At 63.6% G+C, this 44469-nt stretch carries 42 protein-coding genes and 1 pseudogene; 14 read left to right on the top strand and 29 right to left on the bottom strand.

Translation table 11 applies throughout. From position 1 onward, the window contains the following. On the top strand, window positions 1-819 hold an 819-nt coding region (locus ACTHNZ_RS22595), incomplete at its 5' end, for a hypothetical protein (protein ID WP_440544811.1). A 106-nt stretch (window positions 820-925) separates the two neighbouring features. On the opposite strand, the gene ACTHNZ_RS22590 is transcribed toward ACTHNZ_RS22595, so the two are convergent. Next, window positions 926-1861: a glycosyltransferase family 2 protein gene (locus ACTHNZ_RS22590; RefSeq protein ID WP_440544810.1), complete on the bottom strand. Its 936-nt coding sequence runs from the start codon at window positions 1859-1861 to the stop codon at window positions 926-928. A gap of 680 nt (window positions 1862-2541) precedes the next feature. Between ACTHNZ_RS22590 and ACTHNZ_RS22585 the strand changes: the two genes are divergently transcribed. From ACTHNZ_RS22585 to ACTHNZ_RS22570, 4 genes are read left to right on the top strand one after another with little or no spacing between them, the layout of a single operon-like run. Next, window positions 2542-3390, top strand: coding sequence for a glycosyltransferase (locus ACTHNZ_RS22585; RefSeq protein WP_440544809.1), 849 nt, complete (start codon window positions 2542-2544; stop codon window positions 3388-3390). After that, entirely contained in the window at window positions 3387-4349 is a 963-nt protein-coding gene (locus ACTHNZ_RS22580) for a UDP-glucose 4-epimerase family protein (RefSeq protein WP_440544808.1), read from the top strand. Before ACTHNZ_RS22585 ends, ACTHNZ_RS22580 begins: the two co-directional genes overlap by 4 nt. Before the next feature lie 7 nt (window positions 4350-4356). Beyond that, window positions 4357-5400, top strand: a complete 1044-nt coding sequence (locus tag ACTHNZ_RS22575; RefSeq protein ID WP_440544807.1) for an MraY family glycosyltransferase — start codon at window positions 4357-4359, stop codon at window positions 5398-5400. Then, on the top strand, window positions 5387-7276 hold the full coding sequence (locus tag ACTHNZ_RS22570) for a polysaccharide biosynthesis protein (RefSeq protein ID WP_440544806.1): 1890 nt from the start codon (window positions 5387-5389) through the stop codon (window positions 7274-7276). Before ACTHNZ_RS22575 ends, ACTHNZ_RS22570 begins: the two co-directional genes overlap by 14 nt. Before the next feature lie 8 nt (window positions 7277-7284). Here ACTHNZ_RS22570 and ACTHNZ_RS22565 read toward each other — a convergent pair whose 3' ends face one another. From ACTHNZ_RS22565 to ACTHNZ_RS22530, 8 genes are all read right to left on the bottom strand, one after another. Next, a complete protein-coding gene (locus ACTHNZ_RS22565; protein WP_440544805.1) occupies window positions 7285-9075 on the bottom strand; it encodes a hypothetical protein in 1791 nt (596 codons plus the stop codon). Window positions 9076-9121: 46 nt separating this feature from the next. Beyond that, window positions 9122-9532 (bottom strand): GtrA family protein, encoded by a 411-nt coding sequence (locus ACTHNZ_RS22560; protein WP_440544804.1) that lies wholly within the window; start codon window positions 9530-9532, stop codon window positions 9122-9124. Further along, window positions 9517-10491 (bottom strand): glycosyltransferase, encoded by a 975-nt coding sequence (locus ACTHNZ_RS22555; RefSeq protein WP_440544814.1) that lies wholly within the window; start codon window positions 10489-10491, stop codon window positions 9517-9519. The genes ACTHNZ_RS22560 and ACTHNZ_RS22555 overlap by 16 nt, the downstream gene beginning before the upstream one ends. A 172-nt stretch (window positions 10492-10663) precedes the next feature. Then, window positions 10664-11770, bottom strand: a complete 1107-nt coding sequence (locus ACTHNZ_RS22550; protein WP_440544803.1) for an MraY family glycosyltransferase — start codon at window positions 11768-11770, stop codon at window positions 10664-10666. Window positions 11771-11931: 161 nt separating this feature from the next. Continuing rightward, window positions 11932-12963, bottom strand: coding sequence for a UDP-glucose 4-epimerase GalE (gene galE, locus ACTHNZ_RS22545; protein WP_440544802.1), 1032 nt, complete (start codon window positions 12961-12963; stop codon window positions 11932-11934). Between the two features lie 11 nt (window positions 12964-12974). Further along, window positions 12975-14147, bottom strand: a complete 1173-nt coding sequence (locus tag ACTHNZ_RS22540) for a glycosyltransferase family 4 protein (protein ID WP_440544801.1) — start codon at window positions 14145-14147, stop codon at window positions 12975-12977. Window positions 14148-14156: 9 nt separating this feature from the next. Then, window positions 14157-14990: a glycosyltransferase gene (locus ACTHNZ_RS22535; protein ID WP_440544800.1), complete on the bottom strand. Its 834-nt coding sequence runs from the start codon at window positions 14988-14990 to the stop codon at window positions 14157-14159. Further along, window positions 14987-16342: an oligosaccharide flippase family protein gene (locus tag ACTHNZ_RS22530; protein ID WP_440544813.1), complete on the bottom strand. Its 1356-nt coding sequence runs from the start codon at window positions 16340-16342 to the stop codon at window positions 14987-14989. The genes ACTHNZ_RS22535 and ACTHNZ_RS22530 overlap by 4 nt, the downstream gene beginning before the upstream one ends. Before the next feature lie 105 nt (window positions 16343-16447). Between ACTHNZ_RS22530 and ACTHNZ_RS22525 the strand changes: the two genes are divergently transcribed. After that, a complete protein-coding gene (locus ACTHNZ_RS22525; protein WP_440544799.1) occupies window positions 16448-17842 on the top strand; it encodes a phosphomannomutase/phosphoglucomutase in 1395 nt (464 codons plus the stop codon). A 76-nt stretch (window positions 17843-17918) separates the two neighbouring features. Here ACTHNZ_RS22525 and ACTHNZ_RS22520 read toward each other — a convergent pair whose 3' ends face one another. Next, the gene (locus tag ACTHNZ_RS22520) at window positions 17919-18794 is read right to left on the bottom strand and encodes a DUF2242 domain-containing protein (protein ID WP_440544798.1); all 876 of its coding nucleotides are present in this window, start codon (window positions 18792-18794) and stop codon (window positions 17919-17921) included. Between the two features lie 244 nt (window positions 18795-19038). On the opposite strand from ACTHNZ_RS22520, the gene waaC reads away from it, so the two are divergent. The 3 genes from waaC to waaA are packed head-to-tail and all read left to right on the top strand — an operon-like array spanning window position 19039 to window position 22304. Then, a complete protein-coding gene (gene waaC, locus ACTHNZ_RS22515) occupies window positions 19039-20034 on the top strand; it encodes a lipopolysaccharide heptosyltransferase I (protein WP_440544797.1) in 996 nt (331 codons plus the stop codon). A gap of 60 nt (window positions 20035-20094) precedes the next feature. Further along, on the top strand, window positions 20095-20979 hold the full coding sequence (locus ACTHNZ_RS22510; RefSeq protein ID WP_440544796.1) for a Kdo hydroxylase family protein: 885 nt from the start codon (window positions 20095-20097) through the stop codon (window positions 20977-20979). Further along, window positions 20979-22304 carry a lipid IV(A) 3-deoxy-D-manno-octulosonic acid transferase gene (gene waaA, locus ACTHNZ_RS22505; RefSeq protein WP_440544795.1) on the top strand — a complete coding sequence of 442 codons (1326 nt, stop codon included), beginning with the start codon at window positions 20979-20981 and terminating at the stop codon, window positions 22302-22304. Before ACTHNZ_RS22510 ends, waaA begins: the two co-directional genes overlap by 1 nt. Window positions 22305-22381: 77 nt before the next feature. On the opposite strand, the gene ureG is transcribed toward waaA, so the two are convergent. The 12 genes and pseudogenes from ureG to urtA all read right to left on the bottom strand — a co-directional run bounded on the left by ureG (window position 22382) and on the right by urtA (window position 33867). After that, complete coding sequence (gene ureG, locus ACTHNZ_RS22500) at window positions 22382-23002, bottom strand: urease accessory protein UreG (protein WP_440544794.1); 621 nt, start codon at window positions 23000-23002, stop codon at window positions 22382-22384. A gap of 18 nt (window positions 23003-23020) precedes the next feature. Next, a complete protein-coding gene (locus ACTHNZ_RS22495) occupies window positions 23021-23710 on the bottom strand; it encodes an urease accessory protein UreF (protein ID WP_440544793.1) in 690 nt (229 codons plus the stop codon). Between the two features lie 5 nt (window positions 23711-23715). Further along, a complete protein-coding gene (gene ureE / locus ACTHNZ_RS22490; protein ID WP_440544792.1) occupies window positions 23716-24402 on the bottom strand; it encodes an urease accessory protein UreE in 687 nt (228 codons plus the stop codon). An 81-nt stretch (window positions 24403-24483) separates the two neighbouring features. Then, window positions 24484-26190 carry an urease subunit alpha gene (ureC, locus tag ACTHNZ_RS22485; protein ID WP_440544791.1) on the bottom strand — a complete coding sequence of 569 codons (1707 nt, stop codon included), beginning with the start codon at window positions 26188-26190 and terminating at the stop codon, window positions 24484-24486. Between the two features lie 60 nt (window positions 26191-26250). Next, window positions 26251-26556 (bottom strand): urease subunit beta, encoded by a 306-nt coding sequence (locus ACTHNZ_RS22480; protein WP_440544790.1) that lies wholly within the window; start codon window positions 26554-26556, stop codon window positions 26251-26253. Between the two features lie 13 nt (window positions 26557-26569). Then, a complete protein-coding gene (locus ACTHNZ_RS22475) occupies window positions 26570-26872 on the bottom strand; it encodes an urease subunit gamma (RefSeq protein ID WP_115536445.1) in 303 nt (100 codons plus the stop codon). A gap of 165 nt (window positions 26873-27037) precedes the next feature. Beyond that, complete coding sequence (locus tag ACTHNZ_RS22470; RefSeq protein WP_440544789.1) at window positions 27038-27940, bottom strand: urease accessory protein UreD; 903 nt, start codon at window positions 27938-27940, stop codon at window positions 27038-27040. A gap of 62 nt (window positions 27941-28002) precedes the next feature. Then, complete coding sequence (urtE, locus tag ACTHNZ_RS22465) at window positions 28003-28695, bottom strand: urea ABC transporter ATP-binding subunit UrtE (RefSeq protein ID WP_440544788.1); 693 nt, start codon at window positions 28693-28695, stop codon at window positions 28003-28005. 89 nt (window positions 28696-28784) lie between these two features. After that, a pseudogene (gene urtD, locus ACTHNZ_RS22460) lies at window positions 28785-29585 on the bottom strand (urea ABC transporter ATP-binding protein UrtD); the annotation flags it as partial. Between the two features lie 50 nt (window positions 29586-29635). Continuing rightward, window positions 29636-30844, bottom strand: a complete 1209-nt coding sequence (gene urtC / locus ACTHNZ_RS22455) for an urea ABC transporter permease subunit UrtC (RefSeq protein WP_440544787.1) — start codon at window positions 30842-30844, stop codon at window positions 29636-29638. Continuing rightward, window positions 30841-32454 carry an urea ABC transporter permease subunit UrtB gene (gene urtB, locus ACTHNZ_RS22450; protein ID WP_440544786.1) on the bottom strand — a complete coding sequence of 538 codons (1614 nt, stop codon included), beginning with the start codon at window positions 32452-32454 and terminating at the stop codon, window positions 30841-30843. Before urtB ends, urtC begins: the two co-directional genes overlap by 4 nt. A 114-nt stretch (window positions 32455-32568) precedes the next feature. Further along, entirely contained in the window at window positions 32569-33867 is a 1299-nt protein-coding gene (gene urtA / locus ACTHNZ_RS22445) for an urea ABC transporter substrate-binding protein (RefSeq protein ID WP_440544785.1), read from the bottom strand. Between the two features lie 572 nt (window positions 33868-34439). On the opposite strand from urtA, the gene ACTHNZ_RS22440 reads away from it, so the two are divergent. After that, a complete protein-coding gene (locus tag ACTHNZ_RS22440; RefSeq protein WP_440544784.1) occupies window positions 34440-36404 on the top strand; it encodes a hypothetical protein in 1965 nt (654 codons plus the stop codon). A 143-nt stretch (window positions 36405-36547) separates the two neighbouring features. Here the strand turns inward: ACTHNZ_RS22440 and ACTHNZ_RS22435 are convergent, their stop codons facing one another. From ACTHNZ_RS22435 to ACTHNZ_RS22425, 3 genes are all read right to left on the bottom strand, one after another. After that, window positions 36548-36871, bottom strand: a complete 324-nt coding sequence (locus ACTHNZ_RS22435) for a rhodanese-like domain-containing protein (RefSeq protein ID WP_440544783.1) — start codon at window positions 36869-36871, stop codon at window positions 36548-36550. Between the two features lie 76 nt (window positions 36872-36947). After that, a complete protein-coding gene (locus ACTHNZ_RS22430) occupies window positions 36948-37601 on the bottom strand; it encodes a protein-L-isoaspartate O-methyltransferase family protein (RefSeq protein ID WP_440544782.1) in 654 nt (217 codons plus the stop codon). A gap of 126 nt (window positions 37602-37727) precedes the next feature. Then, window positions 37728-37985: a hypothetical protein gene (locus ACTHNZ_RS22425; protein WP_440544781.1), complete on the bottom strand. Its 258-nt coding sequence runs from the start codon at window positions 37983-37985 to the stop codon at window positions 37728-37730. A gap of 133 nt (window positions 37986-38118) precedes the next feature. Between ACTHNZ_RS22425 and ACTHNZ_RS22420 the strand changes: the two genes are divergently transcribed. The 3 genes from ACTHNZ_RS22420 to ACTHNZ_RS22410 all read left to right on the top strand — a co-directional run bounded on the left by ACTHNZ_RS22420 (window position 38119) and on the right by ACTHNZ_RS22410 (window position 39933). Beyond that, window positions 38119-38397: a YkgJ family cysteine cluster protein gene (locus tag ACTHNZ_RS22420; protein WP_440544812.1), complete on the top strand. Its 279-nt coding sequence runs from the start codon at window positions 38119-38121 to the stop codon at window positions 38395-38397. 12 nt (window positions 38398-38409) lie between these two features. Further along, window positions 38410-39003, top strand: coding sequence for a DUF1439 domain-containing protein (locus tag ACTHNZ_RS22415; protein WP_440544780.1), 594 nt, complete (start codon window positions 38410-38412; stop codon window positions 39001-39003). A gap of 93 nt (window positions 39004-39096) precedes the next feature. Continuing rightward, window positions 39097-39933, top strand: a complete 837-nt coding sequence (locus ACTHNZ_RS22410) for an undecaprenyl-diphosphate phosphatase (protein WP_440544779.1) — start codon at window positions 39097-39099, stop codon at window positions 39931-39933. Between the two features lie 37 nt (window positions 39934-39970). On the opposite strand, the gene trmB is transcribed toward ACTHNZ_RS22410, so the two are convergent. From trmB to ACTHNZ_RS22390, 4 genes are all read right to left on the bottom strand, one after another. Continuing rightward, window positions 39971-40744 (bottom strand): tRNA (guanosine(46)-N7)-methyltransferase TrmB, encoded by a 774-nt coding sequence (gene trmB, locus ACTHNZ_RS22405; RefSeq protein WP_440544778.1) that lies wholly within the window; start codon window positions 40742-40744, stop codon window positions 39971-39973. A gap of 210 nt (window positions 40745-40954) precedes the next feature. After that, on the bottom strand, window positions 40955-41158 hold the full coding sequence (locus tag ACTHNZ_RS22400; protein ID WP_440544777.1) for a hypothetical protein: 204 nt from the start codon (window positions 41156-41158) through the stop codon (window positions 40955-40957). Window positions 41159-41408: 250 nt separating this feature from the next. Next, the gene (locus ACTHNZ_RS22395) at window positions 41409-41852 is read right to left on the bottom strand and encodes a lysozyme inhibitor LprI family protein (RefSeq protein WP_440544776.1); all 444 of its coding nucleotides are present in this window, start codon (window positions 41850-41852) and stop codon (window positions 41409-41411) included. 500 nt (window positions 41853-42352) lie between these two features. Next, the gene (locus ACTHNZ_RS22390; RefSeq protein ID WP_440544775.1) at window positions 42353-42685 is read right to left on the bottom strand and encodes a helix-turn-helix transcriptional regulator; all 333 of its coding nucleotides are present in this window, start codon (window positions 42683-42685) and stop codon (window positions 42353-42355) included. Window positions 42686-43918: 1233 nt separating this feature from the next. Between ACTHNZ_RS22390 and ACTHNZ_RS22385 the strand changes: the two genes are divergently transcribed. Then, window positions 43919-44469 (top strand): hypothetical protein (locus ACTHNZ_RS22385; RefSeq protein WP_440544774.1); only part of this gene is annotated, 551 nt, incomplete at its 3' end.

Raw genomic sequence — 44469 nt, 5'->3', positions numbered from 1 at the left:
CTGATCGAATCTTGGTTTTTTGTCGATCCAGTATTGGCAAAGCCCGCTCGCTTACAGGCGCTGATCCGCGACCTAGGGCCAATTCCTGCGGGAACGATGGCTCCGGAAAACATCTGGCTCGCAGTGACATCGCTGTGGGACCGCGCTTTGCTTCCGATTTTATTGGTGGCCATGCTATTCGCGATCCTTCGGCCATCGCGGCGGGTTTTCATGTGCTGGGGACTGGGTGCGGCTGCAATCCTGGCTATGGGGGTGATAGGGCGCCCTGCGATAATGCGGGTTTATATCCCATTGGTTAGTATGCTTGTTGTCGCGCCTTTCCTCGTTAAAGGGTCTAAACAAGCGTTCTCGCACTTCTCGCGGAGTACGCTGTTGGTAGTCCTATTTTTGATGACCCTTAACTCGTTTTTCTTGATTTCGGACTTTGAGGAAATTAAACAAAACTCTGAAGATGTAACAGAGGCTCTTGCCCGTTTGCCGGAGCGTGCAGTTGTCATTTGGGGCGCTGCCTTGCCTTATCAGTTTGCTTACTCCGTTTTCCATATGCCGCATGCGTTGATGGACCTCAAGATATACGGCTTGGGTGTGATCACGTTGGCGCCAGTTTCGACGGCTTACGCAGATGAGAAAGCGGGTCGCGGCTTACTCACTATGTTGTCGGAAAAAGAGGGTGTTCCGCTTATTTCCGTCCCAGGCCAAATCGACTTGCTTCGCGGGTATTGTGCCGAACACCTACAGGGGAACTTCCAAGTGCTCTCCGCGCTTCATTTCAAGTTTTTTGATTTCGGACGGTATCGATGTGAACACCGAACGCCGTAAGATCGGCGTCCCGAATCGACATTGTACCGAACCGGTAGGATGACTGCCGCTGCGGGGCCGCGGGAGAAGATTGAGTTGCGCATCGGCAGTCGCGCCATGGAAAATGCTAAGCTCGATATATTTCTCGAACGATCGTTAGGGGGCGATTCTTCGCTTGGGTGAATATCTTTGAGATGTAAATGCCGATCACGCCTAGAAACAAAATGACTAGTCCGCCGATAAACCAAATCGATACGGCCAGCGCAGTGAATCCGGAAACCGGCGTTCCGAATATCAGTTTCAGGGCGGCAAACCATATTGCGAATCCAAAGGATGCGATCGAGATGATCAGTCCACTATAAAATACCAGTCGCAGAGGTTTGTCGCTGAACGACGTGACGGCGGTGAGGACTGCACTAAGTTTGCGTCGAAGGGTGTAGGTGGTGGTGCCCTTGTGCAACTTAACAACGGTGATGGGAACTTGGACAAAGCCGACAGCCGACATGACGCCGCCCAGAAATAGTGATTCCTCTTGATATTGGTTCAAGGCGTCAACGTAGCGTCGACTCATAAGTCTCGCAATCGTCCAATTCGCGGGTACCTCAATATCTGCGAGATAATTGAATAATCTGTAAAAGATCGACCCAAATAACCGCTCTCGCATGCCGCCTTTACGCCTGGCCTGCACTCCGTAGACGACGTCGCAATTCACTTCCGAAAACTTCGCAGCGAATTCGGTCAATAGCTCGGGCGGTTCCTCCAGATCGCAATCGATAAGGAACACGCGCTCGCCGCGACATACGGAGAGTCCTCGCCAGATGGCTTTGTGATGACCGAAATTCCGCGAGAGATCAACGACGACTACATTCGGATCTTGTCGCTGCAGCTCGAGCGCAACCTCAAGGGCATTATCCGGTGATCCGTCATTGACGAAGACAAACTCATAGCTGACGCCGAGTTGGCGCACTTGTGCCAAAGATCGTGCGTAGAACTCCCGTATATACGGCGCGGAATGATACAGCGTTGTGACGACTGAGATCTCGGGAGCACCTATCGTTGCCATAGACGTTCCCCTCGCTTTGCGGTTTTATGGTGCGCGCCGACATGCAATACGCCTTGGACTGGCCCATGCCGGCGAAGATGCTCGATCTCCTTCAAGAACGCGCGGATACAGAGATCATGGTCACCCGAGAGTGCGAGTTTCTTCACATTGTGCCTATTTTCATCGGTTTGAGGGCCGGGTCTCTGATGCAAAAGCTTGCTTCCACATTGGTATGCCGACGTGATAATCCAAGGCTACGCTTCATAATGGGGGAGCGCCTTAGACAACAACAGTCGTTTCCATCCACAGTCACAAACCCGTAGTTTACCGTATCGATGCCGACACCGGGCACATCTATCCATCGGTCTGCCGGGGTGAACTGCGTTGGACTTCGAGTCACTGTAGGGTGCGCCGGGGGCCGTTGATTTTCCTGGAAGCCACGGACGAGCCGGACGACCGGAAGGGTGCCGCGGAACGAATCGCCCTCGGCTTGACCAATCTGTCCCTGCAACCCGCCGCTACGCAGGGGGCGACTTCGGTACAATACCGTCCGCACAGATGCCCCTTGCGACAAGGCAGCGTCGACTGACAGGGTGCATGGACGCGTTGTGCTGTGCTCCAGCGAGCAAGGTTGTGCTAAAGCAGAACCACGAAAGGCACCTCCTCCATTGGAGCATCACGAAGTATTCAGAGGGCATGCATTGAAATCGAAACCGCCAAGTGCTTTTCCCGGGATCGACGACTTATCCGTGTCGCTTGTGGTCTATCACCCAGATAGTGCCTTGTTGGAACGCACGCTCGCTAGCTTTGGCGTCGCGTGGGACGCTGTGCGGGAGAAGCGACCAGGCGCGCGGGCCCGTCTCGACCTCGTCGACAACGGCGGTTTGCCCAACTTGGCCTCGTACGTTGATGCGCTGGAGGCTCGGGGCATCGTATGCGAGACGTTGTCGGGCCATGGCAACGTCGGCTACGGCCGCGGCCACAACCTTGCCATCGAGCGGGCGAACAGCCGCTACCACCTGATCCTGAATCCCGACATCGACATGGATCGCGAAGCGCTCGCCCAAGCCATCGATTTCCTAGATCGGCACGAGGAACTGGGTCTACTGACACCGTGCATCGTCGATGACGAGCATCGGCAGCAGTTCCTCAGCCGCCGCTACCCCGCGCTGCTGGACCTGTTCGTCCGGGGCTTCCTGCCGGCGCGGTACCGCAAAATTTTCGGCCACCGTCTGGCCCGCTACGAGATGCGCGACGTGATTAACGGCCATGACATCGTCTGGGACCCTCCAATTGTCAGCGGCTGCTTCATGCTGTTTCGCACCGAAGTGCTCAAGCGCTTGTCCGGTTTCGATCCGCGTTATTTCCTGTATTTCGAGGATTACGACTTGAGCCTGCGTACGCACGACCTTGCCCGCATCGCCTACGTGCCGTTCGTCCGCGCAATCCATCATGGCGGCGGCGCTGCGCGTAAAGGTTCCGCGCACATCCGCATGTTCATGACGTCCGCGTTCAAGTTCTACAACCGATTCGGCTGGAAGTGGCTATGACGGGCCGCGTTATTGTCACCGGCGCCAACGGGTTCGTGGGCCAGGCGGTGTCTCGCGCGCTACTCGGCGTCGGACACGGTGTGACGGGCCTGGTGCGGCATGCCGGCGCATGTGTGCCCGGCGTAGGCGAATGGGTGGCCGCTGCAGCGGATTTCGACGGCATCGACTCTCTGTGGCCCGCGTCGTTGCAAGCGGGCAGTGTCGTTCACCTGGCCGCGCGGGTCCACGTGATGCGCGACGACGCAGCCGATCCACTGGCCGCCTTTCGCGCCACTAACGTCGCCGGCACACTCCGCCTTGCAAAAGCGGCACACCAAAATGGAGTCCGCCGCTTTGTTTTCGTGAGTAGCATCAAGGCCGTCGCCGAGGTGGATTCCGGACGACCGTTGCGCGAGGACGATCCGCCGAATCCAGAAGATCCGTACGGACGCTCGAAGCTCGAAGCCGAGGTGGCGCTGCGGCAATTCGCCGAGGAGTCGGGGCTGGAAGTCGTCATCCTTCGCCCTCCGCTCGTGTACGGCCCGGGCGTACGCGCAAATTTCCTCTCGCTCATGAGTGCCATCGCCAGGGGAGTCCCGCTGCCGTTAGGTGCGCTCGAGGCGCGGCGCAGCCTTGTCTATGTCGATAACCTCGCCGATGCCATTGTGCGCTGCGCGACGGATCGCAACGATATCGCCGGGTGCTTTCACGTCGCCGACGACGAAAATCCCACCGTGGTTGAACTGGCACGGGCAATGGGGCGGCACCTTGGAAGGCCCGTCAGGCTGCTGGACGTTCCGCCTGCGTGGTTGCGCTTCGCAGGGCGCCTTACGGGGCGTTTGCCTCAAGTTGAGCGTTTGACGGGCGACTTGCGAGTGGACAACGCGCGCATCCGCGAGGCGCTAGGCTGGAAACCGAAATATTCGTTCGAACAGGGGCTGGCGCAGACGGCTCGCTGGTTCCGAACGACGCAGCATTGAGGTCCCGATGGTAATCGAGCATATCGGTCTTTCCTCGGTGCCCTTGTCATTGGCCATTGCCACGGCGGCGGCGCTCGTTTGCAGTGCGATTCTCGCGATCCTCCTCAAGACAGGCCTTGCGTGGAGGCTGGCGACGGACATCCCGAACGCACGCTCGTTGCACGAGCGCCCGACGCCGCGAGTGGGGGGCTGGGGTGTCGTCCCAACTGTGCTGATCGCCGCTTGGGCGTGCGCGCCCGATCTTTGGCTCATCGCCGCTTGCGTCCTGTTCCTCGCAGCAGTGTCGCAGCTCGACGATCGCCGCGGGCTGCCAGTTCGCATCCGGTTTGCGGCGCATTTTCTCGCGGTGGCCGTGCTGATTGCGGTGTACCCGGTTGCGGCGCCATGGTGGTGCCTTGCGGTCCTGTCGGTCTTGCTGGTGTGGCTCGTCAATCTATATAACTTCATGGACGGCTCCGACGGGCTGGCGGGTGGTATGGCTCTCTTCGGCTTCGGTGCTTATGCGATCGCGGCCTTGCTTGCGGAACAGCCCGCCCGGGAACTGGCCCTGGTCAGCGCGGCGACGGCAGGCGCAGCCATCGGCTTTCTCGCTTTCAACTTTCACCCGGCTCGCATCTTTCTCGGCGATGCTGGCTCGATTCCGCTCGGTTTCCTCGCGGGAGCCCTTGGCTACTGGGGATGGCGCTCCCACGCCTGGCCGATTTGGTTTCCCACGATGTGTTTCGCCCCATTCATCGGGGACGCATCGGTGACATTGCTGCGGCGGCTAATTCGCGGCGAAAAATTTTGGGAAGCGCACCGTGAGCACTACTATCAACGGATGATTCGCGCGGGCCTGGGCCACACCCGAACAGCAATCTACTGGTATCTCCTGATGCTTTTCGGCACAATGATTGCCCTTGCGGCCCTGGGACTTCCGATCGTGCAGCAATGGATGGTCGTCGTCCTATGGGCTGGAGCTTTACTGGGGGCGGGTGCGATAGTGGATGCTCGTTGGCGCCGTTTTTATTCGACGGTCCAAGCGAAGGGTGACGTCAATGTTCCGAAGTAACAAAGCCTCTTGGCTTTCCTTGTGTGCATTTCTTTTTGACGTCTGCGTCGCTGGCGGGGCGTGGATAGCGGCCTATCTGATCCGCTTCAATGGTTCGATCCCGGATGATTTTCTTCTCGGGTGTTTGAAATCGCTTGTTTGGGTACTCCCGATATACGGTGCCACATTCCGGCTATTCGGCTTATACCGTGGTATGTGGGTTTTCGCGAGCCTGCCCGACCTGATGCGCATTTCGAAAGCAGTGCTGGCCGGGGCATTACTCACGACGGTCGCTTCCGCGATGGTGCAGCCCGACCCCATCACGCCGCGCTCCGTCCTGGCTGTTTCGCCGTTGCTGCTGTTCCTGGCGATGGGTGGCGCGCGCGCGGCCTATCGAGCAACGAAAGAATTTTATCTATATGGCGCTTTGATGGCCCAAGGCAAGCCTGTCCTCGTACTCGGCGCGGGCGGCGCAGGTGCAACGCTGGCGCGCGAACTGTCCCGTTCGAGCCAATGGCGTCTAGTCGGATTGCTCGACGACGATCGAGCCAAGCATGGGCGAGAAGTCTATGGTCACAAGGTGCTGGGCTCCATTGACGAGCTCGCTAGCATCGCCAGTTCACTGAAAGTCGAGTACGCGATCATTGCCATTCCCTCGGCACCCGTCGACGCGCAGCGTCGCGTCGCCACCCTATGCGTGCGCGCCGGTGTCCGCGCCATGGTGCTGCCATCATTGACTGCGCTTGCCCCAGGCCAGGGCTTCCTTTCTCAAGTCCGACAAATCGACCTGGAAGACCTATTGGGCCGCGACCCCGTCAAAATCGACACGCCGCACGTCGAAGCGCTGCTGCACGGGCGCGTCGTGATGGTCACCGGCGCGGGCGGCTCGATCGGTTCGGAGTTGTGCCGGCAGATTTTGCGTTTCAATCCCGCCCAGCTTGTCGCGCTCGATATTTCCGAGTACGCGATGTACCGCCTAACGGAGGATTTACGGGAGCGCTTCCCCGATTTGTCCGTTGTGCCCATCATCGGCGATGCGAAGGATTCGCTGCTGCTCGATCAAGTCATGGCGCGCTACGTGCCGTCGATCGTGTATCACGCGGCCGCGTACAAGCACGTACCGTTGATGGAGGAACTGAATACGTGGCAGGCGGTGAGGAATAACGTGCTGGGCACCTATCGCGTGGCTCGCGCGGCGATTCGCCATGGTGTTAAACGGTTCGTGTTGATTTCGACGGACAAGGCCGTCAATCCGACCAACGTCATGGGGGCGAGCAAGCGCCTGGCCGAAATGACGTGCCAAGCGCTGCAGCAGACTAGCGAGCACACGCAGTTCGAAACGGTTCGCTTCGGCAATGTGCTCGGCAGCGCGGGCAGCGTCATTCCGAAGTTTCAGCAGCAAATCGCGAAGGGAGGCCCGCTGACGGTCACGCATCCGGAAATTACGCGGTACTTCATGACTATCCCCGAGGCATCGCAACTCGTGTTGCAAGCGTCGAGCATGGGGCATGGCGGCGAGATTTTCATTCTCGAGATGGGGCGTGCCGTCCGTATCGTCGATCTCGCGCGCGATCTGATTCGTCTGTATGGCTACACGGAAGAGCAAATCCGAATCGAATTCACGGGGCTGCGTCCCGGTGAAAAGCTATATGAGGAACTCCTTGCCGACGACGAGACGACGACCCGAACGCCGCACACCAAATTGCGCATTGCGCGTGCGCGTGAGGTGCCGGAACATCTGCTCGAGGAACTGCTGCCCTGGCTGACGCAACATCGCGTGTTGGCAGACGACGAGGTGCGCCGCGATTTGCGGCGCTGGGTATCCGAATACCAACCTTCCGTCGCCCCGGCCTTGCAAATCGCAGCGCCGCTGCGTGAAACTAGGCACGCGGTGTAGTAGCGCCGTTACCGCGCCTTCACATCGCAGAATCGATATTGACCGACGTGCGTGCCGATGCTCGAGTAATAGGGCTTGCACGTCTGCAGTTGCAGTTCGAGGCCGGCCCCGGAAAACGCCTGCACGGCCTCGTCGAGCGCAAATTTGTTGGTCATCGCGGCCTTTTGAGCGTCATCGGCTCGCACGGTGAGGCGACACTTTTTCGCCCCTTCCGAAAGATCTTCCACGGATGCGTGCAGGTGCAAGCGACTGACGGCCCATTTCAATTTGGCGCAACCCTGGTCGCTGTCCGTCAGGCCCAGTTTTCCGACCAGCTTATCCGCGCCGGCAACGCTTTGCGCACGCCAGTCGTCGTCGCCGTCGATCAGCGCGTAGCCTTGGCCTCCTCGGGAGATCACCATGTCTCTTACCCGCTCGTTGTATGCGTTCGTGGCGGGGAAACTACTGGCGATCCCAGCGAACGCGATCTGAGGCGGAAAGAACGGTACCATCCATCCCCTTGCGCCCGACACGCTGTACAGAATGACGGTTGCGCGTGCCGGTGCCGCAATCGGAGGAACGTCGACATGGAAAACGGGATCGCGCCAGCCTTCGTGCCCCCAGGTCTTCAGCCCGCCGATCACCCCGGTCACCACGATCGCGCCGATCAACCACCTAGCCGTTTTGCCCCCCGCTCGCCCCCGCTTCAGGAAAGTCACCAGCGCAAAAACGACGATCGGTGCCAGCATTTCCACAGGGACGAGGTACCGATAAATGCTGAATACCTTCATCCAAACCAGATAGCCAATGGCGACGAACGCGACGATGAAGCGCGCTCGGCTATCCAGGCGGCGAGGCTCGTCGCGCCGCAGCCGGCGGGCAATGACGGTCGCGAATGTGAATAGGAGCAGCGCCCAGACGATGGGCCACACGATCTCACGGCTCAGTCCCGCAACTTTGCTCGGATCGATCGCCATGACGAAAGGCCGTAGAATCGACTGCATGATTCCATGCGGCAGAAACCGAACGTCGCCCGAGCCGATCGGCTGCGTCAAAGGATTCGGAAAGAATTGGCCGAACTGCGGATAGAGAGGATTGCCGAACAGGTGCCACATGTGCAGCATCCAATATCCGCCTGTTGCCGCCCATCCGGCCAGCACGCCGATACCGAATAAGAATGCAATCCGAATGCGGGTGGCTAAGCGAGCGGGATAGGTCAGCAGGGCGGCGCACATCGCAACGGCATAGCATGCCGTCGTCGGCTTCAGTCCGATCCCCATGCCCACCAGCAGGCCGCTCGCGGCGGGAAGCAGGGCCGCTCCCACGGCAGCGTTCTTGATCCGGTCCCAATGGCTGAGCAAGATCGCCAATCCGCCGAGCACGAGCAGCGCCGTTGTGTTGTCGCCCATCGTGTTGCCGATTTGGCTCAAGAAGCACGGGACGAGACAGCCGGCCAACGCGAGCAGCAAGGGGCGACGGTAGCGGTTCTCGGCGTCCGCGTCGGCGGTTGCGCTTCGGGCAATACTCAACAAGAGAACGAAATTGAGGCCGTGCAGCACGCCCATCGCAAATCCCGCCAAGCGCGCGGGAAAGTGCTGCGACATCCAATAGTAAGGGAGGTCCAGCAGCGGGTTGAAATACGACTGCATGCCGGCCGGCGCTAGATCGGTCTGCAGTCGCCCATTCAGCCACGCATAGGGGTTGTACAAGTGGTAGTTGAGCAGATCCCAATTCGAATCCGCGCCGAGGAACACCGAATAGAGGCCGAACAGCAACGGAACGAGCAAGCGTGCGAGTGCAAGTGCTCTGGGGGAGTTCAAATCGAATGACCGGCGCGCGCTAGTGGGCGACCGATGTATCGCTCGTTCATTGACGTTCATCAGGGATTGACCTTGCATGCTTGAAAACCCACCACTTGGCCGTCGCGAAATTGACGGCGAGCCCCGCGATCGAACCCGCCGCCACGGCGAGTATGGGCAGCCACGGCGCGGGGCGAAGTGCCGATACCACTACGCTATAGGCGGCGTAGTTGACGGCGCCTCCTACGGACATGGCGGCGAGATAACGGGTCCACTCGGCCCAAACGGACTCGTTGCGGGCCGAGCTGAACGTGTACCTGCGATTCAACTGCCAGGTCGCCCACACGGCGCACAAGAAGGAAATGGCGCGGCCGACGAAGTAGCCGAAGCCGAGCCACAACGTGAGATAGAGCACGGTGGTGTCGACCAGGAAGCCGACGCAGCCCGCGAACAGAAACCGAACTAGCTGATGTCGCATCGTGGCGTCCGAATCGATGCGTGTGTGGGCCCGGGCACCGCTAGATAGGCGAAGCGCTTGGCTTCGGTCCGCCCACGCGTCACGGTGTCGAGCACAATGCCGCATGTCAGCAGGAGTGCGCCGAACAAGACCAGCGCCACGCAGAGCACCGCGGTGGGCAGGCGGGGAACCAACCCCGTTTCAACGAACGTTGCGACGAGCGGGATGGCGAGCATGACGGCGAGCAACGTGCACGCGAAAAAGCCGATCGAAAAGAACAGCAGCGGTTTTTCGGCTTTGAACAGCTTGACGATCGTGCTCAGTATCCTGAATCCGTCGCGGTAGGTGTTGAGCTTGCTTTCGGAGCCGTCCGGGCGCGCGCCATACGCGGTCGAGATTTCGGCGACGGGCATGCGCAGTTCAAGTGCGTGCACGGTCAGTTCCGTTTCGGTTTCAAAGCCTTCCGAGTGCGCCGGGAATGACTTGACGTACCGGCGCGAGAACACGCGATAGCCGGAAAGCATATCCGTGAACGTTCGCCCGAAAATCGTGGCCGCACACCGCGTAAGGAGAACGTTACCAAAGCGATGGCCCTTTCGATAGGCCGCATCTTCGTTGGACACCCGCGTGCCGACCACCATGTCGAGGCCTTCTTCGAGCAGCTTCTCCACCAGCAGTGGGGCAGCGCCGGCGTCATACGTCCCGTCCCCATCGACGAGGACATAGACGTCCGCCTCGATATCCGCGAACATTCTGCGGATCACGTTTCCTTTTCCCTGATACGAAACGGAACGAACGATCGCCCCCGCGGCACGCGCGACGGCCTTGGTGTCGTCTTTCGAATTATTGTCGAAGACATACACGATCGAGCCCGGTAGTTGCCGCGCGAAATCGCGAACGACTTGCGCAATGGTCAGCGCTTCGTTGTAGCACGGCACCAAAACGGCTATCCGCAGCTTCGATTCCTGCACTGCCGGCATTGCGATCATTTCAGCAATCTGACCGCCGCGGTCCTGTTGTTCGTTTCCCAAGCCAACCCCGTTCGTTGCGTTCTTTCGGTCTACCGAAGGGCGAATTATAAACGCCCGTTTTTCGCCCAGCTTTATTATCAGGCGAAGCGAGGCTCGTCATTGCGTCACGAGCAGCCGCCCGCTATCGCCCCCGTTTCCCCCGCCGCACCACCAACCACTTAGGCGACCTAAACCGTACGATGCTGACATAAAGCCAAACGTAAGTCGCCGCGAATACCACGACGAACGCGAATAGGTGCACGGTATGCTGCCAAAACAGCGTGGCCGGAATCACGCCGATCAAGCACAGCAGCCACAAGTAAGGCGACGTCATGGAGTTGCGCTGCGTCAGTTCATGCGCTGTTTTGGCGCCCACCGCCCATCGCATCAGCCGCTTGTATACGAGCATATGCAAGTGCACACCGTCGGGAATGCCGGGCGACATCCCCCGTACGAACTTCTTCCGATAGATCGAAAAGCACGTTTCGAAGATCGGATAAACGAACAGCAGCACCGGATACCAGGCCGACACTTCTCGATGCCGCATCACGAGCAAGATGGCGAGCTCGGCCAGCATGAAGCCGATGAAGTAGGCACCGCCGTCGCCGAGAAAAATCAGGCCCGCCGGGAAATTCCAGATGAAGAACCCCAGCACGGCGCCCATCATGATCAGCGAGGCCGAGAGGACGATCGGATCGCCGAGCCGAAAGGCCACGTAGGCGAGCGACGCGAACATCATGAACGCCACCATCGAGGCCAAGCCGTTGAAGCCGTCGATGATGTTGATCGCATTGGCAAGCGCGGCGACGGCCAGCACCGTCACGGCGAACGAGATCGCCGCATACGAAAGCAGGAAATCGAGCGGCGGCACGCTGATGCGCACGACGGCGATGTGCAGCGTGAAATAGGCGATCGCGGCGGCGCTCATGGTGGCCACGAGCCGAGCCGACGGCGAAACGCGCTTGGTCAGATCCTCGATGAGCCCCGAAGCGAACGCGGGCAAGCCGCAGCCCACGAGGGCTAGGATGCCGGACGATACCGCGGGGTAGCGGCCGACCAGCTGCACCGCGGCAACCGTGAGCCCGATCAGGATGCCGATGCCTCCGACGCGCGGCACGGGGCGGGCATGGAATTTCTGAACGCCGGCGAGATCGCTGTCGATCGAAAACTTTTCGTGCAGATGCGCATAGCGCACGATCAACAGCGTAACGAAGAGCGAGACGAGAAAACCGAGCGCGAAACTGAGCATGGGCGTGGCCTGGAAACGAACGGCGAATTATACCGGCTGGGCCGGTTCGTTCCGGTCGGAGAGGCTCGCCAGGGCGGAGGGCCGATCGGCCCTGCCACACGTCGAATCTCGATCACGGCCATACGGTTGCGCCGGTGCTCACGCGCAGCCACGTTTGCCGTTCAGGCAAATCCCCGCGGATTCATCGACTGCCAACGCCAATGGTCCTCGCACATGCGCTCGAGGCCATACTGCGCGCGCCAGCCGAGCAGTGTTTCGGCCGCTTGCGTGCTGGCGTAGCATTGCGCCACGTCGCCGGGGCGGCGGGCCACGATCTCATACGGCACCTTGCGTCCCGAAGCGGCTTCGAACGCGCGCACGACTTCGAGCACGGAGTAGCCGCGGCCTGTCCCGAGATTGACGACGAGGCTCGCATCGTGCGTTTGTAGCGCATCGAGCGCCGCGATATGCCCGCGAGCCAAGTCCACGACATGAATGTAATCGCGCACGCCCGTGCCGTCAGGCGTGTCGTAATCGCCGCCGAACACGCGCAGTTTCTCGAGCTTGCCGACGGCAACTTGCGCCACATACGGCATCAAGTTGTTCGGCACGCCCGACGGGTCTTCGCCGATGAGCCCGCTTTCATGCGCGCCGACCGGATTGAAGTACCGCAGCGTGGCGATGCGCCAACTCGGATCGGCGCGCTCGACGTCGCGCAGGATTTGCTCGGCGATGACCTTCGATTGCCCATAGGGGTTCGTCGCCGACAGCGGGAGCGATTCGTCGATGGGCGAGCGCTCGGGTACCCCGTACACCGTGGCCGACGAACTGAAGACGAGCCGCTTGACGTTGCGCGCGCGCATGGTGTCGAGCAGCACGAGCAGGCTGTCCACGTTGTTGCGGTAGTACTCGATCGGCTTGGCGACCGATTCGCCGACGGCCTTGAGCGCCGCGAAGTGAATGGCTGCCGTGATCGGATGGGCGTCGAACACCTTGGCGAGCGCGGCGCCGTCACAAGCATCGATCTCGTAGAACGCCACGGGCTGCCCGGTGATCCGTTCGATGCGCCGCACGGCTTCGCGCTTGCTATTGACGAGGTTGTCGACGATTACCACTTCATACCCGCTCGACATCAATTCGACGGCGGTATGCGAGCCGATGAAGCCGGCGCCTCCTGTCACGAGAATTGCGCCTTGCGCGGATTTCGATGTCATCGTTGCGCCCCCTATGCGCCGTGAAAGAGTTGCGCGCCTGTTAGCGCGTACAGCGTTTCCCGATAGCGTTCGATGACGAGCGCCTCGTCGAACTCGGCCGCTACTTTTTCTCGCCCCCGCAGCCCCATCTCGCGGCGCGCGGATGCGTCCATTTCCACTATCTGCGCAAGTTTAGCCGCCAGGCTTTGCGCATTTTTGACTTCGCAGAGCAACCCGGTGACGCCGTCCTGCACGACTTCGCGGCAGCCCGGTACGTTAGTGGCGACGATGGGGCGTCCCATCGCCGAGGCCTCCATCAACGTGCGCGGCACGCCTTCACGATACGACGGCAGCACGACGCAATCGGCGTTCGCGATGACGGGGCGCACGTCGTGCGCTTCGCCAAGGTATTCGATGACGCCTTCGCGGGTCCACCCGTCGATGTCGGCCTGCGCAATGGCGCTCGGATTGTCGACGCCCACGGGACCCAGCAGTTGAAATCTCGCATGCGGATAGCGCATGCGCAGCATGCGGGCCGCTTCGACGTATTCGCCGACGCCCTTGTCCCACAGCAGACGTCCAATCAATACGAACGTGACACGTTGAGCCTGCGGCAGCGGCGTCAGCCCGAAATGGTCGATGTCGACCCCTTCGCCATGGAGCAGCTTCGCCCGCTCCGGACGCGCGAGCAGCCGTTCGTTCAGGAATGCCGAATGATCGTCGCGATTGAGAAACCAGACCTCGCGCGGAAAGCGGAACGCGAACCGATAGAGCGCTTTGGCGACGCTCGCTGCCCGGCTTTTCTGAATGAAGACATAGCCGAGCCCGGTCGTGACGGCGATGGACGGCACGCGCGCCAGCCACGCGGCGACGGACCCATAGATATTAGCTTTGATCGTGTAGTGGAACACGACGTCGGGCCGAATTGTCCGATAGCGACGATATAGCGATGCGAGTGTGCGTAAATCGTCGAGCGGGTTCGTGCTTTTCGAGGCAACGGGCAAATCGATGCATTCGCAGCCCATCTCTTCGAGCAGCGCGAACGTGCGGTCGCGCGGCGCCAGCACGATCACGCGCACGCCTTTCGCGATCAGCGTGCGGATGACGCCTTGCCGATACGTGTAGATCGCAAAGCCGGTATTGCAGACGAGGCAGACGGTGATCCGGGCTGCTTGGGCGGGGGCGGCGGTGGACGAGGGCTTCATGCGGTGGCGTTAAGCGGCGTGCGTCGCGAACAGCGCGCGTTTCATCGTTCTGAGGGCAGCGTAAGGCGTGACCAAGTGGAGCAGATTCTTCGCGAGGCCGAGCCAGTCGTAGAGATTGGCCGCATTGAAGTAGCGCCATTGGAGCTTCAGCGTCGAGACGATTTGCCGGCGCCGTTTCGTCGCGCTGATTCCCCCGTCGTTCAACTCGTAATAAAGGCCGAGTTCCGGCAGGTTCGCGCAGTCGTAGCGCTCCATCAAGCGCAAGAAGAGATCGAGGTCCTCGGCGGCGCGATAGGCGACGCGATAATTGCCGACTTCGCGCACGGCATCGACACGCAGCATCATGGCCGGGTGCACGAGCGACGTGCGGAAAAAGCGCAGACGGCGCACGCTGGCCGGCTCCGTCGCGGGCCGCAGCATGAACAGCGGCGCCCCTTCGTGTGAGACCACCTGCGTCCACATGCCGACGCCGGCCACGTTCGGGTGCGCTTCGAGGTAGGCGCGCTGCTTCGCGAGGCGCCCCGGTGCGGCGAGGTCGCCCGCATCGATGCGGGCCGCGTAGCGATAGCCGCGCGCGGCGAGCGCTTCGATGCCCGCTTGCAGCGCGCGTTCGATGCCGCCGTTTCGCGGCATGCGCACGATTTCCACATCCATGTTCGGCAGCGTTGGCGCAACGATCGGCGGCGTGCTGCCGTCGTCGACGATCAGCACGCGCACGCGCGCGGTTTCGGCGAACGAGGCGAGCGTGCGCTCGACGTCGGCCTGTCCGTTGTAGGCCGGTATCAGCACGGCGACGTCGGCGAGCGGGTCCCGCGGTGCAAAGTCGGAGATAGGCGTCGTCATGGGCGCAGCTTGTAGCGAATGTAGTAGACGTTGATTGCGACGGCAGCGGCATAGCCCGCGGCGAGCCCAACCAGCGCGCCATAGGTGCCGATGTGCTCGATGGCGACCAGGTCCACCGCGAACGCGACGGCCAGCGCGAGCAGCCATTTCGTCAGAAGGACGAACTTCGCCTGATACTTGAGCAGCACGAGATTGCCGATCGCCTCGATGCCGGCCGGCACGGAAAGCCAGACGCACCAGCGAAAGATCGGGATGGCGCCGGCATAGTTCGGCCCGAACACGCGCGTGATGACGAGCGGTGCCAGCGCATCGAGCACGAGCGCGCCCGCGACCATGACCGCGGCGGCGAGCACCATCAGCCGCACGACGTTGCGCATCAGGTGCGCGCGGTCCTGCACGCGGTAGACGAAGGCCGGCGCGATCGTCTGCGCGAGCATCAGCGCGAGCGCGATCCAGTTCTCGTTGATTTGCTGAGCGGCCGAGTAGCGGCCGAGATCGGCGAACGAGATCGTGCGCTCGAGCATGAGGCGATCGAGCTTCAAGAACAGATACATGCAGACGAGGCCGACCCAGAACACGGTGCCCGCACTCGCGAAATGGCGCAATAAGCCGGGTTCGACGCGCCAGCCGAGCTTGCCGCCATGACGGCGCGCATAGTAGGCGAGCAGCACCATCCCGATGACGGCGGCTTCCAGCGCCCACAACCATCCGAAACGCGGTGCGCTGACGGCCATGCGCACGAACAGATAGACGAGCGCGAGCTTGGCGAGCGCCGTGACCATGCTCGTGACGAGCTGCGGCTTGCTGTAGGTCATGCTCTGCAGCCACGAGTTCACGACGCCGATGAACGGCTCGCGAAACAGCATCGTGACGGCGAGTGCCGCCAGCATGGCGCCGACGACAGGGTCCGTGAGCCCCGCGGCGATACCGGCCCACGTGGCCGCGAGCGCGAGCGCCGAGATCGAGAAACGTAAGACGAAAGCGCTGCCGAGGACCGTGCCGAGGTCGCGCTCGCCGCGGTGAACGATCGTCGGCACGAGAATTTCGGCGCCGCACACCCAGGTGATCGGGGCGAGCACGAGCAGCAGCGTGTTCGCGTATTGCCATTTGCCGAAGACGTCCGGCCCGAAATAGCGGGCGAGCAGACCTGCGATGGCAATCGCCACGGCGATTTGCGTCAGCCGCTCGAGGCCGAGCCAAACGATGTTCGCCGCGGCTTTCGCGATGTCCGGATGGGCCAGGCGCCTCAGCATCGTATGCAAGGCAGGAATCTTGCTCGCCGTGCTCGCGCCGGCATGGAAATGGCGCGCTTTTCGGCCGTGATCTCGTGCAGCCGGTGAGCGAAGGGGCAGATGCGCATTAAAATAGGCGCCACGCGCGCCGATCGAAAAACCGCAATTATAAGTGGCTTGCCGGCGCAAGCATCTTTTTCAATTAGCCTAAAGAGAGTGCCATCAATGATTTCGCAATCCATCTTCAAGGCGTACGACATCCGAGGTGTCGTCGGCAAAACGCTCGATGAGGACGTCGCACGGCTGGTGGGCCGAGCATTCGGCAGCGAAGTGCGCGCCCAGGGCGGCGATGCCGTCGTCGTCGCGCGCGACGGCCGCCTCTCCGGCCCCTCGCTGATCAAGGCGCTGGCCGACGGGTTGCGCGCGGCTGGGGTAGACGTGGTCGACGTCGGCATGGTGCCCACGCCGGTCGGCTATTTCGCCGCGAGCGTCCCCCTCGCGCTGGCAGACGGCGAGCGTCGCGTCGATTCGTGCATCGTCGTGACGGGCAGCCACAATCCACCCGACTACAACGGCTTCAAGATGGTGCTGCGCGGCGCCGCCATCTACGGCGAGCAGATCCAAGCGCTGTACCGCCGCATCGAGAAAGACGACTTCGCGAGCGGCAGCGGCGCCTATGAGCAATACGACATCGCCGACAAGTACATCGAGCGCATCGTCGGCGACGTGAAGCTCGCGCGGCCGATGAAGATCGTCGTCGATGCGGGGAACGGCGTTGCCGGCGCCCTGGGCCCGCGTCTGTTCAAGGCGCTCGGCTGCGAGCTCGTCGAGCTGTTCACGGAGATCGACGGCAATTTCCCGAACCACCACCCCGATCCCGCTCACCCGGAGAATCTGCAGGACGTCATTCGCGCGTTGAAGGAGACCGATGCCGAGATCGGCTTTGCGTTCGACGGCGACGGCGATCGCCTCGGCGTCGTCACGAAGGATGGGCAGATCATCTATCCCGATCGCCAACTGATGCTGTTCGCGCAGGAAGTGCTCTCGCGCAACCCGGGCGCGCAGATCATCTACGACGTCAAATGCACGCGCAATCTGGCGAAGTGGGTTCGCGCGAAGGGCGGCGATCCGGTGATGTGGAAGACGGGCCACTCGCTCGTGAAGGCGAAGCTGCGCGAGACGGGGGCGCCGCTCGCGGGCGAGATGAGCGGCCACGTGTTCTTCAAGGATCGCTGGTACGGCTTCGACGATGGGCTCTATACCGGTGCGCGGCTGCTCGAACTGCTTTCCCGAGAACAAGATCCGAGCAAGGTGCTCAACGATCTGCCCAATTCGCTGTCGACGCCCGAGCTTCAGCTCAAGCTCGAGGAAGGCGAGAACTTCGCGTTGATCGGCCGCCTGCAGAAGGAGGCGCAGTTCACGGGCGCCGATGAAGTCATCACGATCGACGGCTTGCGCGTCGAATACCCGGACGGCTTCGGGCTCGCGCGTTCGTCGAACACGACGCCTGTCGTCGTGCTCCGTTTCGAGGCCGATAATGCCGATGCGCTGGCACGCATTCAGAACGACTTCCGGCGCGTGATCGTCGCGGCCAAACCGGACGCTAAGCTGCCGTTTTGACGTCCTGACTGTTCCTGTTCCTGTGCCGTTTTCGGCGCGCTAGGCGCGGGGCCGCCCTAAGAGGCGGCCCTGATCGTTACTGCGGGGCGGCGTCGGCCGGCGCCGACGCGCTGGATGGCGCTTCGTTCGACGGCGCAACTGCCGTGGCCTCCGGTGGCGCCACGGGTATCGGCAACGGTGCCGATGCCGATACGGCGGGCGTGGCGGCCGGCACGGCCGGGGCGAGAACGGACGCGGCCGGGCTGACGACGGACGTGGCAGCCGATGCCGTCGGTACGGCCTGCGAGGCCGATGAGGCCGTCGGCGACGGCGCGGACGCCGTCGTTACCGCCGGTGCGGCCGGCGGCGTAACGACCGGTGCGGGGCCGGGCAATGTGGCCGACGTGACGGTGCCGGCCGGCACGGGCGCCGTCTTGATCAGCGTGGTCACGTAGTGCCTGACCGAATCGAAGAAGCCGTTGTAGAACGCGTTCGATTGGATCGTTTCGCTCGACACTTTCACCATGGCGTCGCTATTGGAGCGGATCGGCAACGAAACCGACCCGAGCAGGCTCAAGCCGACGCTGGCCGACGTGTCGCTTTTCTTCAGCGCATAGCCGCTTTGAATCGCATTCGCGTACACGATGCTCGAGCCGTCGGCATCGACGCCCGGCGTGCAGACGACGTGGATTTCGACGGTGACGTGCGACTCCCCGCTCGGTTGGAAGTCTTTCGTCGCATCGATGCGGTCCGTTTGCGTGAGCGTCGTCAGATAGCCCTGATTGAGCAAGGCGCGACGGGCGGCTTCGCATGCATCGGCACTGCCGACGTTGAAACTGCGCGAGAACGGGCTCGCGCCCGAATCGAACAACTCCTGTTGGAATTTCGGCTGCGGCGCGCTCGAGCACGCCGCAATCGCGGTGAATGCCGCGCACGCCAGGGCCGCGCGGACGAGTCGGAACGAACTGGACATGGTGCTTGTCGGGTGTTGCGCTTGGGCAAGCGTGATTCGAAGACGAGCATTGTAGTGCCTTCCGGCGATCGGCATTGGGGACGGGGAGCGCCGGGCGAGCCGCCGGCTGGTGCGGTATCACCATCTCTCGCCGAAAACCCCGCGCCGGCGCGGTAGAATCGCAGCCCTTCAGGCAGTACTAGGCGCGGGCGTCTTCCGAGCCCCGCAGTGGCTGCGATGCTGCACCTTTCTTTTTCCTTTCATCGTGCAAAAGATACTGCTCGTCCGTGTGTCATCGCTCGGTGACGTCGTTCACAACATGCCGGCCGTTGCGGATATACGGCGCGTCTACCCCGATGCGCAAATCGATTGGCTCGTCGAAGAAAGCTTCGCCGATCTCGTCACGCTCGTGCAAGGCGTGCACCGCGCGATTCCATTTTCGCTGCGGCGCTGGCGCAAGGGGTTGCTCCATGCCTCGACGTGGCGGGAGATCGGGGCTTTTCGGCGCGCGCTGGCGGCCGAGCGCTACGATCTCGTCATCGACTGCCAAGGTCTCATCAAGACGGCCTGGGTTGCGAGTTGGGCTCGCGGCCCGCTCGTCGGCCTCGGCAATCGCACCGACGGCGCCGGCTACGAGTGGCCCGTGCGGTTCTTCTACGATCAGCGGGTGCCGATCGAGCCGCGCACGCACGTCGTCGAGCGCACGCGCCAGCTCGTCGCGCAGGCGATCGGGGCGCCGCGTCCCGAGCCGACCGACGAGATCGACTTCGGCCTCGACACGTCGCTCGCGGCGCGCGCGCTGGCGGAGCTGGGCTTGAACCTGCCCGTGCCCTACGTCGTGCTCGTGCACGCCACGTCCCGCGCCGACAAGCAATGGCCCGACGCTTCATGGATCGAGCTTGGGCGCGCGCTCGTGTCGCGCGGTGCGTCGCTCGTGCTGCCGTGGGGCAACGACAGCGAACGCGCCACGAGCGAGCGCTTGGCCAAGGAGTTCGGCGCTGCCGCCATCGTCCCGCCGCGTCTGTCGCTGCCGGCCGTCGTCGGCCTGCTCGACGCGGCTGCCGCGACGGTCGGGGTCGATACGGGCTTGGTGCATATCGCGGCGGCGCTCGAGCGGCCCACGGTCGAGTTGTACAATTTCGCGACCGCATGGCGCACGGGCGGCTATTGGTCGCCGAGCGTCGTCAATCTGGGCACCGCCGGCAGTTTGCCGACGCTGCAGCAAGTCAAGACCGCTCTGGCCGAATTCGGCCTGCTGTAACCGCACGCGCTGCGCGGATCAGTGCGTGCGGATCCGTTGCGCGGACCATTTAGGCTGAGTATGAAAGAATCGCAAATCGTCGAAGTGAACTGCACGGACTGGTCGGGCTCCGACCTTGCCGCCACGCGCGAGACGCTGCGTGTCGCGCTCGAAACGGGCAAGGTCCTGTACTTCCCGAATCTGCGCTTCGCGATCGACGGCGGCGAAACGGCTTTGCTCGACCCCAAGCTTGCCGATCCGAAGCGCAAGAACATCAGCCTCACGCCGGGCGGCGGTGCGCTGCACGGCGTCGTGGGCGACGGGGTCACGCAATCGGCCGTGCGCGCGCTCGTGGCGCGCTATCAAACGCAAGCGCGCACGCTCGTCGATCATCTGTTTCCCGAGTACGGCGACGCGCTGCGGCCCGCGCCAACGAGCCTGCGCCTCATGCGCGTGGAAACGCGCCATACGTCCTGGCGCAAGGATGACAGCCGGCTGCACGTCGATGCGTTCCCCTCCCGCCCGAATCGCGGCGAGCGCATCATGCGCGTGTTCGCGAACGTCAATCCTTACGGCGAGCCGCGCGTATGGCGCGTCGGCGAGCCGTTCGAGCAGGTGGCGCGGCGTTTCTTGCCGCGCATCAAACGGCAGGTGCCGGGCTCGGCCTGGCTGCTCAATGCCCTTCACATCACGAAGTCGCCGCGCAGCGCCTACGATCACCTGATGCTCAATCTGCACGACGGCATGAAGGCGGATCTCGAGTATCAGAAGGCTTGTCCGCAAGAGACGATCCCCTTTCCGCCCGGCAGCACCTGGATCTGTTTCTCCGATCAGACGTCGCATGCGGCGATGTCGGGGCAGTACATGCTCGAGCAGACGTTCTTCCTGCCGGTTCGCGCGATGGTGCAGCCCGAGTGCGCGCCGCTCGGCATTCTCGAGCGGCTCGAAGGCCGGGCGCTCGTTTGATGTTGCGGCTCCTGTATCGCGCGCTATGGTGGATCGTCGCGCCGCTGGCCGTGCTGCGGCTCGTCATTCGCTCGCGCCGCGAACGCGGCTACCGTGAACACATCGGCGAACGGTTCGGCTTTGCGCGCGGTCGCGTGCCCGAAGACGACGCACCGCTGATCTGGGTTCATGCCGTCTCCGTCGGCGAAACGCGCGCGGCGCAGCCGCTGATCGCGGCATTGATGCAGACGCGGCCCGATGCACGCTTGCTCATCACGCACATGACGCCGAGCGGGCGTGCCACGAGTACTCAGCTGTTCGGCGATCGCGTGCTGCGCTGCTACTTGCCGTACGACCTGCCGCACGCCGTGCGCCGGTTCTTGCGTGCGTGGCGGCCCTCGCTCGGCATCGTCATGGAAACGGAAGTCTGGCCGACGCTGATCGACGAATGCCGCGCGGCCGACGTGCCGCTCGTGCTGACGAACGCGCGCATGTCGGCGCGCTCGTTCAAGCGCGCGGCCCGTTTCGGGGCGGCGGGGCGCGAGGTGTTCGGGGGCTTTACGCGCGTATTGGCGCAGAGCCCTTCCGATGCCGAGCGGCTCACGGCGCTTGGTGCGCGCAACGTCGCCGTGCTCGGCAACCTGAAGTTCGACATGGCGACGCCGCCCGACATCGTCGCGCGCGGACGCGCCTGGCGGGCCGCGATCGGTCCGCGCCCGGTCTGGGTGGCGGCAAGCACGCGCGAGGGCGAGGAAGCGCTCGTGCTCGACGCGTTTGGGGCTTTGGCGACGGAAGACGCGCTGCTGATCCTGGTGCCGCGTCATCCGCAGCGCTTCGACGAAGTGGCCGTGCTCGTCGAGCGGCGGGGCATGCGTGCCGTGCGCCGTTCGGCATGGGGCGGGGCCGCGCAGGCAGCCGCGGCGGCGGCATCGGTTGCGAGCGAGCCGCTGCGCCGCGACGTCACGGTTTTGCTCGGCGATTCGATGGGCGAACTCGGTGCGTACTATGCGGCGTCGGACGTGGCCTTCATCGGCGGCAGCCTGCTGCCGCTCGGCGGGCAGAACCTCATCGAGGCGTGCGCCGTGGGCGTGCCGGTGCTGATCGGCCCGCACGTATTCAACTTCTCGCAGGCGACGGCCGATGCGGTAGCCGCGGGTGCGGCCGTGCAAGTGGCCGACCCAGCCGATCTCGCGCGCGTGCTCGGCGAGTTGTTCGCCGACAAGTCGCGCCGCGTGGCGATGGGGGCGGCGGCGTCGGCATTCGCGTCGCGTCACCGCGGCGCGACGGCGCGCACCGTGGACGTTCTGACGGCCCTGCTGCCGCAAAGCGAAGCGGCTGACGTGTAGCGCGAGGCGCGGGGCGCAGAGGCGGCATGCGGTTCGGTGGCGTGATCCTCGCTTAGCCTCGCTTCGCCTAGCCTCGGCTAGCTTGCCAATAATCCTTTACGCTCGATGAACGCGATGACGTCGGCCAGCCCGGCCTGCGTCTTCAGGTTGCACATGACGAACGGGCGCTCGCCGCGCATCGTCTTCGCATCGGCGGCCATGACGTCGAGATTCGCGCCGACGTGCGGCGCGAGATCGGTCTTGTTGATGACGAGCAGATCCGATTTCGTGATGCCGGGGCCGCCCTTGCGCGGGATTTTCTCACCGCCGGCCACGTCGATGACGTAGATCGTCAAATCGGAGAGCTCGGGGCTGAACGTGGCCGCGAGGTTGTCGCCGCCCGATTCGATGAAGACGATGTCGGCTTCGGGAAACCGGGCGAGCATTCGATCGACGGCTTCGAGGTTGATCGACGCGTCTTCCCGGATCGCCGTATGCGGGCAGCCGCCCGTTTCGACGCCCATGATGCGTTCGGGAGCGAGCGCGCCGGCCACCGTCAGCAGCCGCTGGTCTTCTTTCGTATAGATGTCGTTCGTGATCGCGACGAGGTCGTAATGGTCGCGCATCGCCTTGCAGAGCATCTCGAGCAGCGTGGTCTTGCCCGAGCCCACCGGGCCGCCGACGCCGACACGCAACGGCGGCAGTTTCTTGGTTCTCATTGATTGGGTCCTATCGATTCAAGAACGGAAAAGACGCGAATACTGCGTCTCGTGCCGTGCCGACAATACGCCGAGCATCGGCGAAAACGTGTTGAGGCGCTCGGGCGGCGTGACGAGCGCGCGCGCGACGGCTTCGTCGATGACGGCGCGCGCAGCGACCAGGATGCGCTGCCCGGCGAGTTGACCGAGCGGGACGGCTTTGATGGCCGCCGCGACTTGGTTCTCGGCCCAGGTAAAGGCATAGGCGGCGAGTGCGGCGTCCGCCGAGAGGTCATGCGCCGCCGCGGCGAACGCGAATGCCGTCGGCTGCGAAAGCGGCACGAGTGCGCCGAGCGTGGCACGCTGCGCTGCATCGCCCCATTCGAGCGATAAAGCGAGCTGCTTCAGCGACCATCCCATCTGCTCGGTTTCGCGCCGCAATTCGGCGGCTTCGCGGCTTGCGAGAAAGTGGCAGTCGGCCTCGGCCAGTTCCGCCGGTGCTTTCTCGTCGTGACGTTGCCAGCGTGCCAGTTGGTGAGCGATGAATGGCAACTCGCCGCGAGCAAGAACGTGCAGCAAGCCGTCCACGATCCATCGGCATGCCGTTTCGCCATCGCCGATCCATTGCGCTTCGACGGCCGCCTCGAGCCCTTGCGAATAACTGAACGCGCCAATCGGCAATGCGGGCGAGGCAAGGTGCAATAGGGCAGTCAACTCGGCGAGGCGCATGGGTGTCAGTGCTCGTGGCGATGACCATGGCCGCAGTGACCGCAACTGTCGTGGCCGTGGTCGTGGTCGCTATCGTGCCCGTGATCATGGTTATGGCTATCGGAGTGGCCGTGCCCATGCTCATGCCCGTGCTCATGCCCGTGCTCGTGCTCGTGGCTATGCGGGTGTTCGTGCCCGTGACGCTGCGCGAATACCTGCTGTGCGAGCGCGTAGTCTTCGGCGAACGTGGCATCGTGCCCATGACGATGCCCTCCACCGTAGGCGCCCGTCTCGGGATGAAACGGCAGCGTTTCGCGCGCGACGCGCGCACCCAAGCGCGTCAGCATCGCCTCGAGCACGGGGTCTGCCTCGAGCTTCAGATAGTCGACGCCGATCTCCACCGGCGTGTGCCGATTGCCGAGATGGTAGGCCGCACGCGTGAGCGTCAGCGTGTCGGGGGCGCGCACCACGAGCACGGCTTCGGGCGCGGCGATCACGCGCACGAGCGCACCGTCGTCGGCGACGAGCACGTCGCCATCGGCCAGCACGGTGCCGCGTGGCATGACGAGCGCGACTTCTTCGCCCGTATCGAGCGTGGCGGCGAGGCGGCTCTTGCAACGCGCGTCGTAAGCGAGCGTGAGTGTGGGCGCGCGGGCTACGAGCGAGGCGGCGAGTTTCGCGGGCGGGGCAATACGTTTATCGATCGTGCGCATCGGAAAATGATCGGGGCGCTTATGTGCGTGCGTAAGTGAGTGAGCGAGCGAGCACGTGAGCGTCCCATGTATCAACGTTGATCAGAACAAGAAATACCGCTGTGCCATCGGCAACACGGTCGCGGGTTCGCAAGTCAGCAATTGGCCGTCGGCCACCACTTCGTATGTTTCCGGGTCGACGGTGATCGAAGGCTGCCAGGCGTTGTGGATCATGTCGGCCTTCGACACCGTGCGGCAGCCGCGCACGGGAACTACGCGCTTTTGCAGGCCATATCGCTCGGCAATACCGGCGTCCGCAGCCATTTGCGACACGAACGTCAGCGACGTTTTCGCGAGCGCGGCACCGCGCGTCGCGAACATCTCGCGGTAGTGCACGGGCTGCGGCGTCGGAATGGAGGCGTTCGGATCGCCCATCTGAGCGAGCGCGATCATGCCGCCCTTCAGGATGAGCGTGGGCTTCACGCCGAAGAACGCCGGCTCCCAAAACACGAGGTCGGCCCACTTGCCGGCTTCGATCGAGCCGACTTCGTGCGCGATACCGTGCGTCAGCGCGGGGTTGATCGTGTACTTGGCGACGTAGCGCTTCGCCCGAAAATTATCGTTGCGCGCGCTGTCTTGTGCGAGCGCGCCGCGCTGCGCTTTCATCTTGTGCGCCGTCTGCCAGGTGCGGATGATGACTTCGCCCACGCGGCCCATGGCCTGCGAATCGGAGGACAGCATCGAGAGCGCGCCGAGATCGTGCAGGATATCCTCGGCCGCGATCGTCTCGCGCCGAATGCGCGATTCGGCGAAAGCGAGATCCTCGGCGATCGACGGATCGAGATGGTGACACACCATCAGCATGTCGAGATGCTCGTCGAGCGTGTTGATGGTGTAGGGGCGCGTCGGATTCGTCGACGACGGCAGCACGTTCGCTTCGCCGCACACCTTGATGATGTCGGGCGCATGCCCGCCGCCGGCGCCTTCCGTATGGTACGTGTGGATCGTGCGTCCTTTGAAGGCCGCGACGGTCGCCTCGACGAAGCCCGCTTCGTTCAGCGTGTCGGTGTGGATGGCCACCTGCGTGTCGGTGGCGTCGGCAACGGACAGGCAGTTGTCGATCGCGGCGGGCGTCGAGCCCCAATCCTCGTGCAGCTTAAGGCCGATGGCGCCCGCGGCGATTTGCTCGGTGAGCGGATCGGGCAGGCTCGTGTTGCCTTTGCCGAGGAAGCCGAGATTCATCGGCCAGCCGTCGGCCGCCTGCAGCATTCGCTCGAGGTGCCACGGGCCCGGGGTGCAGGTCGTCGCATTGGTGCCCGTCGCGGGCCCCGTGCCGCCGCCGAGCATCGTCGTCACGCCCGAGGCCAGCGCTTCTTCGATTTGCTGCGGGCAGATGAAGTGGATGTGCGTATCGATGCCGCCGGCCGTCACGATCAGCCCTTCGCCGGCGATGATCTCCGTGGCCGCGCCGATCGCGATCGTCACGCCCGGTTGAATGTCGGGGTTGCCGGCTTTGCCGATGGCGGCGATGCGTCCGTTCTTGATGGCGATGTCGGCTTTGACGATGCCCCAGTGATCGAGGATCACGGCGTTCGTCACGACGGTATCGGCCACGTCGGCGGCGACGCGCTGCGATTGCCCCATGCCGTCGCGGATAACCTTGCCGCCGCCGAACTTCACTTCCTCGCCGTAGACGGTGAAGTCGCGTTCGATTTCGATGGTGAGATCGGTATCGGCGAGCCGGATGCGGTCGCCCGTCGTCGGCCCGAACATTTCCGCGTAGGCGCGGCGGCTGATGCGTAGAGTCATGATGACGATTCGTTATCCTGAATATTGACTAGGTTGGCTAGGGCGCCGCGTGAACAGCGTTCACAGTGGGCCCATCACCTTGCCGTTGAAGCCGTAGACGGCGCGTGCGCCGGCCAGCGCGACGAGCTCTACCGTGCGCGATTGCCCCGGCTCGAAGCGCACCGCCGTGCCCGCGGCAATATTCAGCCTGAAGCCGCGCGCTTGCTCCCGATCGAACGCGAGGGCGGCGTTGGCTTCGTAAAAGTGATAGTGCGAGCCGATCTGCACGGGGCGGTCGCCGGTGTTGGCGACGGTCAGCGTGCGGGTCTCGCGGCCCGCGTTCAGTTCGATGTCGCCGTCGTCGACGAGGATTTCGCCGGGAATCATGGTGAGCTTGCCCTCAGGGGATCGGGTGATGGACGGTGACGAGCTTCGTGCCGTCGGGAAAGGTGGCTTCGATTTGGATCTCGGGAATCATCTCGGGCACGCCGTCCATGACGTCGTCGCGCGTGAGCAGTGTCGTGCCGTAGTGCATGACCTCGGCAACGGTCTTACCGTCGCGCGCGGCTTCCATCAGCGCGGCGGAGATGAACGCGACGGCTTCGGGATGATTGAGCTTCAAGCCGCGCGCGCGGCGTCGCTCGGCCAGCAAGGCGGCGGTGAACACGAGCAGCTTGTCTTTTTCTCGGGGCGTCAGTTTCATGGCGCGGGGCGCTCAAACGTTAATTCGATGAAAGGAGGAGGCCATCCGGCGCGGCCAAGATGGCCTGGCGCGGAGCAGCCGTTCGTGCCGCGATGAAGTGCGCGGTTATCGTAGCACCGGCACCGCCGCGGTAGGGGGAACTTGCGAGGCGGGAGGGACTGCGCACTACGTGCTCCACAGCCGCAGTGCCCGTGCGTCGACGCCATGCACGAGCGGGCGCAGCGTATGCCAGCAGTCGACGAGCATGTTTTGCAGCGCCTCCATCGAATGCGACAGCGCGCGCACGATCAGCACGCCCGGCGTGACGCACGAGGCGCCCGCGCACATGCGGGCATCGAACGGCAACCGCCGCGTCAGCGTCTCGGCGAGCGCATCGTCGCAGGCGGGCCCCACCGCCCACAGCGTTCCGTAGGCGGGAAAGCCGTCGAGCCCTTGGCGCGCCGTGCGCAGTGCGTCGCCGGCGGAGAGCTCGGCGCGCTCGAACCACAGGAGGTTGCCCGACGGGCCGAGAATGCGCGACGTGCTGGATAACGCGCCGGCGCTCCAGGTTTCGCCCCCGGCAATGCGGCCCAGTTGCGTCGCCTCCCAGCCGAGCGCCGTCGCACCTTCGGCGAGCGTCAGCGTGAAATCGAGCGCGATCTGCGCGCCCTCGAAGACGATATTGTTTTGCGGCAGCCAATCGAGCCGCGCGTCGGCGCCCACGGCCACGTCGATGCGCTGGCGCGCGAGCCGGCCGTTCGATTTGTACCATTTCGCGGCGCCCGGCGTCGTGAGCACGGCATGCGTCCCGGCGCCGAGCGACAGGTCCAGCGTCAGCGCGTCGCCGCCCGCGATTCCGCCAGGCGGATGGACGATCACGGCATGGCAAATTGCTTCGCCCTCGGGGTAGAGCGGCTTTTGCACGCGCAGCGGACCGACATGGCGGCGATGCGTCAGCGTCGTGCGCGTGCCGCGCCGCTCGAAGCCTAGTTCGAGATTCGCTTGCCAGCCGTCGGCGCGGCGGGGGCAGGCAGGGGCATCGTGGGCGGCCGCCGCGGGCGGTGAAGCGTCGAATACGTGAGAAGACATGAGAGGCGTCGGGCGTCGGCCATGCGCGCTTGAGAATGGGATCGAGCATAGCATCGGGCGTGTCAGACGGCGATCATCTCCCGGACGCCTTGCGCATCCATCTCGCTGCCGGCGCCGCCTGCGACGATCTCGCCGCGCCGCATCACCCAGTAGTGGTCGGCCAGCGCCTTTGCGAAGTCGTAGTACTGCTCGACGAGCAGCACCGTCATCCCTGTTTCGTCGACGAGCTTGCGCAGTGTCCGGCCGATCTCCTGGATGATCGAGGGCTGGATGCCTTCCGTGGGCTCGTCGAGGATCAGCAGGCGCGGCTCGCTCATCAGGGCCCGGCCGATCGCGAGCTGTTGCTGCTGGCCGCCCGAGAGATCGCCGCCGCGCCGCTTGCGCATGTCCTCGAGCACCGGGAAGAGTTGATAGATGCGCTCGGGCACTTGCGAGACGCCGCGCCGGCTCGCGGCGCCGACGAGCAGATTCTCCTCGACGGTCAGGCGCGCAAAGATCTCGCGGCCTTGCGGAACGTAGGCGATGCCGCGCGCCACGCGCGCGGGCGGCGCGAGCGCATCGAGCGCTTGTCCGCACCACGCGATCGTGCCGCTCTTGGCACGCACGACGCCCATCAGGCAGCGCATCAGCGTCGTCTTGCCGACACCGTTGCGGCCGAGCAGAACGGTGAGCGAGCCTTGCGGCACCTGCATCGTCACGTCGCGCAGGATATGGCTGCCGCCGTAAAACTGATTGAGTCCGGTCACGTCGAGCATCGATGCTTTCCTAAACGGTCTTTCTTGAATGACTGTGATGACTGTGCGTGCTTGCTGGGCAGTGCGGCTTTGCGTGAGCCGTCACCGGCTCAGCGGCCGAGATACGATTCGATGACGGCTTCGTCGCGCTTCACGTCGTCGAGCGTGCCCTGCGCGAGCACGCGCCCTTCCGCCATGACGGTCACGCGCGAATGGGCGCCGGCGAGCGCGGCGACGAACTCCATATCGTGTTCGACGACGATCATCGAACAGGTGCCGCGCAAGCGATCGAGCAAGGCCGCGAGCGCCATCGTCTCGTCGTCGGTCATGCCTGCGGCAGGCTCGTCGAGCAAGAGCAGCGCAGGCTGCTGCATGAGCAGCATGCCGATCTCGAGCCGTTGCTTTTGCCCATGCGAGAGCTCGCCGGCCGGCCGCCAAGCCTGAGATTCGAGGCCGATCGTGGCGAGCGTTTCCTCGATCCGGCCGACGGCCGCGCGCGTGAGCCGAGCGCGCAGCGTGGCATGCCACCGCTTGTCGGTCTTCATCGCGAGTTCGAGGTTTTCCCACACCGGATGCTGCTCGAACACCGTGGGCTTCTGAAACTTGCGGCCGATGCCCGCGCGGGCGATCGACGGCTCGTCCATGCGCGTGAGATCGAGCGTCTGCCCGAGGAAGACTCGCCCCCGATCGGGGCGCGTGCGGCCTGTGATGACATCCATCATCGTCGTCTTGCCTGCCCCGTTGGGGCCGATGATGCAACGCAGCTCGCCGGTGTCGAGCGTCAGCGATAGCCCGTTCAACGCACGAAATCCATCGAAGCTGACCGTCACGTCCTCGAGATAGAGAATCGTGCCGTGCGTGACGTCGATTGCGCCAGGCTCGACGAGGTGCGCCATCGGCGCATCGCCCGCGGGCGGAACGTGGCTTTCCACGGCCATGTCGGCGGGTGTCCCGATCGTCGTCATTTGCCGGCCCTCCGCGCAAAGAGCGCCGTGGCCAGGCCTGCGAGGCCGCGCGGCAGCGCCAGCGGCACGACGACGAACAGCGCACCGAGAAAGAACAGCCAGTATTCGGGCAGATACGCGGTAAACATGCTGCGCGCCGCGTTGACGGCAAAGGCGCCGGCGATCGGTCCGAGCAGCGTACCGCGCCCGCCCACGGCGACCCATATCGCCATTTCGATCGAACTGGCCGGCGACATTTCGCTGGGATTGATGATGCCGACCTGCGGCACGTACAGAGCGCCGGCGATCGCGCACAGCACGGCCGATACGGTCCAGACGAAGAGCTTGTAGGCGAGCGGGCTGTAGCCGAGGAACATCAAGCGCGTTTCGCTATCGCGCATGGCCGTGACGACGCGGCCGAGCTTCGACGTGACGATGGCACGCGCACCGACGAACGCAAGCACGAGTGCGGCGAACGTCAGCAAGAAAAGCGTGACGCGCGTGTAGGGGTGCGTGATCGAAAACCCCGCGATGCGTTTGAAGTCGGTGAACCCGTTGTTGCCGCCGAAGCCCGTTTCGTTGCGATAAAACAGCAGCATGGCCGCATAGGTGACCGCTTGCGTGATGATCGACAAATAAACGCCTTGCACGCGCGAGCGGAAAGCAAAGAAGCCGAAGGTCCAGGCGAGCAGCGCGGGCACGACGAGCACGAGCGCGAGCGCGTACCAGAGGTGCTCGGTGCCGTGCCAGAACCAGGGCAGCTCATGCCAGTTGAGGAACACCATGAAATCGGGCAAATCGCTGCCGTAGACGCCGTCGTGTCCGATCGAGCGCATGAGGTACATGCCGATCCCGTACCCGCCGAGCGCGAAGAACAGGCCGTGGCCCAAGCTCAGGATGCCGCAATAACCCCAGACGAGATCGAGCGCGAGCGCCGCGATCGCATAGCACATGAACTTGCCGCCGATCGTCAGCGTATAGGCCGACAGATGAAGCGCGCTCGACGAGGGCAGCACGAGCGCGGCGATCGGCACGCCAAAGCCGACGACGAGCACGAGCGCAACGAGCGCACGCCAGGCAGGGGGAGACAGCAGCGGATGCCGCTGCCCGAGCGCGAGTGCCGCGGGGCGCGGCGCGAGAGACGCCTCGCCGGCGGCGTGGGCCGATGAGCCCGCGTCGTGCGCCGCCGCGACCGGGGGATCGAAAGAATGCATTGCGGGCCTCATGCGCTGCGCCCTTTCAGGGCGAATAGCCCCTGCGGACGCTTCTGAATGAACAACACGATCAGCACGAGCACGGCGATCTTGGAGAGCACGGCCCCCGAAAGCGGTTCGAGCGCCTTGGTGAGAATCCCGAGCCCGAAGCTGCCGAGCACCGTGCCGGCCAACTGCCCGACGCCGCCGAGCACGACGGCCATGAACGAATCGACGATATAGCTTTGGCCGAGATCGGGGCCCACGTTGCCGATCTGCGAAAGTGCGCAGCCGCCTAGGCCGGCGATGCCGGCGCCGAATGCGAACGCATAGGTATCGATGAATGCGGTTTTGACGCCGACGCACGCGGCCATCCCGCGGTTCTGCGTGACGGCGCGCACGAACAGTCCGAGCCGCGTGCGCGTGAGCACGGCCCAAGCGACGGCGACGACGCCGAGCGAGAACGCAAGAATGACGATGCGGTTGTACGGAAGGATCAAGTCCTGCATGACGGTGATGCCGCCCGTCATCCAAGCCGGGTTCGCGACCTGAACGTTCTGCGCACCGAATAGCGTGCGCGTGGCTTGCATGAGGACGAGGCTCGCGCCGAACGTCGTCAGCAGCGTTTCGAGCGGCCGGCCATATAGGCGCTTGAGCACGAGCCGTTCGAGGCCGATGCCCACGAGCGCGGCGGCGATGAACGATGCGGGCACCGCGGCGAGCGGATACCAGTCGAACGCGCTCGGCGCATAGTGCCGAAACGCGTTTTGAACGACATAGGTGGCATAGGCGCCGATCATCAGGAATTCGCCGTGCGCCATGTTGATGACGCCGATGACGCCATAGGTGACCGCGAGCCCGAGTGCGGCCAACAGCAGCACACTGCCAAGCGAGATGCCCGCGAACAGCGTGCCGGCGATGCGGCTGTTGCGTTCGATCGCGTCGAGCGCGTCGATGCCACGTTGCGCGGCCGTGCGCACGCGCGGATCGGCTTCGGCGAACGTGCCGTCCGGGCGCTTGGCGACGAGCGGCCGCAAGAGCGGATAGACGTCGAGGTCGTGCCGCGCGGCGACGAGTTGGACGGCTTCGAGCCGCTTGGCCGGGTCCGCATCGGTGAGTGCCGTCGTGGCCCACAATACGTCGAGCCGATGCTTGAGCGCGGCATCGGTTTCCTTCGCGCGGGCTGCCTCGATGAATGGCTTCATCGACGGGTCCGGGTTCGCCAGCAGCGTATCGGTGGCATGGCGGCGCACGGCCGCGTCCGGCGAGCTCAGCTGCGCCGCGGCCAGCGCACGCGTGACTTTATTGCGCAGCAGGTTGTTGAGCGTGACCGGTTGGGCGTCGCCGATGTCGACGCTTTGGCCGGAGACGACATCATGCCCTTGCGTGTCGCTGCCGTTCGCTTCGACCAGCACGCGGCCGGCGTCCGTTGCAAATGCACGATCGTCGGCGAGCGCGCCGAGCAGCTCGAGCGCGGCCGGATCATGCTTGGCCGCGAGCGTATCGATGGTTGCGGCTTTCGCTTCGAAGTCGTCGCCCGCGAGCGGCGCGACGTCCGACGCGGTCAAGGCGAATGCCGTTGGGGTGACGAGCGAGCACGCAAGCGCGGCAATGAGCGTGCATCGGCGTAGAGATCGATTCATGGGGCCAGGCATGGGAGGGCGGCGGTCCAAGGGCGAGCGGGCGGAGCGCGAGGCGCGGTCGAATGCGCCTCGCGATGCCTCGCGTGAGAGCGTTGCGATCGAGCGAGCCTCGGCTTAGGCGACGCTGCGTCGGCTCAAGAACTCGCGGATCGAGCTGACGACGTCGGGCTTGCCTTGGTTGCCCGCGATGTACGGGCTCCACGGTTGCGCACGAATGGGCGCCTTCGTTTTCCAGACGATGTTGAACTGACCATCGGCCCGCACTTCGCCGATCATGACGGGCTTGTGCAGATGATGGTTGCCGTCCATCGTCAACGTGAAACCCGACGGTGCCGCGACCGTTTGCCCGATCATCGCCGCACGCACCTTGTCGACGTCGGTGCTCTTGGCCTTCTCGACGGCTTGCTTCCACATGTGGATGCCGACGAACGTCGCCTCCATCGGATCGTTCGTGACGCGCTTGCTGCCGCCGGGCAGGTTCTGCGATTTGACCCATTCGGCCCATTGCGCCTTGAACTTCGTGTTGGCCGGGCTCTTGATCGACATGAAGTAATTCCAGGCGGCGAGTTGGCCGACGAGCGGCTTCGTGTCGATCCCGCGCAATTCCTCTTCGCCGACGGAGAATGCGACGACGGGGATGTCCGTCGCTTTGATCCCTTGATTGCCGAGCTCTTTATAGAACGGCACGTTCGAGTCGCCGTTGATGGTCGAGATGACGGTGGTCTTGCCGCCTTGCGCGAACGCTTTGATGTTGGCGACGATCGTCTGGTAGTCGCTATGCCCGAACGGCGTGTAGACCTCCTGAATGTCGGCATCGCTGACGCCTTTCGAATGCAGGAAGGCACGCAGGATCTTGTTCGTCGTGCGCGGATAAACGTAATCGGTGCCGAGCAGGAAGAAGCGTTTCGCGCCGCCGCCATCGGCGCTCATCAGATATTCGACCGCGGGAATGGCCTGCTGATTCGGCGCCGCACCCGTATAGAACACGTTGCGCGACATCTCTTCGCCTTCGTATTGAACGGGGTAATAGAGCAGGCCGTTCAACTCCTCGAAAACGGGCAATACCGATTTGCGCGACACGGATGTCCAGCAGCCGAATACGCAGGCTACTTTGTCCTGCGTGAGCAGTTGCCGGGCTTTTTCGGCGAACAGCGGCCAATTCGATGCCGGGTCTACGACGACGGGCTGGATTTGACGCCCAAGGACACCGCCGTTCTTGTTGATTTCGGCGATCGTCATGAGCGCCGTGTCTTTGAGCGAGGTTTCCGAAATCGCCATCGTGCCCGACAACGAATGCAAGATGCCGACTTTGATCGGCCCGCCCGACGACGCTGCGCGAACGAACGGGGCTTGCCCCGCGAGCGCCAGCGCGCCGGAGAGCGAACCAAGCTTCAACAAGCTACGACGTTTCATGTGCTTCCCCTTGCCGATGCTGAAATAGCGTTTGTTGGAGTAGGCCGCGCGATACAGGTATCGACTCGGCGTCGATGCGCACGCGCGGGCCGCCGTGCAACGCAAGGGGTATGCCAATCACGGCTGCACCGTAGCGGACCGCTTGCGTGGCGGGCGCCAACGTACCCGTGCGGCTCGCGGTGGGGCATGCAAAGGCCAAATTGGTGCGCGACGCGCCGGTAGTGGGTGCAGTGCGCGATGTTGGTGAACGTGTCTGCACCGACGGCACGGAAACCCGGCGATAGACGGCCGTTCGACGTCGCGCCGTCCGTCGCGGGGACGATGCTCCGGCAAAGCTGTTATTTAGGAATACGAACCGACGATCGATTCACGAGCCGTCGAATATCGACGGGATTTTAAGGCGATAAGCGCTCGGCTAGTCGCTCGGGATGGGGGCTTGCATGGTGTGTCGGAATGCTTTCATAATGCATTCGCCTGATTCGAAGCATGAACTGAATTCGGAGCGGGTGTAACAAAATAGAAATATTTTCGATTTAATCGAAGATAACGACCATTCCATAGAGAAACGACACATGATCGTGAAAAAAGAGATGCGGGGGCCGTCTAGGACGGGGTTTGCGTGGGCGGCAATGGGGGCATTGGCGCTATTCGCACTGGCCGGTTGCGGGGGCGGAGGAGGAGGGGCCAGCACGGCACCGACCGTTTCGCAGGTGTCGCTGCAAGGCACCGCGGCCGTCGGCTCGCCGCTGGCCGGCGCCAACATCACCGTCATCGATGCGAAGGGCGCAACGGCCACGACCACGGCCGATGCCAGCGGCAACTATACGATTTCGGTTACGGGCATGACGGCACCGCTCGTGATCCTGGCCTCGGATCCGCAGGGCGTCGCCTCGACGCAAGTCTCGGTGCTGGCCGCACTGACGAGCGGCAGCGCGACGAACATCGTCAACGTGACGACGCTCACCACGGCGGTGAGCGCATGGCTCACGAGTTCGGGCAATCCTTCCGATCTGGCATCGAGCAGCAGCACGCTGGCTGCCGTCACGCCGGCTAGCGTGGCCGCGGCAGTGGCCAATCTGAAGTCGGCGCTGTCGGCGATCCTTGCCGCCAACGGTGTCAGCGCGGCGTCGTTCGATCCGATCGGCGCGCCGTTCACGGCGAACCATACGGGGTTGGATGGCGTCATCGACTCGATCCAAGTCATCAACGATCCGTCCGGCGGCGTGGACCTGATCTCGACCGCGGACCCATCGACGAGCATTCCCCTGAAAAACGGCGCGAGCGCGCCCACGACGCTGCCCGCGCCGCCCGCCGTGGGCGATTATCTCGGCCCGCTCGCCTCGGCGCTCTCGCAATGTCTGGCCGGCACGACCTCGGCGTGCGGCACGGCGATCGACGCGAACTACCTCGAGAACGGGTTCAGCACGTTTGCAAGCGCTCATGCGGGCATTGCCACGTCGGGCGCGACGGTCTTTGCCCCGCGCACGCTCGAGTTCTTCAAGCGCAACACCACGCAAGAAGCGCTGATCGAAGTGCCGTACAAGCTGCCGAGCGGCATGTTCGGCACGATCGTCACCGTGGTGCAGAAGCTGGGGAACGGGAACTGGGACATCATCGGCAACCAGCAGCCGTTCGACGTGTCGATTTCGTCGTTCCTCGAGCGGCGTCAATTCCTCGACGCGAGCGAAGTGCAGTTCGGCCGTTACGAGTCGGGCCTCACCATCAGCGTACCCGCCGGCGCCGCCGGCACGCCGAACCCGACTACGCTCGCGTCGGTCGGCGTCACGGGTCCGGGGATCAACGGCACGGCTTTCCTCGTGCCGCGTTCGGGCGTCGGCAACAGCACCTTCGGCCTCACGAGCACCGCTCAGGCCCAGCCGCCCGTCGGCGGCGCGACCACGTCGTCGAACACGAGCTTGTACCGGTGGTCATGGCTGGCGCTCGGCGGCAGCGCGAATGCGACGTTCACGCCGGGCGCGGGCGGCCTCGGTTTCTACACACCTGCACCGATCGACGTCTCGCAAGTCCCTGCGTTCGCTACGTACACCGTCACGTTCTACGATTCGACGGGCACCGCGATCGGTCAGTCGTTCTCGGTCGTGAATCCGACGCCGTCGCTGGCCGCGTCGGCGGGCCGCGGCGTCTTCTGGCAAGATCTGACCGCCGACACGGTCGCGAACGTGTTGACGCCCGGCGGTTCGCTGGCGGGCGTGCAAGCTGCACCGACGCTGTCATGGTCGAACCTCGTGAACGGCGCGCCGCTCGCTCCGCTCGTCACGCAAGCGCAAATACAAGCGTCGCCGGGCACGGGCGTGGGCGGCAGCGAAGTCGACGGCTGGTGGAACGGGCCGGCATCGTTCGCCGCAAGCGGCAGCTATTCGGCCGCCGTCACGGCTGGCGTTGCGCAGTCGGGCGTTCAGCAATGCAATAGCGCGTGCGCATTCCCGGCGCTGCAGGCAGGCGCATCGCGGCTCGTGCAGCTCAATTGGTCGTTCGGCCGCATGCAGTTCTTCAACATTTGGCGATACAACGACTAAGCTCGGCGAGCCGGCAGGGGCGACCGCTCGGTTCGCCCTTGCGTCCCGGCCGTTCATCGCATCGCACGAAAAAAAAGACGCCGGCCTGGTGACAGGCCGGCGTCTTTTCATTGCAGCGATCGACGATACGATCGGTGCTTCGTTCAATAAAGCGGCACCTTCGGATCGACCTGGCGCGACCATGCATCGATCCCGCCTTGCAGGTTGAAGACGTTCTTGAAGCCGCGTCCTTCGAGGAACATCCCGACGTTGGCGCTGCGTGCGCCGTGATGGCAGATGCAGACGATCTGCGCATCGTCGTCGAGCTCTTCGCTGCGGGCCGGGATGTCGCGCATCGGAATCTCCACGCAGCCGGGGATGTGGGCGGTGGCGACTTCCCACGGCTCACGGACGTCGAGCAAGATCGGAGCGGGGCGCGACGTGTCGGCCAGCCATTCGGCGAGTGCGGGTGCGGTCAGATTTTGCATGGCGGACGATCGGTGGAACGGACGGTACGGGACTGAGCGGCACGGCCTTTCGGCTGCGCCGCCCGAAGCGACGAATTCAGAACTTGAAGCGCGGCGGCTGAACGGCGTTGACGAGCGGCTCGATGAACGTCTCGAACACGTCGGCCACGCGGAATTGCTTTTCGTCGATGCGGGTGATGACTTGCGCCTTCATGACGGGCGCCGTGCCGACGAACGCGGCGAGCCGGCCGCCGATCTTCAACTGCTCGAGCATTTCCTGCGGCAGCACGGGCAAACCGCCCGAGACGCAGATGACGTCATACGGGGCGCCCGTGGGCCAGCCACGCGCGCCGTCGCCAAGCGCGACTTCCGCGTTCTTCACGCCGTTCTCGGCGAGGTTTTGCTTCGCGAGCTCGACCAGTTCGGGTTTGATGTCGATGGTCAGCACGTGGCGGGCGCGGTGCGCGAGCAGCGCCGCCATGTAGCCCGAACCGGCGCCGATTTCCAGCACGGTTTCATGCTTCTTCAGTGCCAACTCTTGCAGGATGCGCGCTTCGACGCGCGGGAACAGCATGTGTTCGCCCGTGGGCAGCGGCACTTCGAGATCGGCGAATGCGATCTCGCGGTAGGCGGCGGGGACGAAGTTTTCGCGCTTGACGACCGACAGCAGATTCAGCACGTCCTGGTCCAGCACGTCCCAGGGGCGAATTTGTTGTTCGATCATGTTGAAACGGGCTTGCTCGATGTTCATGGCGACTTATCGGACTATCGGACTTGAGACGGGACGTTGCGGTTCGGTGCGACGGAAAGAAACCTCGGGATTGTACCAAACCGGACGCGGCGGCCGATCGACGTACTCGGCGGTTGCCGATGTTCGTCAGCGCTTGCTGCGTTTGATCTGCGCTTCGAACGCCACGTCGAGCTTGCTGACGCGCCTGGGCTTGGCGGGTGCAATGGCGTCGACGAATGCGACGAATGCGTCGAGCGGCAGCGGCTCCGAGAGCGGCAGCTCGACCCCGCTCGCCCGATCGATCAGACGAAACAGGCCGCCGGGCATGCCGATGGCCGCGTAATGGGTGTTGCCGGTGCGCTCCTTGAGCTTTTGCACCGCGGAAATGGCGCGCGTGCCGCGCATGCTTCGATCCTCGTAAAATCGCGGGTGAAGCGTCTATTTTACCAAGCCGCGCGTCCGCGCGGCGCCGCGAGCCCTTATTCGAGTCTTTGCAGTGAACGTCTCCGGTTTCAGCCCCCGTTCGTCGCCCGTGCCCATGCCCGAGCACGCCTGCCGCCCCGGCTGCGGCGCCTGTTGCATCGCGCCGTCGATCACGAGCCCGATTCCCGGCATGCCGAACGGCAAGCCGGCCGGCGTGCGCTGCGTGCAGCTCGACGAGCAAGCGCGCTGCCGCATCTTCGGGCGGCCCGAGCGTCCCGCCTGCTGCTCCGGCCTGCAGCCGCAGCCGCAGATGTGCGGCGCGTCCGCTGCGCAAGCACTTGCATGGCTCACGCAACTCGAAGCCGACACGCGGCCGGCCGATGTTCATCCCTAGGAGATATTCCGCATGACGCATTCCGTTGCGCCGCGTCGGCGCAAGTTGCTGGGCGCGATGTGCATCGCGCTTGCCGGCGCGAGCCTTGGCTTGTCGCTCGGCGCCTGCGCGAGCTCGACGTTCCCGTTCATCCCCGATCACTACACGTTTTCGCGCGCGCAAGTGCAGACGGCCGTGGCACGCAAGTTTCCGTTCCACCGAACGGTATCGCAGCTGTTCGACGTCGCGTTGACGAACCCGGTCGTCGGTTTCGAGCCGGACGCCAACCGTGTCACCGTTCACGTCGACGCGCACGTCGAAAGCCCATTCTTGCAAACGCCCGTCGACGGCGGGTTTCTGCTCACGAGCCGGCTCGAATACGATGCGCCGAGCCATGCGGTCGTACTGAGGGCGCCGAGCGTCGAGCGCGTCGATGCCGACGGCCAGGCGCGCGCTTACCAGCAGCAGCTCCAGGCGGCCGGCGCGGTCGCCGCCGCGCAGTTGCTCGACGGCTACCCGATCTACACGTTCAAGCCCGAGCAGCTGCAATTCGCCGGCGTGAACTTCGAACCCGGTACAATCACGATCCTTACAAACGGCATACGCGTGCAGATCGTCGAAAAGTGACGATGGCAATGGCAGCGAGGGTCCCGGCACCCCACCGCGAGGGGTCGGGCGCCGGCTGCCTGGCCTGCTCGCACTGATCGAGGGAGGGCATCGATGGACTGGGTTTTGATCGGCAAGGCACTGATTCTCGGCATGGTAGAAGGGCTGACCGAGTTTCTTCCCGTCTCCAGCACGGGGCATCTGATCGTCGTCGGCAGCTTGCTGAATTTCGGCGGCGCCGCGGCGAAGACGTTCCATGTCGTCATCCAGTTCGGCGCCATTCTCGCCGTCTGCTGGGAATACCGGCAGCGGATCGGCCGATTGACCGCCGGCATTTGGGGCGATGGGACACAACGCCGTTTCGCGCTGAACGTCGTCATCGCCACGATCCCGGCCGTCGTGCTGGGCCTCTCGTTCGAAGCCGTCATCAAAGAAGCGCTGTTCGCGCCGCTGCCCGTTGCGCTTGCGCTCGTGGCCGGGGGGCTCGTCATCCTATGGGCTCAAGCGCGCGAGCGCCGGCTCGGCGAAGCGTCGGGCCGCATCCGGACACTCGACGAACTGCGTCCGCTCGATGCGCTCAAGGTGGGGTTCGCGCAGTGCTGCGCGTTGATTCCGGGCGTGTCGCGCTCGGGCTCGACGATCATCGGTGCGATGCTGCTCGGCGTCGAGCGGAAAGTCGCGACCGAGTTCTCGTTCTTTCTGGCGATTCCCGTCATCGGCGGAGCGACGCTTTACGAACTCGTCAAACATCGCGGCACGGCGTTCGTCGATATGGCCGACATCCTGACGGTGGGCACGGCTGCCGCGTTCGTCAGCGCGTTCATTTGCGTGCGCTGGCTGCTACGTTATCTCGCCACGCACGATTTCACCGCATTTGCTTGGTACCGCATCGCATTCGGGATGGTCGTGCTCGTCGTCGGCTATGGCGATGCGCTCAATTGGGGCGCGTAGGCAAGCCGCGCCGTGACGCGGAGCGCGGCCTGTTTTTTCAAGGCGTGCGGCGCTTGAAGACGAGATCCCATACACCGTGGCCGAGCCGCAGGCCGCGCCGCTCGAATTTCGTCACGGGGCGGTAGTCGGGCCGCGGCGCGTAGTCTCGGGCCGTGTTCTCGAGCGATGGCTCGGCGCCGAGCACCTCGAGCATCTGCTCCGCGTAGTTCTGCCAATCGGTTGCGCAGTGCAGATAGGCGCCGGGCTTCAAGCGCGATGCCAACAGCGCGACGAACGGCGGTTGGATCAGCCGGCGCTTATGATGCCGCGCCTTATGCCACGGATCGGGAAAGAAGATGTGGGCGCCGTCGAGCGTGCCGGGCGCGATCATCTGTTCGATGACCTCCACCGCGTCGTGCTGAACGATTCGGATGTTCGTCAACGATTGCTCGCCGACGAGCTTCAGCAGGGCGCCCACACCGGGCTCGTGCACCTCCACGCCGATGAAATCGTCGCTGGGTCGTGCGGCGGCGATCTCCGCCGTCGTCGCGCCCATCCCGAAGCCGATCTCGAGCACGCGCGGCGCTTGGCGGCCGAACAGCGCGTCCCAGTCGGCGGGGGTGGGCGAGTAGGGGACGACGAAGCGCGGGCCTAGTTCGTCCATGGCGCGGCGTTGGCCTGTCGATACGCGGCCCGCACGCGTGACGAAACTGCGGATGCGGCGGGGATAGAGGGCGGGGCCGTCGGTGGAAAGCGGCGTTGCTTCGCCGTCTTGGTCAGCCGTGTCGGGTGTATCGGGCGGCAGGCCCGTATCGTTCGGATCGTGGATCATGATTTCTGAAGCAGTCGGAGGCGTACCCGCCCGGCGACATTAAAAAAGCCGCCGGCGCGGGCGGCTTGCATATCGAGCGCGCGCCGGCGCATAGCCGGCATGAAGCGGTGGGCGAGATTGTAGACGAGAGCGCGAAGCGCGTGAAATCTCAGGGGTGCTTGCTCGCGCGCGAGGCGCGATTGCATGGGCGGCGTGGATCGCGTCGGTCGCTCAATCCGAGACGATCACATGGATGCGGTTGGGGAATTCGAGCATGAACTCGCGCGTGCGGCCGATCCGCACATCGAGCAGGAGGCGCTCGACGTCTTGGAGCATCTGCTGGCTGCGCTGCGTATCGTGCGGCTTGTCGCGTATGTCGGTCGTGAGCGCTTGGCGCGTATCGACGAGCAACCCGACTGCGCTCGTGCGTGACATGAAATACCGTTCCATCTTTGTTGTTTGCAGAAAAAATGGACAGGCGGCCGCGCGCGTCGCGGTTGGCCGAGCCTTCTATCGACAGCAGCGAACACCGGAAATTCCTCGATGCCCGACACCGTGCCGTCCGTTCCCCGAGCGAATGCCGTGGCGCGCAGCGCGAGGTTTAGTTTGCTCGCGCGGCGCGAAAGCCGACGATCACACAATGAGGGGTCGCGCCGTGTTTTTCAAGCGCGGCGTGACAGCGGCTTTATGGGCAGCTGTTCGACGACAGTGTTTGCATCATTTGCTTGGTGCGATCGGTCGCGCACATCGCGACGGCGGCCGACAGCATCGAGCCGCCGCCCCATTGCTGCTCGGCCGATTTTCGGCAAGTTGCATCGCGGCGCTTTTGCCAGGCGGCGACCTTTTTCGCGAGCACGGCGCCGCACTGCGGCGAGGTGGCGCGTTTCTCCTCGATGAGGTGCCGCAGCGTGCGTTCGGCCGCGAGTTCATCGCGCCAGGCGCAGAACTTCATGCTGGTTTGGTTCGCGTCGCAGTTCGCGAGCAGCATCGTAACTTGCAACGGGCTCACGCCGCTACGCTCGGCCAATTCGTCGGTGAGCGTTTGCGCGGAGGCAGCCGCGGCCGCGGCCGACACCGATAGCAGGGCGAGCAGTAAGAAGGTGCGTTTCGTTGGTCTTTCCGCCGACATGACAGGCTCACGCCATCAGAGGCAACTTACCGACTCCGGATGAAGCGCTGAGAGAGAACTGCAGCGGGTGATCGGAATCTTGACCTAGAAACCCGCAGCGCCGTGGGCGTAGGCGACACGGAGGGTGCGGGTATGCAGCTCGAGTTCGCCAAAAAGCCGCAGTGCAGTATAGCAAGTCTCGCGGGGGGGGGAGGGTCAGCCCGTAGTTCATGCGTAGCCACCGATGAGAGCACCTGGGCGACGAGCATGGAGATTGGATCAGGCATCTGGCGGCCGTTCGCAGAAGAAGCAGTCGGGCAGGATGGCCGATGCAACGCGGTCGATGTCGTGCGCAGACACGCCGCAGGCGAAGAAGCACAGCCTCGCGTCGCGCCAGATAGCGATTACCGTAGCGAAATCGCGCAATCTGGGTGCCGTCCGGCAAGGTCTATACGCGCAATAGTGCCGCCGGCACCGTTTCGAGGCTGCCAGCGAGCTGGATGTAGACGTAGGCCTTGCGTTCAGAAGTCATAATCGTTGCTGGCCTTACGCGGCTTCCCTGCTCGGCTGGGGCGCCGGGCGGCTTCGAGTGCCTTGCCGTGCAGATCGGCATCTGGATCGGCGACGCCGTCCAGCGTCCGATCCAGTCCCAACGCCCATAGCACCGTAAAGCACACGCCGAGCGCGGTGCCGGCCTTGCACAGTTCCAGCGCAGTGAGGGTATTGCGATTGATGCCCACTTTGCTCGCCAGATCGGCTACGGACCAACCGCGCCGGATGCGCGCGAGCCGGATTCGGTGGCCCAGTTGGGTCACCTGTTCGGCGACGCGCACGGGGATATCCAGTCTGCTCATTTAAGTAGGCATTGTTCAGGTTAATGCCTAAAATAATAGGCGAAAACTGAGGTGAAGCAAACCGGGATTGCTTCGTTTGACTGCTTTATCGAGCGAGGGAGGGTTTAATGCCTACTATATTGGGCAAATGGGCTGCGTGCCGGTTTACGGTCCATGAACGCTGCGCGGCTTCCCTGGCCCGGTGGCGGGTGCGCGCGCGACGTCCTGGCGACTGCACTGCAGCGCGCAACCGGTCGGAAACGACATGTCGGGCAACGTGGATGCTGCTGACGCGATGACAGAGGGGGGGACGTTTGAGCCGCTGCAGGGACGCTAACGTACGGTCTCGCGGAAAACTCGAGAGGCACTTACCGAGCCCGGTTGAATCGCGGGGTTAGGTGATGTATGGAGCGGGCGATGGGAATCGAAGGCTCCTACACGCGCATCCGCAACACTTTGATTTTAAAGGAACATGGCGCGGGTAACCCAACCCCATGTCGGATACAAGTGTAGGAGTTTACCAGAAGGCTACGCGCCGCAGCCTTCCGGCGTAGTGACAGTGACGGTGCCGTGTTTCGCGGGTTGTATCATAAGCGCCATGACCTTCCGCAGATGGAGTTCCAACTATGCCGACAATGTGGTTTGCGAAGGATGGCCCGCGCCCGAATAGTCAGTCTGGGCCAGGGGTGCCGATCACTTTCGAAGAAGCTGAAGCGATTATCGGCTCTCGACAGGCGATATTCGTGGGAGTTGAAGCGCCTAGTATCAACGCAGACCAGCCCTCATATTCGATCAAGAACGTTGTGCTTGAGGTCGAGCCGGATGAAGGTGCTAGCGCACGGTTGTCAGAGATCGGGTTCTATGTGATCGCGGGTATCTCGCCTTCGGAGGCGGAGGGTGTGCTGGAGTCACATCGGAATAGCGTCTAACGTCTCGCCGAACAGACAGCCCGGCATTGAGCGACTCCTATAAGGATTGACGATCCGCGGTCTCGATTGAAGGACGCGATACCTTCGAACGTCCGCGGCAATCCTAGGACCCCCTACCTTTGTGCGTGGTCCGGTTCGCGCGCTCATCGGTGTTCCGTAGATGGACGTTCGCGACGCTAAGCGAGCCAGGCACGGGGAGCATCGCCGAACTGTGAGAGCGAGTTTGAGAAGCGCTCCCTAGCTCGCTCATCGAGTCTGATGGCCGTATCATTCAGCCGAAGTGCCTAACCGAGTGGATGGTATGGCCACTATTGGGAACGACAAAATGACGGACAATTCGCATCAGCAAGCGGATGATCAGACGCGCGAAGAACCTAGTGCGTCGAATTTGGACGAAATTATCGATCGGGGCGCACTCGGCCCTGAGCCGTCGGAGTCGTATCTCGAGCGCCTGCGGATGCTCGACGAGATTGTGCGTGAGTGCATCTTCGTTTCTCGTTCCTATGGGGGCATTCCGTCGCCCACCAGCCAACATTTTTATGCGTCGGTTCTGTTCACGCTCATGATTACCAAGTGCGTGAGCCTTCTGATGCTCGCACCGCACACGCCTTGGGCTGAGAAGAAGATCGAGCATTGGGACTATAGCTCGATGACTGGCATTGCTCGCACAATCATCGAACTGCGTGTCGCTTTCTATTATCTGTGCGCGGATCAATGCCCCGAGGATGAATGGCAGTTTCGCTGGAATTTATTTAACCTTCACGATTGCACATCGCGAATCCGCATGTTCGAGGCGCTCGAAGATGCACAGCAGGTAGAAGCTTTGCGCGAGACTGCGGAGGAACTTCGATCACGCTTACTCGCAAATCCATTCTT

It is taken from the genome of Trinickia sp. (assembly GCF_051953955.1).
In the GTDB taxonomy this organism is placed as follows: domain Bacteria; phylum Pseudomonadota; class Gammaproteobacteria; order Burkholderiales; family Burkholderiaceae; genus Trinickia.
The sequence above is the reverse complement of the archived record's forward strand: the minus strand, read 5'-3'. Positions and strand labels throughout refer to the sequence as shown.

Bases quoted from the DNA above. Each gene is read 5' to 3' on its own strand.
- ACTHNZ_RS22590 (WP_440544810.1), bottom strand. From the start codon at position 1,861: ATGGCAACGATAGGTGCTCCCGAGATCTCAGTCGTCACAACGCTGTAT.
- ACTHNZ_RS22580 (WP_440544808.1), top strand. From the start codon at position 3,387: ATGACGGGCCGCGTTATTGTCACCGGCGCCAACGGGTTCGTGGGCCAG.
- ACTHNZ_RS22575 (WP_440544807.1), top strand. From the start codon at position 4,357: ATGGTAATCGAGCATATCGGTCTTTCCTCGGTGCCCTTGTCATTGGCC.
- ACTHNZ_RS22570 (WP_440544806.1), top strand. From the start codon at position 5,387: ATGTTCCGAAGTAACAAAGCCTCTTGGCTTTCCTTGTGTGCATTTCTT.
- ACTHNZ_RS22560 (WP_440544804.1), bottom strand. From the start codon at position 9,532: ATGCGACATCAGCTAGTTCGGTTTCTGTTCGCGGGCTGCGTCGGCTTC.
- ACTHNZ_RS22555 (WP_440544814.1), bottom strand. From the start codon at position 10,491: ATGCCGGCAGTGCAGGAATCGAAGCTGCGGATAGCCGTTTTGGTGCCG.
- ACTHNZ_RS22550 (WP_440544803.1), bottom strand. From the start codon at position 11,770: ATGCTCAGTTTCGCGCTCGGTTTTCTCGTCTCGCTCTTCGTTACGCTG.
- galE (WP_440544802.1), bottom strand. From the start codon at position 12,963: ATGACATCGAAATCCGCGCAAGGCGCAATTCTCGTGACAGGAGGCGCC.
- ACTHNZ_RS22540 (WP_440544801.1), bottom strand. From the start codon at position 14,147: ATGAAGCCCTCGTCCACCGCCGCCCCCGCCCAAGCAGCCCGGATCACC.
- ACTHNZ_RS22535 (WP_440544800.1), bottom strand. From the start codon at position 14,990: ATGACGACGCCTATCTCCGACTTTGCACCGCGGGACCCGCTCGCCGAC.
- ACTHNZ_RS22525 (WP_440544799.1), top strand. From the start codon at position 16,448: ATGATTTCGCAATCCATCTTCAAGGCGTACGACATCCGAGGTGTCGTC.
- ACTHNZ_RS22520 (WP_440544798.1), bottom strand. From the start codon at position 18,794: ATGTCCAGTTCGTTCCGACTCGTCCGCGCGGCCCTGGCGTGCGCGGCA.
- ACTHNZ_RS22510 (WP_440544796.1), top strand. From the start codon at position 20,095: ATGAAAGAATCGCAAATCGTCGAAGTGAACTGCACGGACTGGTCGGGC.
- waaA (WP_440544795.1), top strand. From the start codon at position 20,979: ATGTTGCGGCTCCTGTATCGCGCGCTATGGTGGATCGTCGCGCCGCTG.
- ureG (WP_440544794.1), bottom strand. From the start codon at position 23,002: ATGAGAACCAAGAAACTGCCGCCGTTGCGTGTCGGCGTCGGCGGCCCG.
- ACTHNZ_RS22495 (WP_440544793.1), bottom strand. From the start codon at position 23,710: ATGCGCCTCGCCGAGTTGACTGCCCTATTGCACCTTGCCTCGCCCGCA.
- ureE (WP_440544792.1), bottom strand. From the start codon at position 24,402: ATGCGCACGATCGATAAACGTATTGCCCCGCCCGCGAAACTCGCCGCC.
- ureC (WP_440544791.1), bottom strand. From the start codon at position 26,190: ATGACTCTACGCATCAGCCGCCGCGCCTACGCGGAAATGTTCGGGCCG.
- ACTHNZ_RS22480 (WP_440544790.1), bottom strand. From the start codon at position 26,556: ATGATTCCCGGCGAAATCCTCGTCGACGACGGCGACATCGAACTGAAC.
- ACTHNZ_RS22475 (WP_115536445.1), bottom strand. From the start codon at position 26,872: ATGAAACTGACGCCCCGAGAAAAAGACAAGCTGCTCGTGTTCACCGCC.
- ACTHNZ_RS22470 (WP_440544789.1), bottom strand. From the start codon at position 27,940: ATGTCTTCTCACGTATTCGACGCTTCACCGCCCGCGGCGGCCGCCCAC.
- urtE (WP_440544788.1), bottom strand. From the start codon at position 28,695: ATGCTCGACGTGACCGGACTCAATCAGTTTTACGGCGGCAGCCATATC.
- urtC (WP_440544787.1), bottom strand. From the start codon at position 30,844: ATGAGGCCCGCAATGCATTCTTTCGATCCCCCGGTCGCGGCGGCGCAC.
- urtB (WP_440544786.1), bottom strand. From the start codon at position 32,454: ATGAATCGATCTCTACGCCGATGCACGCTCATTGCCGCGCTTGCGTGC.
- urtA (WP_440544785.1), bottom strand. From the start codon at position 33,867: ATGAAACGTCGTAGCTTGTTGAAGCTTGGTTCGCTCTCCGGCGCGCTG.
- ACTHNZ_RS22440 (WP_440544784.1), top strand. From the start codon at position 34,440: ATGATCGTGAAAAAAGAGATGCGGGGGCCGTCTAGGACGGGGTTTGCG.
- ACTHNZ_RS22435 (WP_440544783.1), bottom strand. From the start codon at position 36,871: ATGCAAAATCTGACCGCACCCGCACTCGCCGAATGGCTGGCCGACACG.
- ACTHNZ_RS22430 (WP_440544782.1), bottom strand. From the start codon at position 37,601: ATGAACATCGAGCAAGCCCGTTTCAACATGATCGAACAACAAATTCGC.
- ACTHNZ_RS22425 (WP_440544781.1), bottom strand. From the start codon at position 37,985: ATGCGCGGCACGCGCGCCATTTCCGCGGTGCAAAAGCTCAAGGAGCGC.
- ACTHNZ_RS22420 (WP_440544812.1), top strand. From the start codon at position 38,119: ATGCCCGAGCACGCCTGCCGCCCCGGCTGCGGCGCCTGTTGCATCGCG.
- ACTHNZ_RS22415 (WP_440544780.1), top strand. From the start codon at position 38,410: ATGACGCATTCCGTTGCGCCGCGTCGGCGCAAGTTGCTGGGCGCGATG.
- ACTHNZ_RS22410 (WP_440544779.1), top strand. From the start codon at position 39,097: ATGGACTGGGTTTTGATCGGCAAGGCACTGATTCTCGGCATGGTAGAA.
- trmB (WP_440544778.1), bottom strand. From the start codon at position 40,744: ATGATCCACGATCCGAACGATACGGGCCTGCCGCCCGATACACCCGAC.
- ACTHNZ_RS22400 (WP_440544777.1), bottom strand. From the start codon at position 41,158: ATGTCACGCACGAGCGCAGTCGGGTTGCTCGTCGATACGCGCCAAGCG.
- ACTHNZ_RS22395 (WP_440544776.1), bottom strand. From the start codon at position 41,852: ATGTCGGCGGAAAGACCAACGAAACGCACCTTCTTACTGCTCGCCCTG.
- ACTHNZ_RS22390 (WP_440544775.1), bottom strand. From the start codon at position 42,685: ATGAGCAGACTGGATATCCCCGTGCGCGTCGCCGAACAGGTGACCCAA.